Source organism: Frateuria hangzhouensis (assembly GCF_026410505.1).
In the GTDB taxonomy this organism is placed as follows: Bacteria; Pseudomonadota; Gammaproteobacteria; order Xanthomonadales; family Rhodanobacteraceae; genus Frateuria_A; species Frateuria_A hangzhouensis.
The window spans coordinates 1-57,671 of sequence record NZ_JAPMIU010000016.1 but is presented as its reverse complement, the minus strand read 5'-3'; the positions used below and the strand labels follow the sequence as shown (position 1 = coordinate 57,671).

The window sequence follows — 57,671 nt, the reverse complement described above, 5'->3', positions numbered from 1 at the left end:
GAGGCAGGCCGCTTGCCAGCCCCAGAAGGTGAACGCGGCCAGCCGCGGATAGGCCAGCCGGGCGTGCCCGGTGCGTTGCACCACGTAGTAGCAGGTGCCGATCAGCGCCGAACCGCCGAAGGCGAAGATCACGCCGAAGGTGTGGTCGGGACGGATGTGGCTGAAGGTCAGCCAGGAGGTATCGAAGTTGAACAGCGGCCACGCCAGCTGCGCGGCTGCGAGCACGCCGACCGACATACCGATGATGCCCCACACGGCCGCGGCCAGCAGGAATTGGCGCACGACCTTGTCGTTGTAGTACTCGGTATTGGGCATGGAAGGATTCCGCTGGTGTTGTGCGTATTGTCCGTTGCAGTGTGCGTTGCCCGTTGACGTGGATCAGATGGCTGCGACAAACCACCGCGAGTTCGGCTGTGGCCGGTTGTCGCAGCATTGCTCTGATCGAATTCCGGCGCGCGGACGGGCGCGGCATGCGGCCATGTTCCGCTTGGCGCGTGGGCATGCGGTGAACCTCCGGCACGCTGATCTGGATCAGGGCAGCCCCGCACCGCGGCCGGCATGCTGGCGTCACAGCAACAGACAGCCGCCATGACCCACGTCGTCACCGAGAACTGCATCAACTGCAAGCACACCGATTGCGTTGAGGTGTGTCCGGTCGACGCCTTCCACGAAGGCCCGAACTTCCTGGTCATCAACCCCGACGAGTGCATCGATTGCACGCTCTGTGTGGAGGAGTGCCCGGTGGGCGCGATCTATCCCGAACTGGACATCCCGGCCGGACAGGAAGGTTTCCTGGCCCTCAATGCCGAACTGGCGCGCGAGTGGCCCGTGATCGTCACGAAGATCCCCGCGATGGATGATGCCGCGCGTTGGGATGGCGTGCCGGACAAGCTGCCGCTGCTGAAGCGCTAGCGCGGGCTTGCGGAAGGCAACTCCGCGTCGCGACCCCACCCGGTTGGGGTTGGGCTTCAGCTCACCATCACAGCCCCGGTAGGCCGAAGCCCACCCTGTGCACAGGCGCCGCGCCTGCTCCTGGCGACCAGGCGTCAACCGTCCTGCGGCACCCGTCGCAGATTCAGCGCATAACCGGCGGCCAGCACCAATGCCACCGCCAGCTGCGCGATCACCGACTGCCAGGTCGGGTAAATGCCCAGCAATTCGATGCGCGGCAAGGGTGCGGTGAGTACGCCGATCCAGCCGGCCTCCTGCAAGGCGGCGATGCCCTTGCCGGTGAGCACGATCGCCAGCAGCGCGATCAATGCCGAACTGGCCGAGAAGAACTTGCCCAGCGGCAGGCGTCGGCTGGTGCGCAACAGCAGCCAGGCGATTACCGCCAGGGTGAGCGTGCCGGTGCCGATGCCGGCAAGCAGCCAGCCGCGCGGACCTTCGCTCCACATCGCCACGTAGAACAGGATGGTCTCGAACACCTCGCGGTAGACCGAGATGAAGGCGAGCCCGAACAGGAACCAGGCCGAACGGTCCAGCGTGGCGGCCATCTTCGCTTTCAGGTAGGCCTGCCAGCGTCCGCCGACGCTCTTGCGATGCATCCATAGCCCCACGCACAGCAGCACCGCGGCGGCAAACAGCGAGGACAGCCCTTCGGTCAGCTCGCGCCCGGCGCCGCTGATGGTCACCGCGTAGCTGGCCACCGCCCAGGTGGCCAGGCCCGCCAGCAGCGCCAGGCCCCAGCCGGCGTGCACGTAGCGCAGCATCGCCGGGCGCTCGGCCTTGCGCAGGAAGGCCAGCAAGGCGACGACCACCAGCAGCGCTTCCAGTCCTTCGCGCACCAGGATGGTCCAGGCGCCGAGGAACGCCGAGGCGGCGTCGGCGGAGCCGCTGGCCAGCGTGGCCTGGGCGCGTTGCAGCAGGGTGTCGGCGAGGCGCTGCCTGGCCAGCACGTCGTCGCGGGCCACGCCACCGCCGACGGCGGTGCGATAGGCCGCCATCGCCGTTTCCAGCTCCGCGCGCAGCGTGCCGTCGCGCGCGTCCAGTTGCGGCTCGACCGGCTCGACGCCATCGAGGTAGGCCGACAGGGCCAGGCGCTGCGCCTCGTCGGTGTCGCCCTGCTGCCAGGCAGCCAGGCTGGCGCCGAGCTTCGCGCGTGCCAGCGCCAGCCCGGAGGCGGATTTGGGCAAGGCTTCCGGATGCGCCCGCAGATAGCCCACGATCGCCGCCGCCTGTCGCTCGCCCAGCATCGGCGCCAGTTGCGCCACGCGGGCGCGGGACAGCGTATCGAGATTGTCCAGCCGCGCGCGCGCGGCTTCGGCGTGCGGCCATGCCTGTGCGCCTTCGGTGGCCGCATCGGCGTAGGCCAGCGTGCCCACGTAGTAGGCCAGCGACCAGCGGTCCGGTTTCGACAGCGTGCCGGCATAGCCGGCCATCGCGGTGCCCTTGACGCCCTGGCTGATCGCCTCGAACAGCGACAATGCGCTGCGCTGGTCGGCACGGGTGCGGTCGGTGAAGTCGATCGGCGGCGGATCGAGCGCCGCCGCCGCGGGACCATCGCCCCGGCCGTGCGCGCCGTGACAGGCCGCGCAGGTCTGCTGGTAGAGCGCGGCGCCGCGGGCAAGATCGGGTGTGTGGGCCGGTGCCGTGGGCACGGGGTAGGCGGCGAGCAATGCATCGGCCAGCGCGTGGGCCTGGGCGGCGACCTTGTTGGCAGGCGCCTTCGCATCGATGAGTTGCACCAGTTGCTCGGCCTGGCCGCGCAGTCCGGCCGTATCCGGGTGCGCGGGCAACTGTGCCAGGCGCTGGCTCACGGTGCCGGCGAACTCGCGCATCTCGGCGTACTCGGAGGCGCTGGCCACCTGGCCGTCGCGCACGGCGCCGGCATAGTCGGTGGCCAGGTAATCGAGCATCTGCCAGGTCTGGCTGACCATCGCGGGTGCTGGAGCGGCGCCGGCGGCGGCCGCCGTGGCAGGGGGCGTCGGCAGGGACTGGGCGAAGGCGGGGCACGCAGCCACCAACAGGGCGAAGACCACGGTCCGGGCTGCCCACTCGTTGAGAATGCCTATCATTGCCTCAGTATAGGTCGTAACAGCACGAGGGGTGTCGGGCGTGTCGGGATGCCGCAGTTTCGCGAGAAAGATCGCGGAAGCCTGATCTTGTAGGGAACTCGAAAAACCCCCAAAGCTTTCGACTCCTACAAACAAGTCGCACGGAGGGAGTTATTCGAGGTTCCTTCAGGAGCGCACAGGCGCGCTCCTCAGCAGCGCCATCACCATCCCCCTAGCCGAGAACCAAAAAAACCGGGGCCTTGCGGCCCCGGCTTTGCATCCCGCGCCGGCTTCGCGAAGGAAGCCGGCCTGATGTTTCCTACTTCGCCACCACCCGTACCATTTCCAGGCACTTGTTCGAGTAGCCCCACTCGTTGTCGTACCAGCTGACCAGCTTGACGAACGTGGGATCGAGCGCGATGCCGGCATCGGCGTCGAAGATCGAAGTGCGCGCGTCGCCGCGGAAGTCCGTCGCCACCACCTTCTCCTCGGTGTAGCCCAGGATGCCCTTCAGGGCGCCTTCGGACTGCGCCTTCATCTCGGCGCAGATCTCGGCGTAGGTGGCCGGGTTCTCGAGCTCGACGGTGAGGTCGACCACGGACACGTCCGAGGTCGGCACGCGGAAGGACATGCCGGTGAGCTTCTTGTTGAGCTCGGGAATCACCACGCCCACCGCTTTCGCCGCGCCGGTCGAGGAGGGGATGATGTTCTCCAGGATGCCGCGGCCGCCGCGCCAGTCCTTGTTGCTCGGGCCGTCGACCGTCTTCTGGGTGGCGGTGGCGGCGTGCACGGTGGTCATCAGGCCGCGCTTGATGCCCCACTTGTCGTTGAGCACCTTGGCCAGCGGCGCCAGGCAGTTGGTGGTGCACGAGGCATTGGAGATGATCGCCTCGCCGGCGTACTTCTGGTGGTTCACGCCGTACACGAACATCGGCGTGTCGTCCTTGGACGGCGCCGACTGGATGACCTTCTTCGCGCCCGCGTCCAGGTGCTTCTGGCAGGTTTCCTTGGTCAGGAACAGGCCGGTGGACTCGATCACCACGTCGGCACCGACCTCGTCCCACTTCAGGTTGGCCGGATCGCGCTCCTGGGTCAGGCGGATGCGCTTGTCGTTGACTACCAGGTGGCCGCCGTCGATCGACACTTCGCCCTGGAAACGGCCGTGCACCGAGTCGTAGCGCAGCATGTACGCCAGGTAATCGGGCTCCAGCAGATCGTTGATGGCGACGATCTCGATGTCCTTGGAGAAGTTCTGCACGGCGGCGCGCAGCACGTTGCGACCGATGCGGCCGAAGCCGTTGATGGCGACCTTGATGGCCATGGGCATTTGCTTCCTCTGGTTCGTTGAAGGCGGCAGGCGGTCCGGCGACCGCAAAGAACGCTCATTTTAGCCTGAACCGGCGTGTGGCTTTCGGCACGGCGATAGCTGCCGAGGCACCTATCACCGCCGTCGCGCGTTCTTGCGCCGGGGCGTGCGAGGATGCGCTCGGGTCCATCCTCGCTGGAGCCACGCCATGCAAGCGCACGTCACCCCGTTCTTCCATGCGGCAACCTCGACCTGGAGCTATCTGGTGCGCGACCCGGCCAGCGGTGAGGCTGCGGTGATCGACCCGCCGCTCGACTTCGACCTGGCCTGCGGCGAGGTCGGCCACGCCAGCGCCGCGGCGATCCTGCAAGCGGCCGGGCGCGACGGCGCCCATGTGCGCTGGGTGCTGGAAACCCACGCGCACGCCGACCATCTCTCGGCCGCGCACTGGCTGGCCGAACGCTGCGGTGCGCAGACGGCGATCGGCGCAGGCATCGTGCAAGTGCAGCGGACTTTCCGCCAGCGGCTGGGCCTGGACGAGGAAGAGCCGCACCTCGACGCCAGCGCCTTCGACCGCCTGCTGCACGATGGCGACGAACTGCCGATCGGCAACCTGAGCATCCGCGTGTTGGCCACGCCGGGGCACACCGCCGACAGCGTGAGTTACCTCATCGGCGATGCGGTGTTCGTCGGCGATACCCTGTTCTCGCCGGGCGCAGGCTCGGCCCGATGCGATTTTCCCGGCGGGGACGCGCATGCCCTGTACCGGTCGGTCTGGCGGATCTATGGCCTGCCGGCCAGCCGCATGTTCCTCGCGCACGATTACCCTTCCGATGGTGCGGCGCCACGCGCGGAGGTGCCGATGGACGAACAGCGCAGCACCAACAAGCACATCCGCGAGGGCGTCGACGAAGCCGCCTTCGTCGCCATGCGGCAGCAGCGTGATGCCGGCCTGCCGCCACCGCGCCTGCTGTGGCCGGCGCTGCAGGTGAACATACGCGGCGGGCGCCTGCCGCCGCCGGACAACCACGGCCGGCGCTATTTCAAGCTGCCGCTGCAGTGGCGGGTGGAGTGAGGCACACTGGCGGGCCCTTTCCCGCGTGTTGCCTTCGATGATGTCCTTGCGCCGTTCCGCCGCCTGCCTGCTTGCCGGCTTCCTGCTCGTTCCCGGCGCCCGCGCCTGGGGGCCGGAGGGCCACCGCATCGTGGCCGAGCTGGCGCAGCGCCACCTGAGCCCCGCCGCCGAAGCGCAGGTCGAGCGCCTGCTGGCGCCGGAGCACACGCGCCGGCTGGCCGACATCGCCACCTGGGCGGACGACATCCAGGACGACCCGGCGCAAAAGGCGCTGTGGAAGGCCACGCGCAGGCAGCATTACATCAACTTCCGCGACCGCACCTGCGGCTACCAGCCGCCGCGCGACTGCCCCGACGGACGCTGCGTGATCGGCGGCCTCGCGCACTACGCGGCAGTGCTGGCCGACCGCAGCCAGAGCGAGGCCGCCAGGCGCGAGGCGCTGAAGTTCGTGGTGCATTTCGTCGGTGACGAACACCAACCGCTGCATGCCGGCTATCGGCCCGACAAGGGCGGCAACACGTTCCAGGTACGGTTCGAAGGCAAGGGCAGCAACCTGCACCGTGTGTGGGATTCCGGGATGCTGCGCACGCGCGCCCTGGATTGGCAGGATTACGCACAGCGGCTGGACGCACGTGGGCCGGTGGCCCTGCCGCCCGCGTCGGACACGCCCTACGTGGCATGGGCGCAGGAGTCGTGCCGGCTCAGCCGCGATATCTATCCGGACGGCCATGCGATCGATGCCGGGTACGTCGAGGCGGAACTGCCGCTGGCGGAGCGGCGCCTGCGCGAAGCGGGACGGCGGCTGGCCGAACTGTTGAACCGGACCCTGGGCTGATCGCGCAACGCGTCACACTGCATACGATTGCAGCCCGTCGCGTGCACGCCGCCATCTGCTAGCCTCGCGGCATGAACGCCGACAATCCGCTTCGCCGCACCAAGATCGTCGCCACCCTGGGCCCCGCCACCGACGCGCCGGGCATGCTCGCGCGGCTGATCGCCGAGGGCGTGGACGTGGTCCGCCTGAATCTGTCCCACGGCCAGCCGCAGGATCATCGCGCCCGCGCCATGGCGGTGCGCGACGCGGCGCAGGCGGCCGGGCGCGAAGTCGGCATCCTGGCCGACCTGCAGGGTCCGAAGATCCGCATCGAGAAATTCGCCCACGGGCCGGTCGAACTGCATCCGGGCGATCCGTTCGTGCTCGATTGCTCGCCCGACGCACCGCCGGGCGACAGTACCCGCGTGGGCGTCAGCTATCACGAACTGCCGAACGACGTGGTCGCCGGCGACGTACTGCTGCTCGACGACGGCCTGGTGGCGTTGAGCGTGCTCGAGGTGGACGGTGCGCAGGTGCGCTGCGAGGTGCTGATCGGCGGCCGCCTGTCCGACCGCAAGGGGCTCAACCGCCAGGGCGGTGGGCTGTCGGTGGCCGCGCTGTCGGACAAGGATCGCGCCGACATCCAGCTGGCTGCCGAAATCGGCGCCGATTTCCTGGCCGTCTCGTTCGTACGCTCGGCGGCCGACATGGAACAGGCCCGGCGCCTGCTGCGCGAGGCCGACGGCCATGGTGCGCTGGTGGCCAAGATCGAGCGCGCCGATGCGATTCCCGTGCTGGGCGAGATCATCGACGCCTCCGATGCAGTGATGGTCGCGCGCGGCGACCTGGGTGTGGAGATCGGTGACGCCGAACTGCCCGGCCTGCAGAAGAAGATCATTCGCGAGGCGGTCGCGCGCAATCGCGCGGTAATCACCGCCACGCAGATGCTGCAGTCGATGGTGACCGCGCCGATCCCGACGCGCGCCGAGGTGCTGGACGTCGCCAACGCGGTGATCGACGGCACCGACGCGGTGATGCTCTCCCAGGAAACCGCCGCCGGCGCGCACCCGGACGTGGCCGTGGCCGCCATGCGCCGCATCTGCCTGGGCGCCGAGCGTCAGTTCGAGCCGAAGGAAGACCTGGCCACCGCAGTGCACCGGCTCGACCGCGCCGACCAGGCGATCGCGCTGGCGGCGATGGTGCTGGCCGGCCAGTTGGGCGTACGCGCGCTGATCGCGTTGACCGAATCCGGTGCCACCGCGCAGTGGCTGTCGCGCTATCGCAGCGCGGTGCCGATCTTCGCGCTGTCGCCGGCCGCCGATGCGCGCAGGCGCATGCTGCTGCTGCGTGACGTGCAGCCGGTGGCGTTCAACGAGGTCAGCCAGAGTTCGGCCGCCAACGCGCGCGAGGCGGTGCGCCAGCTTTTCGCGCTGGGCAAGCTGGCCGAAGGCGACCGCGTGGTGCTCACCCAAGGCGACCGCGTCGGCGCCGGCGGCGGCACCAACACGCTCAAGCTGCTGCTGGTCGGCGCCGAAGGCATCGTCGAGAGCCTGCGCGATCTGTGAACATGGCTCTTTGCCTTCGCCTCCTCTCACCCTCTAATGGAGGATGGAGGTAGGGCCGAGGCTCGCGGGCATTTCATCAGCCTTCCCAACAGCCTTCCCAGCAGCCTTCCCAGCAGCCTTCCAAGAGCCCCGCGCCAGCCAGCGCCTCGCAAGAGCCGCCCCTCATCCAACCCTCTCCCCGGGTGGGAGAGGGAGCCAAAGCCGCGGCCCCGACCCTCGCGGCGCTACACTGCGACCCCCACACCCAGGAGGTTGCCATGAACCCGACCGTCCGCCGTCTCGCGTTCGCGACGCTGCTGGCCGCCGGCCTGCCAGTGGCAGCGCAATCGCTGCACAAGGTCGATCCGCAGCAGTTGAACGACTACTGGATCCTGCTCAACCACAAGGTCGACGTCGACGTGCCCAACAGCGCACGCAACGTCAACCAGCCCGGCTGCGCCGCGGTCAGCTACATGATCGGATCCGACGGGCTTCCGCGTGACCTCAAGGTCGAAAAGGTCTTTCCCGAGGGCGACTTCGGCAAGATCGCGATGAGCGCGGTCTCCGACTTCCACTACGGCCCCGCGCTGACCAACCAGCACCACGAGCCGGTGGCGACCTACTACGTGGTGCCGTTCAACGCTCCCACGGATCCGTCCGGCCAGCAGAAGGTGATGGCGCCCTGCCAGTTGCCGGGCTACCAAAGCTGAGCGTTGCCCGGCCGTCACGACGGCATTGCGGCATCCCGTTATAATCGGCGGTTCTTTGACCCGCCGCCCCTCACGGGCGGCGCAAATCCATTGCGGTGACCCCGCCCCGTCTGCACGGAGTCGTTCATGAGCATCGAAGATCTTGAAAGCATCGCCCAGGCGATGGTCGCGCCCGGCAAGGGCATCATCGCGATCGACGAATCGACCAACACGATCCGCAAGCGCTTCGAGGCGGTGGGCATCGAGAACAGCGAAGAGAACCGCCGCGCTTACCGCGAGCTGCTGCTGACCACCCCGGGCCTGAGCGAGCACATCTCCGGCGCGATCCTGTTCGACGAAACGCTCCGCCAGAAGACCAGGGACGGCGTGCCGTTCACCGAGGTCATGAAGAAGAACGGCATCATCCCCGGCATCAAGGTCGACAAGGGCCCGGTACCGCTGGCCGGTTTCCCTGGCGACGTGGTCACCGAGGGCCTGGACGGCCTGCGCGATCGCCTGGCCGAGTACGTCAAGCTTGGCGCGCAGTTCTGCAAGTGGCGGGCGGTGATCAATATCTCCGAGGAAAATCCCAGCTCCACCGCGATCGAGGCCAATTGCCACGCGCTGGCGCGCTACGCCGCGCTGTGCCAGGAAGCCGGCCTGGTGCCGATGGTCGAGCCGGAAGTGATCATGGACGGCAACCACGCCATCGACGTCAGCTACGAAGTGCACGAGGCGGTGCTGCGCAGCCTGTTCAACGCGCTGTACGAGCAGAACGTCATGCTCGAGGGCACCATTCTGAAGGTCAGCATGGTCATCCCCGGCAAGGATTGCGACGAGCAGGCCGAGGTCGAGGAAGTGGCCGATGCCACCGTGCGCGTGCTCAAGAGCACCGTGCCGGCCTCGCTGCCGGGCATCGTGTTCCTCTCCGGCGGCCAGACCGACGAACAGTCGACCGCGCACCTCAACGCCATGAACCGCATCGGCCCGCACCCGTGGCCGCTGTCGTTCTCCTACGGCCGCGCGATGCAGCAGGCGGCGTTGAAGCTGTGGTCCAAGGACATGAAGGCCAACTACGCCGAGGCGCAGAAGACCGTCGCTGCTCGCGCCAAGGAGAATGGCTTGGCGGCGCTGGGGCAGTGGAACGGTTGAGTTTCCAGGCCAGGCTTGTAGAAAGGGGCGCCGCAAGGCGCCCTTTTTTTGCTCCCTCTCCCCTCCGGGGAGAGGGTTGGGGTGAGGGCCGGGGCTCGCGGGGAAGTTCGCGGGCCGGTGCTTGCCTGTCGCTCTTGCGGGTCTTCCCGCGAGTGGCCGGATGGCGAAGAGCTTCCGATCGCCTGCGGCGCTCGGGTCACTTTCTTTGCTGGCCCAAAGAAAGTAACCAAAGAAACGGCCTGGCTTAGCCCGGTGAGGGATAAGAGCTAGGTGCCACCGCGCCTTGCCGAGCGAGTCCTCGCTCACAGAGGAGCTGCCGCGGCTATACCGCGGGCGCTCGGGAGCTACGGCAGAAGTCACCCGGGTTCGTGTTTGCGGCGCGCTGCTCTCTTTCCCGAAACAGAGAGCGAGCAAAAAAGAAGGGCGCCCGCGTGCGCCCTTCTCTCATGAAGACGCATCCCTGCGCCATAGGCATCAGAACCGATATTCGGCGCTGATCGACACCATGTTGGTGCTCAGGTCCACCTGGTCCTTCTCGGCGTCGTAATGGTCGTAGTTCAGGCCCACGCTCATGTTGTTGCTGAAGTCGTAGCCCACGCCCGCACCGGCGTACCAGCTGGTGTCGTCCAGGCTCTTGCGCACCGGATCGACGTCGTTGCTCAGGCCATGGCCCTTCCAGCTGTACAGGCCCGCGCGCGCACTGACGTACCAGTTCGGCGCCAGGTTGAAGTGGCCGTTCACGCCGGCGGTCCAGCCGTGCAGCTGCGAGCGGCCCTCCTCGACCACGTCGTTGCTGTTGAAGACGTTCTTGACGTGGATGTTGCCCAGGTCGTTGTAGCCCGCCTCCACGCCGAACGCCACGGACGGGTTGACCGCCCAGCGGTAGCCGCCGCCGATCGCGTAGCCGGTGTCGTTGTCGTCGTAGGGGCCGTTGTCGATCGAGGTGCGGCCGACGTTGCCGTTGACGAACCAGCCATCGTTATGGGTCGGCGCGCTCTGCGCGAACGCGGCCGGAACGGCCATCAGGCCAGCGGAAGCAAAGGCAAGGGCAAGTAGGGTCTTTTTCATGGGAGATTCTCCTGTTGTTGTGACGATCGCTGGGGAAGGCGATCGTGCACACCGCCGGTTTGGGGAGAACGGGCGATGCGTGGAACCTTGGATGTGGTCGGGCGCCGAAAGATTCAATGCGCATGAGCGCTGCGGTAATTTGCCGTTAAGCTGGGTGAAGTCGCCGAGCGGACGCATGGACGTCCTTGCGAGCCTCTCGCATGCGCAGAAAAAAGGCTTCGTGGAGCATGCGGGATCGCGACCATTGAAGCGGCCCGAGCCTGAAGTTCCGCGGTATGCGTGCCGCGGCGATTAAGGCCGAATTAATCCCGTCCGGGCCTGCGATGACGCGACAGTAACCGCCCGATCGGCGACAATTGGCGCTTTGCCGCTTGCCCGGAGACCCGACCGATGACCACCCGCCGCGAACTCGCCAACGCCGTGCGCGCCCTCGCCATGGACGCCGTCGAGGCGGCCAAGTCAGGCCATCCCGGCATGCCCATGGGCATGGCCGACATTGCCGAAGTGCTGTGGAACGACTTCCTGCAGCACAACCCGGCCAATCCCAAGTGGCCCAACCGTGACCGCTTCTTGCTCTCCAATGGCCACGGCTCGATGCTGCAATACGCGCTGCTGCACCTGGCCGGCTACGACCTGCCGATGGCCGAGCTCAAGCGCTTCCGCCAGTTGCATTCGAAAACCGCCGGCCACCCGGAATACGGCCATACCCCCGGCGTGGAAACCACCACCGGTCCGCTGGGCCAGGGCCTCGCCAATGCGGTGGGTTTCGCGCTGGCCGAGAAGGTACTTGCGGCGCACTTCAACCGTCCGGACCACGCCGTGGTCGACCACCACACCTACGTGTTCCTCGGCGACGGCTGCCTCATGGAAGGCATCTCGCACGAGGCCGCGTCGCTGGCCGGCACCTGGGCGCTGGGCAAGCTGGTGGCGATCTATGACGACAACGGCATCTCCATCGACGGCGAGGTCGAGGGCTGGTTCACCGACGATACCGCCAAGCGTTTCGAGGCCTATGGCTGGAACGTGATTCCCAACGTCGACGGCCACGACGCCGAGGCGATCAAGCGTGCGATCACCCAGGCCACCGCGCAGAGCGACAAGCCCACCCTGATCTGCGCCAGGACCATCATCGGCTTCGGCGCGCCGCACAAGCAGGGCAAGGAAGAAAGCCACGGCGCGCCGCTGGGCAAGGACGAAATCGCCGCCGCGCGCGAACAGCTGGGCTGGAACCATCCGCCGTTCGAGATCCCGGCCGACATCTATGCCGGCTGGGACGCCAAATCCAAGGGTGCCGAGCGCGAAAAGGCCTGGAACGACGCGCTGGACGCCTACGCCAAGGCGCACCCGGAGCTGGCCGCCGAGTTCAAGCGCCGCCTCGCCGGCGAGCTGCCGGCCGACTGGGTCGACAAGGCGCAGGCGTATATCGCCAGGATGCAGGCCGAAGGTCCGGAAGTGGCCTCGCGCAAGGCCTCGCAGATGGCCCTGGACGCCTTCGGCCCGCTGCTGCCGGAACTGATCGGCGGCTCGGCGGACCTGGCCGGGTCCAACCTCACCAAGTGGAAGGGCAGCAAGGACGCCGGCAACGGCAACAGCAGCGAGGGCCAGGGCAACTACGTCTACTACGGCGTGCGCGAGTTCGGCATGACCGCGATCGCCAACGGCCTGGCGCTGCACGGCGGCTTCATTCCCTATGACGCCACCTTCCTGGTGTTCTCCGACTACGCGCGCAACGCCGTGCGCATGAGCGCGCTGATCCCCGCGCACGCGATCCACGTCTACACCCATGATTCGATCGGCCTGGGCGAGGACGGCCCGACCCACCAGCCGGTCGAGCACCTGGCGAGCCTGCGCTACATCCCGAACAACCAGGTGTGGCGCCCCTGCGACGCGGTCGAATCGGCGGTGTGCTGGAAGGCGGCCATCGAGCGCAAGGGCAACCCGGCGTGCCTGGTGTTCTCGCGGCAGGCCTTGAAGCACCAGCAGCGCAGCGAGCAGCAGGTCGCCGACATCGCGCGCGGCGCGTACGTCCTTTCCGATCCGGCCGACACGAAGTTCAAGGCGATCATCATCGCGACCGGCTCCGAAGTGGAACTGGCGATGGAAGCGGCGCGCACGCTGGGCCAGCAGGGCACGCCGGTGCGCGTGGTCTCCATGCCGTGCACCGAGGTGTTCGACGAGCAGCCGCCGGAGTACCGCGAAGGCATCCTGCCCGCCTGGTGCCGCGCGCGCGTGGCGGTGGAAGCGGCCACGGCCGACTACTGGCGCAAGTACGTCGGCCTGGACGGCGAAGTCATCGGCATGACCTCGTTCGGCGCATCGGCCCCCGCGCCGCAGCTGTTCGAGCATTTCGGCTTCACCGTCACCAGCGTGGTGGACGCGGTCAAGCGCACGATCGGCTGACCGACCACTGCCCATCGGACCATTGGATGCTCATGGCTGACCTCGATCCATTCCTTGTCTTCGGCGCGCCAGCCCTGGGCGAGGACGAAATCGCCGAAGTGGTCGCATGCATGCGCTCGGGCTGGCTCGGTACAGGGCCGCGCACGGCGCGCTTCGAACACGAGTTCGCCGGCTATCGACGGGTCATGCCAAACCAGGTGGCGGCGGTAAATTCCTGCACGGCCGCCTTGCACGTCAGCATGATCGCGGCCGGGTTGGAGCGGGGCGCGGAAGTAATCACTACGCCGTTGACCTTCTGCGCCACGATCAATGCCATCGAACACGCGGCTCTCAAGCCGGTCCTCGCCGACGTCGACCCGGTTACGCAAAATATCGATCCGGACGCGATCGAGGCCGCCATAACCCCGCGGACGCAGGCAATCCTGCCGGTGCATTTCGCGGGCCGGCCCTGCGAAATGGATCGAATCATGGCGATCGCCGAGCGCCACGGGCTCGTGGTGATCGAGGATTGCGCGCATGCCATCGAGAGCGAATTCCACGGGCAACCCCTGGGCACGTTCGGGCAATTTGGCTGCTTCAGCTTCTATGTCACGAAGAACGTAGTGACCGGTGAGGGAGGCATGATCGTCGGCCGCGATGTCGAACATATCGCCCGCGCACGCATGCTTGCTTTACATGGGATGAGCAAGGATGCGTGGCATCGGTTCGGCGACACCGGATACAAGCACTACCAGGTGCTCGAGTGCGGATTCAAATACAACATGATGGATCTGCAGGCAGCCATTGGCCTGGTTCAACTGGCCAAGGTTGAAGCACATTGGCAGCGTCGGCTTGCCATATGGCACCGTTATGACGAAGCGTTTGCCGATCTACCGCTCGGGCTGCCCGCGCCGCCCGCGCCGAACACGCGTCACGGCCTGCATTTGTATACCGTCATGATCGATCCGGGCCGCTGCGGCATGACCCGGGATGGCTTTCTTGACGCCATGAACACTGCTCGTATCGGCACCGGCGTGCACTATCTTTCCGTGCCTGAGCATCCCTATTACCAGCGCCACCACGGCTGGAGGCCTGAACAATGGCCGCATGCCATGAGCCTGGGGCGCAGGACGGCGAGCTTGCCTTTGTCGCCCGCGTTGTCCGACGAGGATGTGGAGAGGGTGATCGCCGCTGTTCGGCGAATCGTGCTGGCGAAGGTGCCCAACCGGCTGGCGGGGGCTTAGCGGCGGCGGAGTGCGACGCCGACACGCGCGCAACGCGCCCGGACGGGCCAGGCGCACGATCGTCTGCTCGCCGGTGTGGCTCCTCCCCCTGCTTGCAGGGGGAGGTTGGGAGGGGGGTAGTCCGTTCGGAGCGTGAGAGCACCCCTCCCCAACCCTCCCCTGCAAGCAGGGGAGGGAGCGGGTTTACTGTAGGAACGCACCCTGTGCGCGACCGCAGGGCATGCCGCTTCGGCCGGTCGCGCACAGGGTGCGCCTCTAGAAAGTGCAGGGAATCAGGAGCTCAGGCCGAGCAGGACGCCCAGCTCGTCCGGCGTGGCGGCGATGGCCGTCGCGCCGGCCTGCTCCAGCTCCGCGCGACTGCCGAAACCCCACAGCACACCGATGCCGCGCACGCGGTTGGCCACCGCGCCTTCGATGTCGAAGTGACGGTCGCCGATCATCACGGTCTCCTCCGCTCGCGCGCCGAAGTCCGCCATGGCGGTGGCGATCATGTCGGCCTTTTCGCTGTTGGCGCTTGACGGGGCGGGCCCGTACAACCGCAGGAACGCCCGCGCGAACGGCAGTTGCGCCAGGATCGGCTCGGCGTGCCGGTGCGGCTTGCCGGTGACGATGGCCAGTTGGTGGCCGGCGTCGAGCAGGCGACCGATCAGCGGCTCGATGCCCGGATACACCGTGTGCTCGCGCCAGCCATGCGTGTCGAAGCGTTCATGGTAATGCTCGACCGCCGCCTCGATCCGCGCCGTGTCGTGATCGAGCAACGGCGCGAAGCTGTGCCGCAGCGGCGGGCCGATCCAGCGGCGCAGTTCCTCCGCGGCCGGAATCGTCACGCGCAGACGCTCCAGCGCGTGCTTCACGCACGCGGTGATCCCGTGTTCGGAATCGATCAGCGTGCCGTCGAGGTCGAACAGGCAGAGCATCAGCCGTTCGCACGCGCCTTGAGCGCGGCGACCGCCGGCAGTTCCTTGCCTTCGAGGAATTCCAGGAATGCGCCGCCGCCGGTGGAGATGTAGGACACCTCGTCGGCGATGCCGTATTTGTCCACCGCCGCCAGCGTGTCGCCGCCGCCGGCGATGGAGAAGGCCCTGGACTCGGCGATCGCCTGCGCCAGCGTTTGCGTGCCCTTGCCGAAGGCGTCGAATTCGAACACGCCGACCGGGCCGTTCCAGACCACCGTGCCGGCCTTGGCGATCAATTCGGCATAGCGCTGCGCGGTTTCCGGACCGATATCGAGGATCATCTCGCCGCCCTTGACCGCATCGACCGGCTTGACCGTGGCCGGCGCGTTGGCGGAAAACTCCGGCGCCACCACCACGTCGACCGGCAGCGGCACTTCGGCGCCGCGGCGCTTGGCGTCGGCGATGACTTTGCGGGCCGCGTCGAGCAGGTCCGGCTCGTACAAGGAATTGCCCACGCCGTAACCGGCAGCCGCGATGAAGGTGTTGGCGATGCCGCCGCCGACGATCAACTGGTCGACCTTGGCCGTAAGGTTGTCCAGCAGGGTGAGCTTGGTGGACACCTTGGAGCCGGCCACGATCGCCAGCAACGGATGCGCCGGCTGCTGCAGGGCCTTGCCCAGCGCATCGAGTTCGGCGCACAGCAGCGGGCCGGCGGCGGCCTGCGGGGCGAAACGGATCACGCCGTGGGTGGACGCCTGCGCGCGGTGCGCGGTGCCGAAGGCGTCCATGACGAAGATGTCGCACAGCGCGGCGTACTGTTTCGACAGCTGCTCGTCGTCCTTGGCTTCGCCCACGTTCATGCGGCAGTTCTCCAGCACCACTACTTCGCCCTCGGCGACGTCCACACCGTCGAGGTAGTCGGCGACCAGGCGCACCGGCGTGCCGAGCTTGTCGCCCAGCCAGGTGGCGACCGGCGCGAGCGAGGATTCGCCGTCGAATTGGCCTTCCTTCGGGCGGCCCAGATGCGAGAGCACCATCACCTTCGCTCCGGCGTCGCGTGCCGCCCGGATTGTCGGCAGCGCCGCGTCCAGGCGCTGCGTCGAGGTGATGCGGCCGTCGTCGATCGGCACGTTCAGGTCTTCGCGGATCAGCACGCGCTTGCCGCGCAACTCCAGATCGCTCATGCGGGTGATGGACACGGTGCCACTCCTCGGACAGATACGGTAATCGCACGCCCCGCGTGGGCGCGAACCGCCTATTGTCCGGCCCGGGTCCCCATGATGCAACGCCGCAACGGGCGCCCGGCCACTCGCGTGCAGGACGCGCGCGCTGGCGCCTGCCCGGTTTATGCTGCGGCCACCACAGCAGGGAGAAACCCATGGCAGCGGAACTGTTGGCGTTGTACGGCTACTGGCGCTCCAGCGCGGTGTACCGCGTGCGCATCGCGCTCAACCTCAAGGGCCTGCGTTACGAGACCCGGCCGGTGCACTTGCTGCGCGATGGCGGCGAGCAGCACGGCGAGGCCTACCGCGCACTCAACCCGCAGCAGTTGATTCCCTGCCTGCGCGACGGCGAGCGCGTGCTCACTCAGTCGATGGCGATCATGGAATACCTGGAGGAAACCCATCCCGAACCGCCCCTGCTGCCGGCCGATGCGCGCAGCCGGGCCCGCGTGCGGGCGCTGGCCATGGCGGTGGGCAGCGACATCCATCCGCTGGGCAACCTGCGGGTGCTGCAGTATCTGCAGGGCGAGCTGGGCGTCGACGAGGCGCAGAAGCTGGCCTGGTCGCGGCACTGGATCGAGGTCGGCTTCGACGCGCTCGAGACGATGCTTGCCGGCAATTCGGCGACCGGCCGCTACTGCCACGGAGACACCCCCGGCCTGGCCGACGCCTGCCTGGTGCCGCAGGCCTACAACGCGCTGCGTTGGGAGTTGCCGATGGATCGCTGGCCGACCATTGCGCGCATCCATGCCGCGTGCAATGAGCTGGAGGCGTTCCGGCAGGCGGCGCCCGAACATCAGCCCGACGCGCCGTAACGCCCGTATCGGGTAGGGTGGGCTTCAGCCCACCATCGCCTCGCCGGAAACTTCGGCGGTCGGCTTCGTAGAGGCGCGGACCGCCGGGCAGGCTTTCCCGCGAGCGGGGTGGTGGGCTGATGCCCACCCTACGCCCGCCATGCTCTAGGCCGGCGCGCGCACCAGCAGCACGTCGGTGGGGATCGCCGGCACGATCCGCCGCGAGGTACCGCCGACCAGCAGGTGGAACGCCATGCCGCGGCGGAAGGCGCTGATCACCACCAGGTCGGCCTCTTTTTCGACCACGTACCCGCGCAGCATGGCTTCGGGATGGCCATGTTCGACCAGCGGCTGCACCTGCGCGCGGACCTCGGCCGGCAGCGGCGTGTCGGCGAGGAACGACTGCATGGTCGCCATCTCCATCCGCGCCAGCTGCTCGCCGCGTCCGGCGTCCAGCCACAGCGACTTGTAGGGGATGTCCAGCACGTGCATCAGCGCCAGCCGGGCGGCAGGGAACCAGCCGGCCGCCGCGGTCAGGCCGTGGCGTGATTCGTCGGTGAAGTCGGTGCCGACCAGCACGTGCGCGTAGCCGCCATGCGGGCGCTCGCGCACCACCAGCAGCGAGGCCGGGGATCTGCGCAGCAGGTATTCGGTGACATGGCCCAGCGAGCCGTGCGCGGCCGCTTCGCTGGTGCCGAGCACGATCAGGTCGCACTGCTCGCGCGTGGCCGTTGCCAGGATCGTGTCGGCCGGGTCGCCTTCGGTGACGTGCAGTACGAGGCCGGGCACCTCCTCGCGCAAGTCGCGGCGGATCTGCCGTTCGGCCACCGCCGCATTGGTCGGCGCCTGGCGCCCGGATGGCGCGGGTGCGGTGGGCCAGCTCTCGTCGCTGCCGAGGGTCAGCACGTGGACGACGTGCAGGGTGGCCTGCCATTGCCGCGCCAATTGTACGGCGCGGTCCAGCGCGCGATCCGAATGGCTGCGCAGGTCGGTGGCCAGCAGGATCCTGCATGGTGGTTCGAAGGACGTCGTGCGGTCGGTCATGCGCTCCCCCTCCGGCTGATGAGTGGCGCGGTGGCTCGGGCCTGGCCCGACTATAGAGCTTTGCCGGTGGAGCGGGACGGCCTGTAGACTCGGGTGTGACGGTCCCCACCGGCGCCGCCGCGACAGCCCTCGACAGGATCCGTGCGCCCCGTCCCCGCGGTGGCCGCGTGGATGTTCGCGCACCACGTGGCCGGTGGATGCCCGCCCTTCCACGAACGGTGGCCTGATGCCCTACGACACAGCCGCGCTCGCCATTCTCTGCCTGCCGTTCGCGGCCAGCATGGTGGCGCCGTGGTTGCGCGGGCGGCGGGCGGCTACCGGACTGATGCTGGTCACTGCGGCGATCGGGCTGGTGTTGTCGGCGGCGCTGCATCCGGCACTGGCCGATGGCGCGGCGCTGCGCAGCATTGTCCACTGGGTGCCGTCGCTGGGGCTGGAATTGGTGCTGCGGGTGGACGGCTTTTCCTGGCTGTTCCTGATGCTGATCTGCGGCATCGGCCTGCTGGTGGGCGTGTATGCGCGCTACTACATGCCGCCGGAGGATCCGCTCTCGCGCTTCTATGCGCTGTTGCTGGCGTTCATGGGCTCGATGCTGGGCGTGGTGATGTCCGGCAACGTGATCCAGCTGGTGTTCTTCTGGGAGCTGACCAGCCTGTTCTCGTTCCTGCTGATCGGCTACTGGAACCAGGGCGCCTCGGCGCGCGAGGGCGCGCGCATGGCGCTGATCGTCACCGGCGGCGGAGGATTGTGCCTGTTCGCCGGCATGATGCTGCTGGGCCACATCGCCGGCAGCTACGACCTGGACGTGATCCTCGCCGCCGGCGAGCGCGTGCGCGCCGCGCCGCTGTACACGCCGATGCTCGTGCTGGTGCTGCTGGGCGCACTGACCAAGAGCGCGCAGTTCCCGTTCCACTTCTGGCTGCCGCAGGCGATGTCTGCACCCACGCCGGTGTCCTCGTTCCTGCACTCGGCGACGATGGTCAAGGCCGGCGTGTTCCTGCTGTTGCGCTTCTGGCCGGTGCTCTCCGGTACCGACGCCTGGTTCTGGATCGTCGGCGGCGCCGGCTTGCTCAGCCTGCTGCTGGGCGCGGCCGCGGCGGTGTTCCAGCAGGACATCAAGGCCGTGCTGGCGTATTCGACCATCAGCCACCTGGGCCTGATCACCATGCTGCTGGGCCTGGGCAGCACGCTGGGCGCGGTGGCGGCGATCTTCCACATCGTCAACCACGCCACCTTCAAGGCCTCGCTGTTCATGGCCGCCGGCGCGGTCGACCACGAGACCGGCACGCGCGATCTGCGCAAGCTCGGGGGCTTGAGCCGGGTGATGCCGATCACCGCCACGCTGGCGGTGATCTCCGGCGCGGCGATGGCCGGCGTGCCGCTGCTCAACGGTTTCCTGTCCAAGGAGATGTTCTTCGCCGTGGCGCTGACCACCCATCGCGGCGCGGTGGTCGATGCGCTGGCCGGTTCGATCGCGGTGCTGGCCAGTGCGTTTTCGGTGGTCTATTCGCTGCGCTTCGTGATCGGCGTGTTCTTCGGCCGCCCGCGCGCGATGTTGCCGCGGCAGCCGCACGAGCCGCCGCGCTGGATGCGCCTGCCGATCGGCCTGCTGGCGCTGGCCTGCGTGCTGGTGGGCGTACTGCCGGCGCTGGTGATCGGGCCGTCGCTGCACGCGGCGGCGCGCGCGGTGCTGGGCGCCGCCACGCCGGCATTCAACCTGGCGGTCTGGCACGGGCTGACGTCGCCGCTGCTGATGAGCGCGGTGGCGTTCGCCTCCGGCTGCATCATCTACGCGCTGCTGCGGGGCTGGTTCGCCGGACGCGAGACGCTGCCGCTGCTGGGGCGCCTGAGTGGCCGGCTGATGTTCGAGCGCCTGTTGGCGCTGCTCACCTCGACGTTGCCGGGGACGCTGGAGCGCGCCTTTCCCGGTCGCCGTCTGCAAACGCAACTGCTTCTGATCGTGCTGGCGGCGATGGTCGCCGCCTCGCTGGCGATGTGGGGCACGCCGCTGCGCTTCGGCCTGCGCGCCTCGGGCGTGGACCCGGCCTTCGCGCTGCTGTGGCTGCTCGGTGCCGCGTGCGCGGTGGGCGCGGCGTGGCAGGCGAAGTTCCACCGGCTGGCCGCGCTGCTGCTCACCGGCGGGGCGGGGCTGGTGTCGTGCGTGAGCTTCGTGTGGTTGTCGGCGCCGGACCTGGCGGCAACCCAGTTGCTGGTGGAGGTGGTCACCACCATCGTGATCCTGCTCGGCCTGCGCTGGCTGCCCAAGCGGATCGCTGGATTGTCGCCGGACGGCCGCCGTGCGCGCCTGCGCCGCTACCGCGACGCGCTGGTCGCCGCGGGCGCGGGGCTGGGCCTGGCGGCGCTGGCCTATGCGGCGATGTTGCATCCGGTGGCCGATTCGATCTCGCACTTCTTCCTGGAGCGCGCCTACCGAGAGGGCGGCGGGCACAACGTGGTCAACGTGATCCTGGTCGATTTCCGCGGTTTCGACACGCTGGGCGAAATCAGCGTGCTGGCGATCGTGGCGTTGACCGTGTTCGCCTTGCTGCGCCGGTTCCGGCCGGCGGTGGAGAGCGTCGATGCGCCCGCGCAGCAACGGCTGCAGGCCGCCTGGGATGCGGCCAACGGCGAGGGCGCGCAGCCGGCGCTGGCCGACTATCTGCGCATTCCCGGGCTGATCATCCAGTTGATGACGCCGGTGATCGCGCTCTTCGGCGTGCATCTGTTCCTGCGCGGACACGATCTGCCCGGCGGCGGGTTTGCCGCCGGCATCACCGTGTCGGTAGCGCTGGTCCTGCTGTACATGGCACGCGGCGCGCGCTGGGTGGAGACGCGGCTGCGCGTGGCGCCGGTGCGCTGGATCGGCGCCGGGCTGCTGCTGGCGGTGGCCACGGGGGTGGGCTCGATGCTGTTGGGCTATCCGTTCCTTACCTCGCACACCAGCCATCCGGTATTGCCGCTGCTGGGCGACGTGCCGCTGGCCACCGCGATGCTGTTCGACCTGGGCGTGTTCTGCGTGGTGGTCGGCGCGACGTCGCTGATGCTGGTGGCGCTGGCGCACCAGTCGCTGCGCCGACCGCGCGTGCTGGCCGACGACGGGGAGGGCGGCTGATGGAACTGGTGCTGGCGCTGGCGATCGGCGTGCTCGCGGGCTGCGGCGTGTGGCTGCTGCTGCGCCCGCGCACCTTCCAGGTGATCATCGGGCTGACCCTGTTTTCCTATGCGGTGAACCTGTTCATCTTCTGCATCGGCGGCCTGCGCACCGGCGCCGACCCCGTGCTGCGCGACGGCGCCGACCTGTCGCAGTACACCGACCCGCTGCCGCAGGCGCTGGTGCTGACCGCGATCGTGATCGGCTTCGCCACCACCGCACTGTTCCTGGTGGTGCTGCTGGCTTCGCGCGGGCTGACCGGCAACGACCACGTCGATGGCAAGGACGGCACGCCGTGAGCGCGCACCTGCTGGTCTGCCCGATCGTGCTGCCGCTGGCGGTGGGCGCGCTGCAGTTGCTGCTGGGCGAGCGCCGCCGCGGCGCGGTGGCGGCGCTGGGCGCGGCGTCCTGCGTGGCGCTGGTGGGGCTGGCCGCAGCGCTGGTGCTGCGGGTGGGTTCGGGCGACGAGCTGGCCGCGGTCTACCGCATCGGCAACTGGCCGGCGCGCTTCGGTATCGTGCTCGTGGCCGACCGCTTGTCGGCGCTGATGCTGCTGTTGACCGCGGTGCTGGCGCTGGCGCTGCTGCCGTGCGCGCTGGCGCGCCGGCGCCAGCCGGGCGGGCCGGTGCAACCGCTGGCGCAGTTCCTGCTGATGGGCTTGAACGGCGCGTTCCTCACCGGCGACCTGTTCAACCTGTTCGTGTTCTTCGAGGTGCTGCTGGCTGCCTCCTACGGCCTGGCGCTGCACCGGCCAGGCGCGCGGCGGGTCAGCGCCGGCATGCATTACATCGTGGTGAACCTGGTCGCTTCGATGCTGTTCCTGATCGGCGTGAGCCTGATTTTCGGCGTCACCGGCACGCTCAACATGGCGGCGCTGGCGAAGCTGGTGCCGCAGGTGCCGGAGAACACCCGCGCGCTGTTGCACGCGGGGGCGGCGATCCTGGGCATCGCCTTCCTGGTCAAGGCGGCGATGTGGCCGCTGGGTTTCTGGCTGCCGCGCACTTACGCCGCCGCGCCGGCGCCGGTGGCGGCGATGTTCGCGGTGATGACCAAGGTCGGCGTGTACGTGCTGCTGCGGCTGAGCCTGCTGTTGTTCGGCGATGGCGCCGGCGCGGCGTCGGCCCATTTCGGCGCCGCTTGGCTGCTGTGGGGCGGGGTGGCGACGGTGGCGGTGGGCGTGGTCGGCATGCTGGGTGCGCGCGAGCTGGGCAAGCTGGCCGGCTACAACGTGCTGGTGTCCTCCGGCAGCCTGCTCGGCGCGATCGGCCTGCAGCAGCCGGCGGTGACCGCCGGCGCGCTGGCCTACCTGGTCGTCTCCACGCTGGCGATCGCCGCGTTCTTCCTGCTGGCCGGGCTGGTCGCACCGCGCGAGGAGGTCGATGGCGCGTCGCTGCTGGAACCCTACGACCCGACCGGCATGGCGCTGTATGCCGACGAGGACGAGAGCCGCGCCACCGTGCCGGCACCGGTGGCGCTGCTGGGCCTGAGCTTCCTGACCTGCGCGCTGGCGCTGGCCGGATTGCCGCCGTTGTCCGGGTTCCTGGCCAAGTTCGCGCTGCTGGCACCGATGCTCGAAGGCGGCGCGGGCATGGGGGCGGGTGCCACGACGCTGTTCACGCTGGTGGTCGTGGCCGGCTTCTGCACGGTGATCGCCATGTGCCGCACCGGCATCCAGATTTTCTGGGCGGACGAGGACTGGGTGTTTCCCCCTATCCGCGCGGGCGAGGCCGCCTCGGTGGTAGTGCTGCTGGCGTTGTGCCTGGCCCTGACCGTGCTGGCCGAGACGCCGCTGCGCTACCTGGCGGAAACGGCGGCGCAACTGCACGCGCCAGCGCGCTACATCCAGGCGGTGCTGCCGTGACGCCTGACGGCTCCAGGCCTTCCATGATCAGGCGATGCCTGCCGCATCCGCTGATGTCCGGCTTTCTGTTGCTGGCCTGGTTGCTGCTGCAGCGCAGCCTGGCACCGGCCACGTTGCTGGCCGGGGTGCTGGTCGCGATGGGCCTGGGCCGGGCGTTCGGCAAGCTGCGCCCGCCGGCGGCACGGATACGCAACGTGCCGCTGCTGGTGCGGCTGCTGTTGCGGGTGATGGGCGACATCGTGCGCTCCAACCTGGCGGTGGCGTGGCTGGTGCTGCGCCCGGGCGGCCAGGTGCGTTCCGGCTTCGTGTCGGTTTCGCTGGAGCTGACCGACCCCTACGGGCTGGCCGCGCTGGCCTGCATCATCACCTCCACGCCCGGCACGATCTGGGTGGACCACGATTCGACCCGCCGCGTGCTGTTGATCCACGTGCTCGACCTGGTCGACGAAGCGGCGTGGATCGGCAACATCAAGCGGCGCTACGAGCGGCCATTGCTGGAGATCTTCCAATGAGCCACGCCTTCCTTGGAATCGCGATCGTCGCGGCGCAGCTGCTGCTGCTGCTGGCGATGGCCTGTTCGATCATCCGCATGGTGCGCGGTCCGCGCGCGCAGGACCGCGTGCTGGGGCTGGATGCGCTGTACGTCAACGCGATGCTGCTGCTGCTCTCGATCGGTATCCGCACCGGCAGCGTGCTGTACGTGGAGGCGGGGTTGATCATCGCCCTGCTGGGTTTCGCCGGCACGGTGGCGTTCGCCAAGTTCCTGCTGCGCGGGGAGGTGATCGAATGAACCATCTCGATGCCTTGCCGCCGTGGGCCGCGGTGCTGGTCGGCGTGCTGGTGTTGCTGGGTGCCGGCTTTGCCTTCGTCGGTTCGCTGGGACTGCTGCGGCTGCGCGACTTCTACAAGCGCGTGCATGCGCCCACGCTGGGCACGACGTTGGGCACGTTCTTCATGGTGGTCGCCTCCATCGTCTGTTTTTCGGTGGCGCAGGGGCGGCCGGTGCTTCACGAGATGCTGATCGGCGTGTTCCTCACCCTGACCACGCCAATCACGTTGATGCTGCTGGTGCGCGCGGCGCTGTACCGCAACCGGGTCGAAGGCCAGCAGCGGGTGCCGCCGCCGCGCTGAGTGCCCGGCTCCATTTCCTCTTCGGGGAGAGGGAGGCAAAAAAGAAAAGGGCGCATTGCTGCGCCCTTCGTCTGGTCCGGGTCGAGCAGGCTCAGAAGCCCAACCCGTAAGGGTCGTTGCCGGCCAGCTCGGTGTTCTCCTCGCCGGCGCCTTCGGAAAGGCGGATTTTCAGGGCCAGCCCGTCGCGGGAATCGGCCTTGGACAACGCCTCCTCCAGCTCGATGCGTCCGCTCTTGTAGAGCTTGTACAGCGATTGGTCGAAGGTCTGCATGCCTTCCTGCAGGCTGCGGTCCATCGCTTCCTTGACTTCGTGGATCTGGCCGCGGCGGATCATGTCGCGGATCAGCGGGGTGTTCAGCAGCACTTCCACCGCGGGGATGCGGCGGCCGTCCTTGCCGATCACCAGGCGCTGGCTGATCACCGCGCGCAGGTTGAGGGCCAGGTTCATCAGCACGTTCTTGTGCGCCGATTCGGGGAAGAAGTTGAGGATGCGCTCCAGCGTCTGGTCGGCGTTGTTCGAATGCAGCGTCGCCAGGCACAGGTGGCCGGTTTCGGAGAAGGCGATCGCCGCCTCCATCGTGTCGGTGTCGCGGATCTCGCCGATCATGATCACGTCCGGCGCCTCGCGCATCGCGTTTTTCAGCGCCTCGTGATAGCTGTGCGTGTCCAGCCCGACCTCGCGCTGGTTGATGATCGACTTCTTGTGCCGGTGCAGGTACTCGATCGGATCCTCGATGGTCAGGATATGGCCGGGCGAGTTGGAGTTGCGGTGGTCGAGCATCGCCGCCAGCGTGGTCGACTTGCCCGAGCCGGTGGCACCGACCACCAGGATCAGCCCGCGCTGCTCCATGATCAGGTCGCGGAAGATCGGCGGCAGCTGCAACTGGTCGACCGAGGGGATCTCGCTCTTGATCGCGCGGATCACCATGCCCACTTCGCCGCGCTGCTTGAACACGTTGATGCGGAAACGGCCGGCTTCCTTCACCGCCAGCGCCATGTTGAGCTCGAGGTCGCGCTCGAACTGCGGCACCTGGCCCTCGTCCATCAGCGAGTAGGCGATCTTCTTGACCATGCCGCCGGGCAGGCCGGTATTGCCGAGCGGGTAGAGCTTGCCCTCGACCTTGATGTTCACCGGGGCGCCGGTGGTCAGGAACATGTCCGACGCGCCCTTGTCTACCATCAGCTTGAGGAAGTAACCGATATCCACGAAGGGGCCCCTGGGCTGCTTGCGTTGCAAACGTTGATTATGCCTGCCCACAATACGCGGCGACACTGCGCGAGGACTGAGTGATGGTGCACATCTTTTCCCGATCGCCGGGCCGCTTCAAGCGTATCGGCAAGGCGGCGGGCGGTTTGACCCTGGGCTTGGCGCTGCTGGCGCTGGCCGGCTGCGCCACCGTCCCGCCCCCGGACGCGGCGATGAACCAGGCGCAGGCCTTGCTGCAGTCCGCCCGGGATGCCGGTGCGGCGGACTACGATCCGGTCGACCTCGGCTTCGCCCAGGGCAAGTTCCAGCAGGCGCAGGCGGCCATGGCCGCGCGCAAGTACGCCGACGCGGCCAACCTGGCCGAAGAGGCGCGTGCCGACGCCGAACTGGCGCGTACCCGCGCCCGGCTGGGCAGCGCCCGGGCGCAGATCCAGGCCAAGGTCGAGGAAAACACCCGCCTGCGCCAGCAGACCGAAGCGCACGCCCGGCCGCCCTTGGCTCCGATGCCGGCCCCGGCGCCGGCTGCCAGCGCCCCGGCCCTGCTGCAGGACATGCCGGCCCCGTCCGCTTCGGTGCTGTCCGCGCCGCTGCCGCAGGAGGGCGGTTTCCAGCCGGTGCCTGCGCCGGCAGATCATCAGGACCAGGGAGGCCAGCGATGAAGCGCCTTGTCATCACCGCATTGATCGCCCTGTTCGCGCTGGCCGGCCCGGTCCAGGCGCGCCAGGACGACATGGACGTCAATCGCCTCAATTCCAGCCTCGATCAACTGGGCAACGATGCGACGCTGGGCACCTATGCCCAGGCCGAGCAGGCGTTGGCGCGCGCCGCCATCGCACGGCTGGAGGAGGCCAGTCGCGGCGAGCGGCCGCACGCGCTGTACCTGGCCGAACGCCGGGTCGACCTGGCCAAGGCCGCGGCGCAGCTGCAGGACGCCCGGGAGAAGCTCGACCAGCTCGACCGGGAACACGCCCAGATCCTGCTGGAAGCCAGCCGCCGCGAAGCCGAGGCCGCCCGCATGGAGTTGGAGCGCCAGCGCATGCAATACCAGATGGCGCAGGAAGAGGCCGCCCGCCTGCAGCAGCAGGGCATGGCCGCTTCGCAGGCCGCCGAGCAGGCGCGTGGCGAGGCCGAGCGGGCCAGGAAACTGGCTGCGGCGCAGAGCCGCGTGGCCCGCGCCGCCCGCCGCGAGGCGGAGGCGGCCGCGCAGGCCGCGCGCGCCATGCGCTCGCAGATGCAAAGCGACCAGTCGTCCTCGCCTGAGGCGGAAAAGCCCGCCGCGCCTGCGAAGAAGGCGACGACGGACAAAGGCACCAAGGGCCACTGACCGGCCGCCGGGCCCGCTTGATTCCGGTAGCAGTACCCTTGGGCACGACCGTTATTGAGGTGGCGCCCAAGGGCGCCGTCGCGAGGATCCGGGCGCGGCTCAGGCGGGCTCGACCATTCGAAAAGCCGGCCAGTCGCGGGTTTCCGCGGTGGCTTGCGTGCCTCCCGGGGCGGGAGTAGGGTCAAGGCTGCCACGGGGCATCCGCTCCACGGCTCACTGACCTGAAACATGCGCCCATTTCCCCCGCACTGTTGGTCCCTGTTTCGCGACTCGCGTACGGGGCGTGGGCGCGCGCGCTTCATCCGCCTGCGGGCGCGCCGATCACGCGCCTGCCCATCTCGCGAGGAGGTCGGATCATGTTCGAAAACCAGCAGCGTGACGATGTCGAAGCATTCATGAAGGCCGACGCCGAATTCCGTCGGCTCTTCCATCAGCACCGCGAACTCAAGAGCAAGGTGCACGACGCCGAGATCGGCGTGCTTCCCATCGATGATTTCACCTTGGCCGGCATGAAGAAGGAAAAACTGCACGCCAAGGAACGCCTGCAACGCATGTGGGATGCGCGAGCCCCACGGATCCACTGAAATCCACTGTTTCCAACGCGGCCCCGGCCCTTCCCAAGGAAGCGCCGGGGCCGCGTGTTTTCTGTCCCACCCGCCAGGCGTTTTCCTACAGGACATGGGCGAGCCCTGCGGGGCCTCGGTTATCATCGTGCGTCTTGTCCCGCGCCTTCGGGCGCCGTAACGACGGAGTCGCCATGACGGTTCACCAAAGCGTGCTGGAGCTGATCGGGAATACCCCGATGGTGAAGGCCCAGCATCTCGACACGGGGTCGTGCGAGCTGTTCCTCAAGCTCGAGAGCGCCAATCCGGGCGGTTCGATCAAGGATCGCATCGGCCTGTCGATGATCGAAGGGGCCGAGCGCGCCGGCAGGATCCAGCCCGGCGCCACGCTGGTCGAGGGCACCGCTGGCAACACCGGCCTGGGCCTGGCGCTGGTGGCGCAGGCCAAGGGCTACCGGCTGATCCTGGTGGTCCCGGACAAGATGAGCCGCGAGAAGATCTTCAACCTCAAGGCGATGGGCGCCGAGGTGATGCTGACCCGCTCGGACGTGGCAAAGGGCCATCCTGAGTATTATCAGGACATGGCCGAACGGATCGCCCGCGAAACGCCGGGCGCCTACTTCATCAACCAGTTCGGCAACCCGGACAACCCGCGCGCGCACATCGAGACGACCGGACCGGAGATCCTCGAGCAGATGGACGGGCGCGTCGACGCGGTGGTGGTCGGCTGCGGCTCCTCCGGCACCATGACGGGCCTGTCGCAGTTCTTCGCCGAGCACTCGCCGGGCACCGAGATCGTGCTGGCCGATCCGGTCGGTTCGATCCTGTCGCAGTACATCAACGAAGGCACGCTGTCGGACAAATCGGCCAGCTGGATGGTCGAGGGCATCGGCGAGGATTTCCTGCCGACCATCAGCGATTTCTCGCGGGTGAAGAAGGCCTATCCCATTTCCGACCGCGAAAGCTTCCTGACCGGCCGCGAGCTGCTGGCCCGGGAAGGTGTGCTGGGCGGCTCGTCCACCGGCACGCTGGTGGCCGCCGCGCTGAAGTACTGCCGCGAGCAGGACGCGCCCAAGCGCGTGGTCACGCTGGTCTGCGACACCGGCAACAAGTATCTGTCGAAGATGTACAACGACTACTGGATGCTGGACAACGGCTTCATCCAGCGCGACCAGCACGGCGACCTGCGCGATCTGCTGCTGCGGCCGTTCGCCCAGCGCGACACCGTGGTGGTGGGCCCCAACGAACTGTTGATGACCGCCTACACGCGCATGAAGCTGTACGACGTCTCGCAGCTGCCGGTGATGGATGGCGACCAGTTGGTCGGCATCCTCGACGAGTCGGACGTGTTGATGCACGTGCACGCCAATGAGGCGCGCTTCCGCGATACGGTGGCCACCGCGATGATCGCCTCGCTGCACAAGCTGGACGTGCATTCGCCGATCGAAGCCCTGCTGCCGGTGTTCGAGCGCGGGCACGTGGCGATCGTGGTCGACGGCGACCGCTTCCTGGGCCTGATCACCCGCATCGACCTGTTGAATTACCTGCGACGCAAGGTGCACTAAGCCGGGATTTGGGATTCGGTATTAGGGATTCGGAAAGGCAAAGGTCTCGCATTCTCATCTCCTGCGGTCGTGCCCCGGGCGCTACCGCAGGAGGGCAGACGGCGGGCTGGACATTTCCATGGCAGGCGAGCGTGCATAATCGCGGCCCATAACCGACCGAAGGAATCCGCTCCATGTGTGGAATCGTTGCCGCCACCGCCCAGCGCGACGTCGCCCCGCTGCTGATCGCCGGCCTGAAGGCGCTCGAATACCGCGGTTATGACTCGGCCGGTCTGGCCGTGCTGGATGGGGAAGCCATCCGCCGCGTGCGCGCCAAGGGCAAGGTGCGCGAGATGGAGGCCCTGTACGTGGCCGACCCGCTGCAGGGCGGCACCGGCATCGCGCATACCCGCTGGGCCACCCATGGGGTTCCCAACGAGGCCAACGCCCACCCGCACATGGTCGGTCGCGTGGCGCTGGTGCACAACGGCATCATCGAGAACTACGCCAGCCTGCGCGAGCAGCTGCAGGCCCGCGGCCACGTGTTCACCTCCGAGACCGACACCGAGGTGATGGCCGCGCTGATCGAGGAGCGCATCGCCGGCGGCATCGGTCTGCGCGACGCGGTGCTGGCCACCGTGCGCGCACTGGAAGGCGCCTACGCCATCGCCGTGATCAGCCGCGACGAGCCCGGCCACGTGGTCGGCGCCCGCCGCGGCGCGCCGTTGCTGGTGGGCGTGGGCATCGGCGAGAACTTCCTCGGTTCCGACGCGCAGGCGCTGATCCAGGTGACCAACCGCATGGTCTACCTGGACGAGGACGACGTGGTGGAGATCACTCGCGACAGCGTGCAGGTCTATGGCCTGGACGGCACGCCGGTGGAACGCACGGTGCACCAGAGCGAGCTCTCCACCGATGCGGTCGAGCGCGGCGAATACCGCCACTACATGCAGAAGGAAATCCACGAGCAGCCGCGGGCGGTCAACGACACGCTGGAAGCGCGCATCGGCCCGCACGGCGTGCTGCCGAACATCTTCGGCGTCGGCGGCGACGAGTTGCTGGGCAAGGTCGAGGGCATCCACATCATCGCCTGCGGCACCAGCTACCACGCCGGCCTGGTCGCCAAGTACTGGATCGAGGAATACGCGCGACTGCCGGTCCACGTCGAGGTAGCCAGCGAGTACCGCTACCGCGACACGGTGGTGCCCGGCGGCACGCTGTTCGTGGCCATTTCCCAGTCCGGCGAAACCGCCGACACGCTGGCGGCGATGCGCGAATCGCGCCACCGCGGCTATCTGGGCACGCTGGCGATCTGCAACGTGCCCGAATCCTCGGTGGTGCGCGAGGCGGACCTCAAGCTGATGACCCGGGCCGGTCCCGAGATCGGCGTGGCCTCGACCAAAGCCTTCACCACCCAGCTGGCGGCGCTGGCGCTGCTGTGCCTGAAGCTGGCCGAGCAGCGCGGGCTGGACAACGCGCGCTACGCCGAGCTGTGCACGCAACTGGCGCACCTGCCCCGCGCGATCGAGAACGCGCTGAAGCTCGAGCCGCAGATCCTCGAGCTGGCGACCCAGTTCGTACCGCTGGAGCACGCCCTGTTCCTGGGCCGCGGGGCGCAGTACCCAGTGGCGCTGGAAGGCTCGCTCAAGCTCAAGGAAATCTCCTACATCCACGCCGAGGCCTACCCGGCCGGCGAGCTCAAGCACGGTCCACTGGCGCTGGTCGACGAAGCCATGCCGGTGGTCGCGGTGGCCCCCAACGGCCCGCTGCTGGACAAGCTCAAGTCCAACCTGCAGGAGGTGCGCGCCCGCGGCGGCCGCCTGATCGTCTTCGCCGACGACAGCGCCCCGATGGACGCCGGTAACGCCAACGGCACCACGCTGCGCATCGAAAGTGGCGGCAATTTCATCGCGCCGGCCGTGTTCACCGTGCCGCTGCAACTGCTCGCCTACCACGTCGCCGTGCTGCGCGGCACGGACGTCGACCAGCCACGCAACCTGGCCAAGTCGGTCACGGTGGAATGAACGGAACGGGCACGGGCTACATGGTGTGACCTAATAGAAAGTCCAAGGCGGTAATAAAGCGTCCAAATCCTTGCCCCCCTCGGGCTAATAGAAAATCCAAGCGCTCCGAGACCCCGCGGAGTGGGTCATGTCCGTCGGCGGTCGCGGTACGGGTGAGGGGCTTACCGCGGGTCTGGCTGACCGCACGCGAGCCCGCGATTCCGGGTTGCGAAACCCGGACTCTGGTCGTTGGCGTGGGTTTTCGGTGTCGTCCCCTGCGACATCTGCGTGATAGAAAAGTAAAGTTGCACGCAGGACTCAGGGGCACGCATGACCAACGAAGAATTCAAGAAGACGCTGTGGGACACCGCCAATAAGCTGCGCGGTTCGGTCTCCGCGGCGGAGTACAAGTACCCGGTGCTGGGACTGGTGTTCCTCAAGTACGTGTCGGACATGTTCGCCGCCCAGGCGCAGGTGATCCGCCACCGCATTGCCGATCCGGCCTCCGAGTACTACATCGACGACCCGGCCATCCGCGAGGAAAGCGCCGAGACCTTCACCGGCGACAAGACGTTCTATGACCAGGACAACGTGTTCTGGGTGCCCAAGTCCGCCCGCTTCGACACGCTGCTGGATCAGGCTACGGCCCCCGATCTGGCGCAAAGGCTGGACCGGGCCATGGGTGAGATCGAGGCGGAAAACCCCACGCTCAAGGGGGTGCTCTACCGCGAGTTTTCCCGTTTGGCGCTGGAACCGGGCAAGCTCGGCGAGCTGATGGGGCTGGTCGCACGGCTCAACTTCGACCCCGCGAAACACGGCAGCCGTGACGTGTTCGGCGAGGTGTACGAGTACTTCCTCGGCCAGTTCGCCATGAACGAGGGCGCCAAGGCCGGCGAGTTCTACACGCCTAAGAGCGTGGTCAACCTGCTCGTGGAGATCCTGGCGCCGTTCAAGGGGCGCATCTACGACCCGGCCTGCGGCTCCGGCGGCATGTTCGTGCAGTCGGCCCGCTTTAAGGACGCGCACCAGAAAACCTTGGGCAAGAAGGGCGACCTGGCTATCTACGGCCAGGAACTGATGGCCGCTACCCGGCGCCTGTGCCTGATGAACCTGGCCGTGCACGGGCTGGACGGCAACATCGGCCAGAGCTACGGCTCCAGCTTCACCAACGACCAGCACAAGACGCTGCGCGCTGATTACATCCTGGCCAACCCGCCGTTCAACATCTCCGACTGGGACGGCGACAAGCTCACCGATGACCCGCGGTGGGTCTATGGCATCCCCCCGAAGGGCAACGCCAACTTCGCCTGGCTGCAACACATGCTGGCGCGCCTCTCCAAGCGCGGTCGCGCGGGCACCGTTCTGGCCAACGGCTCGATGAGCTCGCAGCAATCGGGCGAGGGCGAGATCCGCCGCGCCATGGTCCAGGCCGACGTGGTCGAGTGCATGGTCGCCATGCCTGGCCAGCTTTTCTCCAACACCCAGATCCCCGCCTGCCTGTGGTTCCTGTCCAAGGAAAAACAGATCGGCGGCAATGGTCGCATCGACCGCAGCGGGCAAGTGCTCTTCATCGATGCGCGCAAGGCCGCTAGCGGCCGCATCTCGCGCACGCAGGTGGAGTTCACCGACGAGGACCTCGCGCGCATCGCGCAGGCCTACCACCGCTGGCGCGGCACCGACTTCAGCGATGGAGCGAACTACGCCGACGAGCCGGGCTTCTGCTACTCCGCCACCCTGGATGAAGTGGAGAAACATGGCTTCGTGCTGACGCCCGGCCGCTATGTCGGCACCGTGGCGGAAGACGATGACGATGAGGCTTTTGCCGAGAAGATGGAGCGGCTGACTGGACTGCTAGCCGAGCAGATGGCGAAGGGGGCGGAGTTGGATGTAACGATCAGGGAGAAGCTGGGAGCGTTGGGCTATGGGGTCTGACTTTCGGCGCGTTGCGATTCGAGAGTTGGTCGCGACCGGAGCGGCAAGGCTGCAAACCGGACCCTTTGGATCACAGCTGCACAAGCATGATTACGTGACTTCGGGGATCCCGGTGATACCAACCGAAGGCATTGGTCGAGGGCGGATCCGAGCTGACGTGGATTTTCCCAACGTTTGCCTCGAAAAAGCCGCCGAGCTTGAGCGACACAAGCTGAAGAAGGGGGACATCCTTTTCGCAAGGCGTGGCATCCAAGCAACAGGCTTGTCTGCTTATGTAGATAGCGATCACGTCGGCTCGTTATGTGGCACCGGCGCGATTCTGTTGCGGGTTGATGGAAAGCAGGTCCATCCAAGGTTCTTAGCGGCCTACTTGGCAACTGAAGAGGCATTCCATTGGCTACGCACTCACGCAGTCGGTGCGGTGATGCCGAACCTCAACACGGAAATCATCTCTGAACTCTCGGTACCTCTCCCATCTTTCCGAATTCAAATCGAGATCGGCAAATTTGTTGCTTCCCTTGACGATCGCATCGATCTCCTCCGACAAACCAACGCCACACTCGAAGCCATCGCCCAAGCCCTGTTCAAGTCCTGGTTCGTGGACTTCGATCCCGTGCGCGCCAAGGCCGAAGGCCGCGAGCCGGAAGTCGCTGCACAGGGAAGTGCGAGTGACGCGGGAGGCAGGATGCCTGGAGCGCCCATGGACGCCGCCACCGCCGCCCTGTTCCCTAGCGAGTTCGAGGAGTCCGAGCTGGGGTTGATTCCGAAGGGCTGGTGTATCGCGAGGCTCTCAGATCTGGTTGAACTCGCCTATGGAAGGGCATTGAAAGCTAGCGACCGCGTAGCCGGTGAAGTGCCGGTATATGGCAGCGGAGGAATAACCGGTTGGCACGACGTCGCCCTCGTAAAGTGCCCCACCATCATCGTTGGACGGAAAGGGTCGGTTGGCACGATTTATTGGGAGGATCGGCCATGTCATCCGATTGATACGGTGTTTTTCGTTCGGCCGAAAGAGGCTCCGCTGACCTTGTGCCTGCAAGTGTTGCGGTCTCTCGGTCTCGACAAAATGAATACGGACGCAGCTGTTCCCGGGCTCAACAGGGAGAATGCATATCGACTTGAGGTTGTCGTTGCACCCGCCGCAGTGCGTGATGCCTGGGACAAGGTCGTAGCGCCCATTTACGCCGCGATAAGCAATAACAACCGCTGCTACGAAGTTTTGGCCAAACTCCGCGACACCCTTCTCCCCCGCCTGATCTCCGGCAAGCTTCGCCTTCCCGAAGCCGAGGGCGAAGTCGAGGCCGTCGCATGAGTCACGCTTGCCCGATCTGCGGCGTTCCGCTCAAATCCGCCCCACGCTATCCGCGCCATGTCTGCGAGGATTGCGTCCGCAAGGCGGTTGCGGCTGACGGGCGGCCGCTACGCTTTTCCAATGTCGATCTCTCCGGTGGCTTCCAGGCGCACTACGCGGATACGGGCGAGGTCTACGCTTGTCACGCGTGCTGGATCGACGACATCCGCTGCCACGCCGACGAGGCGCGCTTTGGCGGCATCCCCATCGAGGTGGTCGCCTGATGGGAATCATCGAGCCACAGTGGAAACGAGCCGTTGACGCGGCCGTTGAAGCAGGCCGACCAATCACCGCAGCTGAGGTATGCGCGAAGCTTGGCAACGTCAACCCGAAGTCCATCCTCAGGGCACTCAAGAGTGCCTGCGTCAACGACAAGGGGAGAACGCACTACCAGGGCGGCGCAGAGCCGCGGAGGACGGATGCCGGTCATCCGCACGACCGTCTCTTCAGGCAGCCTGACCGTCGCTACGTCCCCTACGACCCCAAGGTGCATGGCGTATGGGAGGTCTACTCCGACCCGGCATCCACCAGCAGCCACAAGACGTCGGTGAGAGAGCTGGGGAAGCTGCACCCCACGATGACTGTGACCCTGACCAATGGTGCCGTGAAGCCTGGCAACACGTTCTTTCCGATCAAGGCGTTCGACGAGGACTTCTTTCCACCGTCAATGATTCGCGCCAAGGACCCGGACGCCCCAGCGGTTCCGGCGCGCTTTACCACCGACGCGGGTACCGAGTTCCACTCCGACGTCTACCGCAGCAGCCCCAACTCCGGCTATCTCCACAACCGCGCGGCGGCCAGCGGGTACTACCTCGCGACAGGAGCCAGGGGCGGCGATCGGCTGCGCATCGAGCGCATGGCCGATGACCACTACCACATCACCTTGCTGCCGGCGGCTGTCGCCACTGCAGCCAGCCCGGAGCAGCACGTGTCCGAACCTAAAATGCCCATGCCCATCAACAAGATCCTTTTCGGCCCGCCTGGCACCGGGAAGACCTATCACACGGTCAACGAGGCGCTGTACATCTTGGACCCCGCGTTTCTCGCTGCGCACGAAACCGATCGCGCGGCCTTGAAGCAACGCTTCGATGCCTTGGTGCAGGCAGGCTTCATCCGCTTTGTCACCTTCCACCAGAGCTTCAGCTACGAGGATTTCGTCGAGGGCATCCGTGCCAACCGCGATGAGCCTTCAGGGGCCCTTAGCTACGACGTGGAGGACGGCGTTTTCAAGCAGATCTGCGAGGCGGCACGCAGTCGCAACATCGCCACATCCGGTCCAGGGATCGGCATCAACGGGCGCAGTATCTGGAAGGTGTCGCTTGGCGACTCCGGTACCGAGGGCCACATCTTTGACGAATGCATGGCCAAGGGCATGGCGTTACTTGGATTCGGTTCAAGCGTAGACCTGACCGGCGTGAGTTCCCGTGCCGAGATCGTCGAGCGGTTACAAGCGGTGGACCCGCAGATCAAATCCAGCGATTACACAGTGACTGCGCTCGACCTGTTTATTCGGCGCGTCAAGGTCGGCGACCTGATCGTGGTCAGCCAGGGCAATCTTAAGTTTCGGGCCATCGGCGAGGTCACGGGTGGTTATGTGCATGTCGATCGCGGTGACGCCGACAGCTATGCGCAGGGCCGACCGGTGCGCTGGCTGAGGCAATACGAGCCCGCTCGCCCCTACACAGACCTGATGGAAAACCGCTTCAGCCAGATGACGATCTATGAGCCGCGCCCGGGGACGATCAACCTCGATCGACTGGCCTCGCTGTTGGCACCCGAACAGGCGCATGAGCCCGAGCCGCGAGTGCTGATCATCGACGAGATCAATCGCGGCAACATCTCGCGGATTTTCGGCGAGCTCATCACCTTGATCGAGCCGTCCAAGCGCGCAGGTTGCCCTGAGGCGCTGGAAGTGACCTTGCCCTACTCGAAGGATCGCTTCAGCGTGCCGCGCAACGTTCACCTGATCGGCACGATGAACACCGCGGATCGCTCGCTCGCGGGGCTGGATGTGGCGTTGCGGCGGCGCTTCGAATTCGTCGAAATGCGGCCTGATCCAAGCGCGCTTGCGGGCGTGGTGGTGAATGGCATCCCGGTGGATGCTCTGCTGGCGACCATGAACCGGCGCATCGAGATGCTGCTGGGCCGCGACTATATGCTGGGGCACGCGTACTTCATGAACCTGAAGGACGACCCCTCATTGGAGCGGCTGGCCGAGATCTTCCGTCGGCAGGTGCTGCCCTTGCTACAGGAGTACTTCTTCGAGGATTGGCAGAAAATCGCCTGGGTGCTCAACGACCATCGCAAGTCAGAACGGGCCTTGTGTTTCCTGCAACAGGCCGCCGTGGGCATAGCCGAGCTGCTGGGCGACAAGGTCGAATTGCCCGGCGAAGGGCACCTGTGGGCGCTCAATAACGACGCGTTCGCCAACCCGAAGGCTTACCTCGAGATCATCAAGGCAGACCAGGTTCCCGCGTGACGCTCGTCACCGTCCGCGAGCATGCGAGGCTGACTACCGGTCCGGTACCGGCTGGCAGCCTGGATTGGGCGAGTATCTCGCCCACCGCGTTCGATTGGCTGTGCCGGGAGGCACAGCGGCATCGCGCAGGCGGTGCGGCCCTCGTGCTGGTGGAGGACCGGCACTGGTTGCGGCTGGACAACTACGTCGGGGTGCTCGAATCACCGTGCGGTACGCGCATCGAGATCCTGCCCAAGCATGTGCGCGGCGCGGGTGACGTGGCGAGTGCACGCCAGGTCCTGGTGCGAATGCTTCGCGAAGGGTTGCGGCTACCAGTGCGTGACACCGGTCCGACCGCGCTGCAGACGTTCGATGCCCCGGTCAGCGAGTGGATCATCCAGCAATTCCTCGCTGAGCTGGACCTGCTCGTTCGTCGTGGTCTGCGATTCGACTATCACCTGGTCGAGGAAGAAGTGCGCTTCCTGCGGGGCCGGCTACAGGTGGCACGTCAGCTGCGCCAGCCCGCAGGGCGTCAGCATCTTTTCCAGGTGGAACACCAGATCTTTGATGCCAACCGCACCGAGAACCGGCTGATCGCCTCCGCGCTGGACCGGGTCGCCGGCCTGACCTGCGAACCGGCCAACTGGCGTTTGGCTCACGAGCTGGCGCACACCTTGGCCGAGGTCCCGCGCAGCCACGAAGTCGCGGGGGACTTCCGTCGCTGGAGCCAGGACCGGTTGATGAGCCACTACGGAGCCATCCGCCCGTGGTGCGAGCTGATCCTCGGCAACCGGAACCCGCTAACGGCGCTCGGCCACTGGACCGGGCGCAGCCTGCTGTTTCCGATGGAGAAGGTGTTCGAGTGCTTCGTCGAGGCGAGCCTGCGCCGCCTCTTGCCGGCGGGCGCGACGCTCAGGTCGCAGGTCGCCAGCCGGCATCTGGCCAGCCAGGGGGCACGGCGGATGTTTCAGTTGCGACCGGACTTCCTGATCGAGCACGAGGGCGCGACGTGGGTGGTGGACGCCAAGTGGAAGCTGTTGGACGAGGCTGACAAATCGAACCATTACGGCCTAAACCAACGGGACTTCTATCAACTGTTCGCCTACGGCAAGCGCTATCTGTTCGGAGGAGGCCAACTGGTGCTGGTCTATCCGCAGTGCGAAACGTTCAATGGCCCGCTGGATAGTTTCGACCTGGAGGATGGGTTGCGGCTGGACGCAGTTCCAGTGGAGCTGCTCACCGGCAACCTGCCGGCCGGCGTGCTCCCGAGTGGAGCGGCCACATGAGGTTGAGCAGGTAACGTAGCCATGCGCGCTGGTCGTGACATGGTGCACCAAGCGCTGGAAACTGCCACGTAGTACGGGCAGGTCACAGGGGGAGCCCATGAAGGAAGATCATCTCGAATCCGCCTGTCTGGACTGGCTTACGCAACTGGGCTGGAGCTGCGTGCACGGTGACGAGGTAGCGCCGGGCGGTACGGAGGATGCGCGCGCCAGGTACTCGGACGTGGTGCTGGCGGCGCGCTTGCGCGAGGCGGTCGTGCGGCTGAACCCTGCGCTGACGGTGGCGGAAACGGACGAAGTTGTGAGCCAGCTCACCGGCTACGGCGCGCAATCGCTGGTGGACGGCAATAAGGAGGTCTACGACTGGTTGCGCAACGGCGTACCCGTGCAGCGCATCGAGCCAGACGGGCGGCGCAGCGTCTTGCGCGCGCAAGTCTTCGACTTTGCTGGAACCAACGATCTGTTAGCGGTGCAGCAGTTCACCGTTCAGGGGCTCAAGGTTCGCAGGCCTGACATAGTGCTGTTCGTCAACGGTTTGCCGCTAGTGTTGATCGAGTTGAAGAACCCGGCCGATCTGCACGCCGACATCGAGGCGGCGTGGAACCAGGTGCAAACCTATAAGGCGGATATCCCGCAGCTGTTCTATTACAACTTGCTGAACGTCATTTCCGACGGCACCGTGGCGCGCTACGGCGCGCTCACCGCGGACTTCGGGCGCTATTCGCGCTGGCGGCTGCTTGGCGGCGAAAAGGTCGCGAAGGGCAGGTTGGAACTCGACGTGCTGATCCTGGGTCTTCTCGATCCCAGCACATTGCTGACGTTTTTCCGCAGCTTCGTCGCGTTCGGCGGAGCCTATGGTGGCGCCGGGTTCAAGATCATCGCGCAATGGCACCAGTACCACGGCGTGCAGAGCGCCGTAGCCCGCGCCGCTGACGCGCTGCTTCATCGGAAGGATGGCAAGGGCGGCGTGATCTGGTTCACCCAAGGGTCGGGCAAATCGCTACTAGCGTTGTTCTATGTGATGGCGCTCCGCGATCACCCGGAGTTCCGTAACCCGACCGTGGTGCTGGTCACCGATCGCAATGATCTAGACGGCCAGCTGTACGAGACGTTCGCCGATTGCGCGTGGTCGCTACGCGGCACGCCGGAGCAGGCACAAAGCCGCGACGACCTGCGCGACAAGCTTTCGAGTGTGCAGGCGGGCGGCATCTTCTTCACTACCATCAACAAGTTCGCGCCAGAAGCGGGAAGCACCACCGTACCGGTGCTGTGCGACCGTTCCAACGTCGTGGTGATCGCAGACGAGGCGCACCGCACGCAGTACGGCTTTCGCGCTGATCTGGACACCCAGACGGGAAAGACCAGGTACGGCCTGGCCAAGTACATGCGCGACGCGCTGCCCAATGCCATCTACCTGGGTATGACCGGCACACCGGTGAGCCTGGACGATCGCGACACGGAGGCGGTGTTCGGCACCTACGTCGACGTCTACGACATGATCGCCGCACAGGACGACCAGGCGGTGGTCCCGGTGAGCTACGAGTCGCGCATTATCGAGCTGCGCTTCAACGAGGCAGAGAAGCAGGCGTTGATGGATGAGTTTCTCGAAGCCACGGACGACGAGGACGAATCGCAGCAGAACCGCACGGTCAGCCGCCTGACCCGTCTGGAGGCGCTGGCGATGGCGGAGGGACGGCTTGACGTTCTGGGCGCTGACCTCGTGGCGCACTGGGAAGCACGCACCGAGGCCGTGGCAGGCAAGGCGATGATCGTGGCGATATCGCGCGAGGCGGCCACTCGACTGTACGGGGCGATCGTTAAGCTGCGTCCGGACTGGCATAGCGACGATATTCGGGAGGGTCGAATCAAAGTCGTCATGACCGGCAGTTCGGCCGACCCTGCGCACTTTCAACCGCACCGCACTGATAAGCCACAGCGCAAGCTGCTAGAAAAGCGCTTCAAGGATGCAGGCGACTCGCTCCAACTGGTGATCGTGCGTGACATGTGGTTGACCGGCTTTGACGCCCCGCCCGTGCACACGCTGTATGTGGACAAGCCGATGCAGGGTCACGGCCTGATGCAGGCGATCGCGCGCACGAACCGCATCTGGAAGGATAAGCCGGGCGGCTTAGTGGTCGACTACATCGGCATCGGAGAGGAGCTCAAAAAGGCGATCAAGCAGTACACCAAGGACGCTGGCGCCGAGCGTGAGCCGGTGGATACCTCCGGAGCTGCACTGCGAGTCCTGCTGGATACGTTGGACGTGGTTCGCAAGGAGTTCTTCCACGGTTTCGACTACGCCGGGTTCGAGGACCCCAAGAAGGTGCTGGTTCTTCTTGGCCCGGCACTGGAACACGTCCTTCAGATCAATCCACAGGTCGATGATAAGGGCCGCAATGTCGGCGTGCGCAGCTATCTGGACCAGGTCGCCCGTCTGACCACAGCGCAAGCCCTGGCTGGCACCCAACCCGAAGCAATGGCGGTACGCGAGGAGATTGCCTTCTTCCAGGCAGTGCGCGTATGCCTGATCAAGCTCACCCGCGCCGGTGCCAGTCGTTCGCGGCTGGAGAAGGAGGCGGCGCTGCGCCAGTTGGTGGCCAAGGGCGTGCTGGTTGAGGGCGTGAACGACATCTTCGCCACGCTCGGCCTGGGCAAGCCGGATATCTCGCTACTGGACGAAGAGTTTTTGAAGCAGATCCGCGAGATGCCCACCCGGAACCTCGCGGCCGAATTGCTGCAGAGACTGCTGACCGATCAGGTGAAGGCTCGCGGTCAGAAGAACGCGATGCAGGGCAAGGAGTTCACCAAAAAGCTGGAAGAAGCCATTGCCCGCTACCAAAGTCGCGGCCTGACAACGGCGCAAGTGATCGAGGAGCTGATCAAGCTCGCCCGGGAGATCAACGCAGCGCGCCCGCCTGATGGCATGAGTGAAGAGGAGTTCGCGTTCTACCAGGCGCTGAGCGAAAACGAATCGGCGGTGCGCGAGCTGGGTCATCCTGTCCTTCGTGCACTGGCGCAGGAGCTGACCGACAAGCTGAGACGTTCGGCCACAATCAACTGGCAAAACCGAAAGGACTCACGCGCCCGCATGATGGCGATGATCAAGGTGCTGTTGGTAAAGCACAAATATCCGCCTGACAAGCAGGTGGAGGCCACAGAAAAAGTCATCGCACAGGCCGAGCTGCTCGCGGATTTGTGGGCTGAGCCTCCGCACCGAATGGAGGCGATTGCTCGGACTCAAGATTGTGTGATCTGAGGGCGCGTCCTTCACTCTGCGTCTGTTGCGCGTACTAGTAAGAAAAACACGTAAAAACATGCACTTGCGTAGCATCTCACGTTCCGATATGGTCGCCTCAGGTAGGCCTTAAGCGGACAGAGCGTGATTGACCGCAACGTGAGATCACCCACCACTAACTGGCTCATGCAAGAGCACGGCCCGCTCTTGTGCGCCTCGGTCGCGGCCAAGCTTCTGGGATTCAAGAGCACGGACGCGCTGCGGCAGGCACGTATTCGCCACCGTCTCCCCGTCCCGATGTTCACCATCGAGGGGCGCCGTGGCTGGTTTGCGTCCACGGAAACCGTCGCAGCCTGGCTGGAGCAGACCGTCGATCATGGCACGTCGGGAGCACCTCGCTCCTATGGATAGGGGAGCTCCTCCTCTATCCAGCGAACCCGGCCGTGCATCGGGCGTCAAGCCCTTGTGCCGACTGGGCAGGCGAAGGAATGTCTTCGCTCCGGTCTATCTGATGATGGCCGCTGGCCAAGGAGGTGGGCGAGCGTAGGCCTTCTAAACAACCCACCCGGAAAAAAGAAAAGCCACCCTGTGGCGGGGTGGCTTTCTGGCGTGACCTGAGGGCTCAAGTCTAAGTCGCTTGAGCGGCAGTGTGTTCCCTGCCAGCCCTTCAAGTCAAGCCTCCGACACCCAAAACAAATGCCGCCGTTCGCGGCATAGGAGGCGTGCGTGCGCGAGAAGCATGCAGACCGACTCATTGACGGCAGAAGCATCAGGGGGCCTCACACAGCTCACTCGAGCGAGTCGAGGTGCCTATCATGAGGATGACCATCGAGAAACTCGCCGGGCTTATAGGAGAAGGACGTGGCCTTGGGGCGGGAGACCACTACAAGCCATGGGAACAGATAACCCGTAAGCGAGCATCACCGTTCTCGAACCTGAACATCGTTCCGGTGCCGCATCTCACGCGCCTTGCTCACTTTCTGTCGCGTGGGGAGCGGGAATTTGGCCTGCTCCTGTGGTGGCTGGGCGCGGAGGATGTTCGCGAGCAGTATCCCCTATGGCCCTGGCCGCATCGGCAGCCGCTTGAGCAGATCGCGCCCCACGCTTCCGGGATGCCTCAGCACCCGGGGATGGCCGCACTCGCCGAGGAGGCTGGGATCAGATTAGGTCGATATCCGGGACTGAACGTACCCGTCATTCTCTCTTTGGATCTCCTGGCGACGATCCCTACGACCGCCGGGCCTCACCGCCTAGTGGGCTTCAGCTGCAAACCGCGTGCGCTGTTCCACGCCGCAGCCTCACGATCGCGCCTCAGAGAGCGTCTCGAACTCGATCGTCGATATTGTGCCGCTGCAGGCATTCGCCACCGGCTCGTTCATCCCGAGCAGATATCGCAAACGCTGGTTGTTCAGCTCCATTGGCTGGCCCCGATCATGCCGAAAGGCGAACTAGAACTGTTGATCCAAGGCCAAACCTATCAGGCATACCTCGCTCACATCGCGCCGATGATCTACGAGCTTCCTGCTCATCAGGCGTCCTGTTCAGCCGCTGGGATGGTTGGGTGGAGCGAAGAACAAGGCCAGCAAGCCCTCAGGCTCGCCCTCTGGTACCAGCACATCGATGTAGACCTATCGCAACCGGTCAACCTGACGCGCGTTCTGAAGTCTGGTGGCATATCCCTCCGACAAGAATTCCGAGAGCAGTGGTTCGGAGGGCAAAAATGATTCCAATCAATGGCCACATTCTTCGGCCAGGTCTTGGGGAGGCCTGCATCACGGGTGACCATCGTGTGGTGTCTGTCCAACAGTTTGCGGATGCGGTCTGGCTTATTCCAATGCCTCGAGGAACAGGCACCAAGGGTGGGCGACAGCGCTACTTGACCGGCCCAAAGCGGTTCTGCCTGTCAACGGTCTCAGAAGCACTCCAGCAGGGTCGCTTGATCATGGAGGACGTCCCTTTGCCGGGTGTCTGGCAAATGACAGATGCAGACTATCTCGGCAGTGCGCCAAGTGAGCGGCAAAGGAACTTGAGGGCGAAACGTCTCCAGAAGCGAGATGAATGCTGGGAGGCCGTCCAAGCGGTCGTCGGCGCAGAGTCTGCCCAGGACTTGGCGCCTCAGGCCAAGCGGCTCGCGGACAAGATCAAGGCAGTAGCAAAACAGCACAAGCGAAGCCAACCAACCATCTACAGCTGGCTCCACCGATACTGGGCCGGACGGGAATGCGTTAACAGCCTTCTTCCCAACACCAGTTCTTGTGGAGGCCCGGGAAAGCGAAAGACGCCAACGACACGTCGCGTGGGTCGCAAATCCCGGAAGTTCAAGGCAGGACTGGTCGAGAGCGAAGGCTATGTGCTGACCGCTGTGGATCAGGAGCGCCTGGCGATGGGATATGCCTTGGTGAAGCCGGGATTCACAGTAGCGGACGCCTACCATCTGACGATGGGGGCGTATTGGTCGGAAACGCACCAGGACCCGCGGGGTCATATTAAGCATGACCTGTTTCCCGCGCACCGTCGCCCAACAAAGGTGCAGTTCGAATATTGGGGTCGGTTGCTTCACGGCACTCCTCTGCGGCGCAAGCTCCTCGGCGTAGATCACTGCTCGACATCGACGCTTGCGGTTGCAGGGCGCGCTCAGGACCAAGTTCAGGCCGTCGGCCAGATGGCGATGATTGATTCGACGTCATCGGACGTGTACCTCACCTCGATGAGGTCCCGGCAGATCGTGCTGCCACCAATGCACAGAACGATTGTCGTCGACGTAGCTTCCACCTTGGTTATGGGCTTTTGCATGAGCTGGGAAGCGCCGAGCTCAGCCACGTCATTGCAAGCAATACTTTGTGCCGCGAGCGATAAGGCGGATATCGCAGCAAGATTTGGCATCGACCTGAAGCCGGACGACTGGCCCGGTCTTTTGCATCGTCTGTACTTGGCCGACAACGGTGAAATGAAGTCCGCAGCGCTCGTGGAGGCTGAAAAGCAATTTCGATTTGGCGTTGAATACGCCAAGGCGTACAGCGGCCAGAGCAAGAGTCTTGTCGAGACCCAGCATCACACGGACCACAAGGCGCTGGACCACAAGCTCCCTGGCACGACACGCGGACGACAACGTCAGCGCGGCGAAACTCGTCCTGCTGACGAGGCGCTGTGGAACTACAACGAATACATGCGCGAGTTCATCTTTGCGACGATTGAGCACAACAACGAAGAGGTACCTGATCTTGCCCCCTTTGATATGAAGCGCGCTGGCATACGCCCAAGCCGGCGCAATGTCTTCTGTTGGATGCGCGATCACGGCATGCGAGCAGACATATCTTGCGACCTCGGGCAGTTAAGAGCATTCACCCTTCCCAATCGTAAGGCTGTGATGCGCCGGGACGGCATACATTTGCTCATGAAAAACGGCATCCGGCTCCTTCCTGGCCATCGCTTCTTTGCGGGCGACCTGACTGATCATCCGTTGTGGCAGCGTGCAGTGAGCACCGGACGTACCGTCAAGTTGACCGTAAAGCTTGATGCCAATGACCTGAGTCACCTTTGGCTGCCGAGCGACAGGGGGCTCCTGCGCATACCAAACGTTCAGGCCGAGCAGGCCCTCCTGGAGGGCCTGACGTTCGTTGACACGAACAACGAGGTCGAGAGGGAGGACCTCAGGTTAGACATGGCTCGTGAAGCCGAAGATCAGACGAACCTCGACACGTTGGTGAGGCGGAGTGAAGTAACTCGGAACGCTGCGCGAGAGAAAAAGACCGAGGCGGAGAGGCTCCAGTTGACGAAAAAAGAAAAGGTGGTGCGCAAACAGTCGCTCAAGAAAAATCGGCAAGATGAGATGGCCGCCCTCGCGCTTTCTTCGACGGTGAGCGCGCCACAACTTCCTAAAGAAGAAGTTGTACCCGTTGCCAACCGGGCGACGGAAGCAGCTGAACGAGCTATGGCTGCGTTTCTGAAGACCGTCGCGCGATGAAAAACAACAATCTTGACCATCCAGAGCTGATTAATGGGCCCAATCCATTGCTGGAGGCGATGGCGCCATACATTAGCTTTGAAGACATGCCGGCTGCATTAGCCCGCCAGCCGCTCGAATCGTTAAACTGGCGAGCCATACCGCCCGCGCAGCGCATAACCTTCCTCGAACAGTACAAATGGCACTACTGGCCAAGCAGTCTTGTTCTGGACCTCGCGGAGAGTATCCAGACGATGTTGCGGAGCGGGCTAGCAGCGCGCAATCCCTTTTCCGTCCCAGAACAACGCCGGATCAATACGCTAGCCCTCACTGGAGAGGCGCACAACATGCCCCTTCAATCACTCCGCACGCCTGCAGGCGGAGGGATTATTTCAGCCATCACGGGCATGGGAAAATCGGCAGTGCTAGCAAGGACCTTGGAAGTGATAGCTCCGCAGCAGGTCGTAGTCCACAGCCGAAGCGAAGCGTGTGGGTGGTCAACTCTAACGCAGGTCCTCTATTTGGTGATTGATGCCCCATTCAATGGAACGCCGGGAGGATTGCTTGCGCGAATTGTCGAGGGGCTAGACGTTCTCCTGGGTACAGATTATGCCAACGATCGACGCAAGTTGCGCAACCTTGATCAGCAGCTCCTATTTGTCACAAAGCTTCTATCCAACCATCGGGTTGGTCTGCTTGCGATTGATGAGAACCAGCAAGCTAACTTTGACGAGAGCTTTTGGCAAAAAAGCTTCGTACTGTTCTTTCTTGGATTAATGAACTTGGGGATACCAATTCTTCTGCTGGGAAACCCGCTGGCATTTGTAGGACTGGAAAGCGCATCTCAAGACATCCGGCGCTTCTCCACGGCGGGCTATCACAAGCTGACACCCGCTCCCTCGTTTTCAGAGACTTGGTGGTCCAGGGAGTTTGTTCCTGGCATGTGCCTCTTTTCTCTATGTGACGAAGTCCCTGCGAAGGAGGGGATCGTAGAACAGACCTTTGACATGTCGGCCGGCGTCCCCGGGCTCTTTGGGCCGCTTTGGATCGAGGCACAACGAATCGCGCTACGACGTGGGGGTGAGGTCGCTCAGCTCGAACACGCGGACTTCATCGCGGCTTTGGACACCCCGCGTGTTAGAGAGCTTCATGCGATGGCCCTTCAGGTTCGCGGCAAAGCGCCGGCTCATCGCTTCACCGACATGCCATTCAAATCCAGAGGTGCGCCAGGGTCCGCTCAGTCTATACCCGCTGACGAATGCGACGGCGCATCCACGCCACAAGCGAGAGTGTCATCTGACCACGTAGGCGCTGTTCGCAAGGCCATGGAACGAAAGGTCAAGGCTAAGGAGCGAGCAGCTGAGAAGCGAAGGGAGAAAGCCGAACATCTCACGCCCGAGGACATGAGGAGACACGAACTTCAAATGGAGATGTTCGCTAGCCTGAGAGGAACGCAAGAGCCGCTCCTGGCAGGCAGTGATCGTGCTCCGCCCAAGCGGCGATAGGCCTCCATCTATGAGTTGCCTCGCGACCAGGCGACTTCACGGCGACGCATCTCCTTCATCAGCCATGAGGAGTTGCTCCAGGTTTGTTCTTTGGACATTGTTTCTAACAGTTCGCCTGGAAGAGTCGTCGCGAACCGCCTTACAAGCAGTCGGTCAATGCGCAGACTGGCGTCAATGCTATAGACGTCCACGTCCCCTGCCAGCGCGCGGTAAAGAGCCGGGGGGAAGTTCGCATCCATGACGTATCTTCGGAGCTCCGCCTGCGTTCGTGGCGAAAGCCATGATCCAAATGGTTTGGCTTGACTTAGCTCCAAGGGGACCAGGTGAGGGGGACTTTGTCGCCTCGGCGGGCTCATCTGAAGGTGGTCAAGTGCCCCCACGATGACAAGCCGCGAAGCTACGTAGCTTGCCTGCACACGCTGATCTAGCTCCGCGTTGACGAAGAGCTCCCCGTCTGCGATATCGAGAGCAGCAGCCACTTGACCGACGGAAACATCCCAAAGCTGTCGAATGGTGGCCTCGATGACTTCGCATGCGCGCGCCAGCGTGCCAAAGCGACGTACGACAGCGTCCATCACCAGCATCCACAGATCCGGCGCAATGCCAATCAAATCTCCACCGAAGGTCTCCTTCCAGAGATGGAGGTAAGCGCAATACCCATCTGAAATGGGTAGGGTCGAGGCCTTGGCGTTTGTCTTTCGTGATTTATGTTCGCCGGGTAGCGTCAATGGCCATCTCCGGCGAGCATTATTGCTGATGCCGCCTTCATCGCGCAGTTCTGTTCCGTGGTAAGGGCAATGTCCAATAGACGGCAGCAAGTGAAGTACGCGCCACGATGCAAAGCCCTGGTGGTCCATGTCTTCTTGGATACACCCATCGCATGAGCGCAGGCAAGTTGTAGCGAGCCTTGGAATTCGCCTTCGTCTATGCCCTCTGAATGCGGCGTGGACGGCATCACCTTTGCCTGACTCAAGTCGGCTTGCAAGGGCGTTAGCAACTGATGCTGGCATCGTTCGCGAGTACACGCCAAACAAGGTGTGCTGTTCGAGAACTTGGCGCACAGGCACCGATAGGCCAAACAGCCGTCGCGTTGCCTCACTTGCGCCGGCTCCCAGCACGCCCCTCTGGTTTTCGCGCCCGAGAATTGCTTTCAAGGATTGCCCTGCGCTAGACGATTGAAACATCCGGTTGTGTATTACGACAGCACTCAGTAGCGTCGAGCCGGGCTTTAGGTAGGGCATGTAGCCGATATATGACATGCTTAGTCCGGGTTGGTTGGGCCAATCTGGAGCCAAAGTGAGGGTAGGTTATCTGCCAGCCAGGCTCGGTCGTGGCGATACAGCCACATGTAGCCGTTACCCGGAATTTGTCTTAGCGCCTTGACTGTTAGGTGCGGGTTCTCCCGAATGAGTGCCCGAAAATGCTTTCGCGTTCGCTCTCGACTCCGATAGAACCGAGCGATGCACCATGACTCCTTAAGATCTGGCTCTGAGGAAAGCATTCGATTGATAGTGATTTGAGAGACCCCAACTTGCTCCGCAACAGCGCCTGCGTCCGCGCCGGCCATAAGCGCGATCCTTGCCAAGTTCTTCTTATCGTCGGAAAACACTTTGGCGCGAGACGTATAGCGCAGCCCAAGCTGTTTGGCCCATTTGAGGCCTGTCGTCGTGCAAACGCCCGCCTTGTTGGATGCCGACCGAATGGACGACCCGGCGATTACATGGCATCTAAAGGTCTCTATGGAACTCACCTGCGGGCCCAAGGCGCTCGTGGGCGTGCCCTCATCAATGGGCGAGAGCATGTCTTCGTAGGCTTCAAGGAATTCCTCCCAGGCCTCAAAGAGCATGCATATAAGCAGAAGATGCTTCAGTGGATGGCCCGGTCTCGGTCGTCGTCGCGCCAATGCACCTGCCAAGCCCGGCCAGTCTCCTGTGACTGCCTGAAGTGATTCGAACCCGGGCACGCTCTCAATTCCACGAAAATGTGAGCGGGTGGCTTTGATGAGCGCCGTGAGTCGCAAGCTACCTTTGGCTGTCGCGAGCCCCTTGCTATGCAATGCTTTCTGGTAAACCCTTGCAAGCACACGTGGGTTGAGTGATCCAGGCGCCAGCATGGCAAAGCGCGCGGAATATTCAGCTACAGTTGTCAGCCGATCCATCTGCTCTTCACCGAGAACAGGCACCTCTATCCATTTTCGCTTCAGGCCGCTCCTCGGCAGCAACCACCCGCGTCGATGTACTGGCGTGACTGGGTCCCACGCAATGACGAGCGGGCGCCTGTGCTTCCGGCAGACCATCGCGGAGGGCAACTGATCGTCTATGTGCCAGTAGGCGAACCCATGGGTTTCCTCGTCGTCGTCGAAGCATTCCGGGCAACCCTTGAGGTGATGATGGCCTCCGATGCGGCTGGCTGCGATGCCAAGCTTCATCTTCAGCTCGGGCATTGTTCCAGCGAAGACGCGCTGCAAGATGCCCTCTGCCTGATCGACGTGAACGAGGGGGAGGAAATACCCGAGAAGGGTGTGCTGAAGTGCTATATCCCTGGGCTCTCCCAGCTGTCCTCTTGTTCGCTCAGCGAGGTGGTGAAGGAGGCCGGGAAAGTCGTGCATCAACGCTGTGTAGGGCGAACCAAACAAGCTTCGGCTCGTCGAAGTCGCGCTTGATCCATTCCATGCGTGCACCAGTCCACACCAACTGTAGAGGGTCTGATCAGCGACTAGCTTCGGTAGGTTCAGGGACATTCGCCGTGAGGGTTGCTCTATCGGGCCTGAGCAGTACAACATGGCTCGAAGTGCTCGTGTGGATTGGATTTTTTATTACGCGGCCGGCCATCAGCGGACGAGAACTTGGTCGCGAGGGAGAACCATGGGAACGACGACGAAAAGCAAGCGGGCCGCCAAGTGGGCATTGGCTACAGTGGTCGCGATCGGTTTGGTGTTGCCACTGATCATCGCGTTGCTAGTTAGCTTCACCGCCGACACAACCATGCGCGTGGGTGACGTGGGGAGCTTTGTATCGTCAACCACTAGTGCCGGCGGACTTTTCGCCCGGCCTGCAACCACTGTTCAGACCTCGGTCGGAAGCCTCGTGGTGTCCGGTAGGTTGTCCGCCGTCAAAGGGCAACGGCTTGCAGTGGAGGATCGGCTGAAATCCGGCCTGCACTTGTGCGTACAGACGACGCCACCCACCTGTGTGGATGTCGAGGGTCCTTGGACCGGCGATATGAAGCCTGTCCGAAATCAGTGGCAGGTGTTCGGGTGGCTTGCAGCACGCGTTAGTGTCGCTGCAGCCGGGCTCTGGTTTGTTCTTGGGCTCATTTCAACGATGGTCGCGGCGAGCCTGCTAGCAAGCGCAGGCGGTTGGGCCGGAGTGGAAGACGCTCGGTAACGACCAGTGCTGGACCTTAGCGAAATCACCGTCCAGCACCAGATGCGCGAGGTTCATGCACCCGTATCTTTGCGGGAGGCTGCTAGATGGGCTAGGAGACCCTCCTTGAAGTAGGATCAGGTCTCGGCAAGGACTGTGCTGCTGCGGCACATTGGGACGAGTTCTAAGTCGGGCCACCTGCCTCGGTTCCGCGGGGCACTCGCCTATCTACACTTTCATCAGATCTAACAGGGATGGCATTCAGGGTCGTCAATTCGTACGCGGCGGCAAGCGCTGGGAATGAGGTTTTCCTCGTCCGGGACAACTGGAACGCCAGGATATCGAGCGACTGAAGGTCGGTTACGGGGTGAAACGATAGCTTTGCGACGCAAGCGCGAGGCAGGCATGTTCCGCACGCTCGATGCCACGGCAGTGAGCAGCGACAGGCCTGCCAACATGCGGACCTGTCAGGCGATGGCTTCCGCCGCCCACACGACAGGCGCCTGCGACACACTCCCTGTTGGCGGGGCTCATCGCAGCATGACGACACAATGCGAAGGAGCCCGGTCTCCAGACGGGGCGGGCGCAAACGATGTCAGGCCCTAAGCGGTCGCCGTCGTCGTCGCGATGTTCGCGACGCCCACTTCTTTCATGCGGCACGTCGGAAGTACGTCTCAGCCTCTGCGATATCATCACGCGAGCGGGCCGGTCAATAGGCGAACCGCGATCCCGATAGGGCATCGTGGGCGTGCCTCTTTTGTGACGCGTACCAATTACTGAATTAAAGGATACGGAGCGATACTTGGACATCGAGATTTGGGACGGCGGACTGCAAGAGCAAGAGATTGAGGCAATCCACAAGATCAAGGCAGCGTTCGCAGATGTCCGTCCGACGGACAACTCACGAGGTGGTGTCAACTCACTGAAGGAGCAACTTCGCCAGCAGTTCGGGCGTTCCCGGAATCACGCGTGGAAAGGGTACGCAGGATTCAGGTTCGTTGACTCACGGGGCAGGGAGGGTGAGTTCGACCTTGTCATCGTCACTCATTGCAACATCATCATCGTCGAGCTGAAGGATTGGAACCATGAGCCGGTAACGGCCGACGGGGACATCTGGTTCAAGGGCAGTAAAAATATGGGGCGCTCGCCCGTCAGTGTCACAAGAAACAAGAAATTCCTTTTAGAAAACAAGATCAAAAAGATCTCGTCTCGGTTTACCAACAAGAAGTATCCGCCGCGCGTTTATTTCTATGTCGTCATGACTGGAAATGCCGACTTCAGCCAGCTTCCAGAGGTCGACCGGCAACATACGATCTCACTGAAGGATTTCCTGCGTCTCTCCGATCGTGGGAGGTTCAACGATGTCTTCCGTCCTCATCCAGACTCCCAGGTCCTAGATCAAGACATCCCAGTCTTCGACGAGATGTTCCTCGGGCGCAGCACAGCCCCGAAGGCTCTGAAAATAGGTGGGTACACGGCGATTGAGGAAATATTCGAGCATCCCAAGCTAGTGTACAAAGAATACCTAGCGAGCTCAGAGACGTCGAAGGGGGCCGAGGCCCTGCTACGGGTCTGGAACTTCAAGAAGCTCCAGGGAAACAAGGCCTTCACTCCCGAAGGAAGGGCCGAGATCGTGTCCCGCGAGCGGGAGGTGCTGCGGTTCATAGGTCTGCAGAACCGGGACCTCTACAATCACTGCTTGCGCTCGTTGACCGGCTTTGAGAAGGAGCAGGTCACATCCCAGCATAGCGAGGTCTATGAACTCCCCCCGGGGCACGTGAGGTTCAATGAGTTCATAGGTAGGTACGGCAATTCCTTCAGCATTGGGGATCGGCTGAATCTTACCAAGCTGCTCCTTTCAAAGTTTGGCGATCTCCATGACGTCAAGGTCGCGCATCGGGACATCGCCGACCATAGCCTATGGCTTTCGCCCTCGAAGGAAATCGCCCTCTCTAATTTTATCTCTGCGTACCACAAGCCGATCGGCACGGTTGGGGACTTCAGGGAAAGTCTTTCGGTCGGAGCCTTGGAGGTGAAGGAGATGTTGGATGCCTCGCCATCCACTCCGTTTCGCCAGGACGTCCATGCGCTCGGGCTGGTGTCGTGGCACCTGCTTACGGGCCAGCGGATGTCGCCCAAGAGCCTTGCGAATATTCAGGACGAGATGCTTGCAAGTAACCACTGGTATGCAGGCGTCCTTCTCGATGCAGTGTCAGGATCATTCGAGGATGCAGCGGCATTCTTCGATGCCTTTAAACGCGCTGAGCCGGCTGGCGAGGCGATACCGACATTCGACGATTCCGAACTCGAGCCTTACCGCCACTCCATTAATCACACGCGGCAGTTCCCTGAGCAAGGCGATTTCGTAGTGTCGACTGACGACAAGGAAGTCTATTTTTCGCAAGGCAGGCTGGTAAAGGCGTGGTTGAATGCTGGCGGCAGGACGGATGACCCGGCACGCAATTTCCGTGTTCTCGCGTTCCTGCGGCGCTTGGATAAGCTGGCGTCCGTGAACCCGGCCTACCTCCCTCGGATCTTGGAGTACGGGCTTGCAGCCCGGTCTGGCAGCATGTATCTCGTGACCGAAAGAGTCGACGGGGCGACGTGGATTGATGCGCAAGTCGATGGAGCTGGGCGACTGGACGTCATCAGGAGGCTTGTCGATGCCATAGAGCACCTCCACAGCCTCGGCATCTCGCACGGCGACCTACATCCAGGCAATGTAATGCTGGATAGGTCGAGCGGTAACTTGTACCTGGTCGATACCCCGGACTTCTCGCACAACACCGGCGATATCAGAAACCACCTCTACAGCCCGGAGAACATCGACGACTGCTCGTCCGAGCAGCGCGACATCTTTGCTGTGCTCAGGATGTCGTCTGAACTACTCGAACTGGAGTGGGGCCGCGAGTCAAGCGCCTTTCCGGGAATCGCTCACGCGATCCAATCGGAACTGGCCGACGTCGAATTCGGCTTCCGGAGCCTCGGGCGGTTCAAGAAGGCCCTGACGGCCGCGACGGGGGAGCAGGAGGAAAGGTCCATTGAGATAACGTTGACCCATGTCGGTGAGCCTGTGGCGATCTTGCCCGACAACGGGCACGTCTACGTCAAAATCGAGATGCCTAGGAAGGGAAGGAACCACTACCCCGTGACGTTCTCTGGTGTGGGCGGATCCTTCGTCGCCTTCTACGATAAGGATAAACGCGATTTCGTCGCAGGCACGACTCCTCGAGTCCGGTCCGGGGTGGGTCCTAGGGAGATTGAGGAGAGCCAGCTCGAGGTGAATGCGGCGATCCGAATCAAGCCCGGCCGCCCTGAGCAACTTTCGGGCTTGTCTGAGTATCTGCGAAGCGATGATGCGTTCCTTCGTGCATTCGAGATGCTGCACTCAGCTCCGGCGGAAATCGATGGATCGGGCGTGAGCAAGCAGCTCAAGGATCTGTTCGACAATAGATCTGCTTCCGTGCCGGAAGGGCGCCCGGGTGCTTCCTTTGACATACCGACGCAGGCGCTCTGGCGCGCTATCCTCGCCACGGAGACGGAGTCGAGCCCAAATATAGAATTGAATGGCGCTTCCATCACGCCATCGGACGTGACTTCAGAACTGATCCTCCCGTACGAGGCGGACAACGATCCGCTTGGCGCCTTCGCCAGCACGGACGAGGTCGAGGCGCTCCTCATCGATAAGAACGGGGCGGAAAAGGTCATCGGCGAGGTGCTTCTCAAGAAGTCTGCATTGAACGAAGTTCGACTACACAAGCTTCGGTTTTCTGCGCGTGGTCTCAGGGATGGGGAGTTGGTCTACTTTAGGTCCAAGGCGGACCGGGCTTCGTACCGCAAACGGAAAGCCGCACTCGAACGTTTGTTGGACCGCGAAGGAGTGCTGTCCGACTTGGTGGACCTGTTCGATCCAGGCTGCACTAAGGTCGCGACTTCATACGATATAGCCGTCACGGACGAGGACTTCGCCAAGTACGATCGCGAAGACCAGCAGGGGAACAAGATCAGCCTGAACGAGCAGCAGCGTCAGGCATTCGTGAAGCTCCTGAACCATGGGCCCTTGTCGCTTCTGCAAGGGCCTCCAGGGACAGGAAAGACGGAGTTCATTGCCGCTTTCGTCCACTATCTGGTTGAGAAGATGGGCGCGCGAAGAATCCTGCTGGTGAGCCAGTCACACGAAGCAGTCAACACCGCTGCCGAGCGCATAAGGAAGCATTGCGGTAGGTTGGGGACTCCATTAGAGGCGGTCAGGTTCAGCAATCGCGAGGGAGCTGTTTCGCATGGGCTAAAGGACGTCTATTCTCATGCGATCACTGCCGAGAGGCGCGAGTTGTTTAACGCGGAATACCGCTACCGCGCCGCCGCGCTGGCGGATGCGCTCGGCCTTGAGGCTGAATTCATATCGAAGGTCCTCGATGTGGAGTTGAAGCTGTTCAAGCGGATAGACCATCTCGAGTCCCTCCTCAAGAACTTCGAAGAAGTGGGCGACGAGGAGGACGCCGCGGCGCTCAAGCCAATCCTCGTGGGATTAGACGAGGCCATCCGTGCCAAGCTCCGTGACGAGTATGGGGTTTCGCTCTCCCAGGAAAGCAGGGTCTCCGAGGCCAAATCCATCCTGATCTCGAAGCTCTGCTCCGAGTATGGCGTTCGCCCGAACGAAACAAGGAGGGTCCGAGCGCTAGCACGGTTATCCCGCGACATACAGGATGCGCTATCGGCGGACAGGGTCAATTGCGACGAGTTCTACGCTAGGTCGAGGCAGCTGGTCACCGGGACCTGCGTCGGCATCGGCCAAGCGCACATCGGCATCCAAGAGAATATCTATGACTTCGTGATCATCGATGAAGCAGCACGTTCGATATCCAGCGAACTGGCGATTGCCATGCAGTCAGCGAAGCGCGTCCTCCTGGTTGGCGACCACTTGCAGTTGCCCCCTTTGTATTCCGATGCGCACAAGGCTGCTCTTGCCCGCCGGCTCGGTATCAACGACAAGCATGTCGATCTCGATGAAGTCTTGCGGAGCGACTTCGCACGCGCCTTCAATTCAGAATATGGCAAGCAGGCGAGCGCCACGTTGCTAACCCAATACCGGATGGCGCCACCCATAGGCAACCTTGTTTCGCGGACCTTCTACGACGGCAGGCTGGACAACGGGGTCAGGGTCATCCCCGGGATCTACCACGAGGCCCCGCCCGCACTCCGCTCCCCAGTGACGTGGTTGGACACCTCGGCACTTGGTGAGCACGCGAACCACCAAGACGACCGGGGCGTCAGCATCTACAACCGCTGTGAGGCAGAGCAGGTCATAGAGGTATTGCGCCAGATCTCGGACAGTGGCCAATTCTTGGCCGATCTCTCCGAACTCAAAGACAAGGATGATGCCCTGATCGGCGTTATTTGCATGTACGCCGAGCAGAAGCGCCTTATCCGGCAGAAATTCACCCAAGGCGTATGGAACGACGGGTTCAAGGCATTGGTGAAGATCGACACCGTCGATAGCTATCAAGGTAAGGAGAACCGGATCATCATTCTGAGCTTGACGCGTTCAGACAAGCGCCGCAGCGCTGGGTTCTTGCGCATGCCAAATCGAATTAACGTCGCAATGTCCCGTGCAATGGATCGGCTGCTGATCGTAGGCAACGCCGATATATGGAGGACAAATAACAGAGATAGACCCCTTGGCCAAGTCGTCGCGTACATGGATGAGATGGGCGAGGGCGCCGGCTACAAATTCATTCCTGCGAAGAGGAAGCGATAAGGTGGCAGCAGTGGAAAGAACTATGGTCTACCACGAGATTGACTTCTTGTTGCCAGCGCAGCGCTTCAACATCAATTTCTCGTACGTCACTCAGAAGGGTCTCCCTTTCGTTCGTGAGTTCGTACTTCGCCTCGTCCACCTTGCGCCGATCTCCACGGCACAGGTTGCGACGTTCCTAGGTTTTTCACACATCGAAGCCCAAGAGGCGATCAGGGACCTCGTCGAGCGCGATGAACTCGGATTATCCGATAGCGGGCAACTCACGCTCACCGAGAAGTCTGGCGGCTATTTCACAGACCTTGGTGAGGTTCCGCGGTTATCTCTGCTACAGGACAGCGCGACCTGCCTCACCTTTGATCTGGCCACTTTTTCATGCATTGGGAACGAAAACTCTCAGGAGAAGTGGAAGGCTGGCATTTCGCTCAAGGTTAGAGACGATCACACCTCGCGAAGCGAGGTGCACGTGGAGAAGCATTTTCAACGTCAGTTTGATGAAATCATACGAAAGGGGTTTCTCTCCCGTGCGTTGACGCAAGACGAAAAGGATTCGCCGACGGTCTATACAGTGAATTCGGTGAACAAGATTAAGCAGATGCCGTTGAGACTTTCAGTGCAGTTCAAGGTGGCTTGGGATGGGAGGAGCGTAGAGCGTGAGGACTTCGAAAAGCTGAAAAACTCTGACTACGTGCACGAGCAAATCTCTCTAGAGCTAGATCGCCTTGCTAGGCCAGGAAATTTTATCGAGATTGCGAAAGCAATGCGCGATATCGGCGACGCGGAGACCATCAAGGTTTTCGATTCGAGCGGTAGATCCATCAATTTACAATTCCTTGAAGACTTGGCAAAGCTCGAGTCCAATAGCGACCGCAAGAGAATACCTTTTATTGGGCCGATCTATTCTCCTCAAAACTGGGAGTTGGTCCAAAGACATTTGGCACCCGTCATTAAAGAAAGGCGAGAAAGCAAAGCGGACCTTGGTGGGACACGGGTGTTTTGGATTGCGCCCAGCGACCCGTATTGGGGCAAGAGCAATAACGTCCTGGCGAGAGTGAGCGAGCTCGTAGGCACATCGAACGCGAAAGGCAAGAGGCTGTATTCGCCGACAATTTTCCTCCCCGTATCCGGCCAAGATGACAAGAAGGTCGCGCGCAGGTGGAAGAGTGAGTTCGACCCCCACATCGAGAGGCTACGTGCACTCCGTGAGGGATTTCTCGGAGGCAACGTAGAGGTGCTGCATTTCGAGGGCAAGTTCGTAGTAGTCGTATACCACCTCGTGTTGCCCGACTCCTACCCTGTCAGCTTACCGGTTGGGTTCATTAGTGCCGACGAGGATGTCGTCTCGCGTATTGGGCGATTGGTAGACTCCTATGTTGCTGGGAGTTCCAGTTTCAATCAGCCCAATGATTGCGGCCCGCTGGGCCAGTTCTAAACTGAAAGGGTCGCGGCACAATTGGCGTCAATGGCTCGCGCATGCGAAAGCGGACCGATGGGTCCATTGATCCAACAGGCTCGTAGGAACTCGTCCCGGCACTTAACGAAAACTTGACGATTAACCTCAATCTTGATATGGTTCCTAGTCTTCGGAGGTGTGGACGGTTCGAATCCGTCGCTGCTTAAAAGGTCTGCCTTGTTGTTCTGTACCAGCGTCGGGCTAAGTGTGTTGGCAACTGACCCAACCATGATAGTCGGCGCGCTTACAAACCTAAGGATGGTCTGATCAATCGCCGCGCAACCACTCACGCGTGACATTGGTCCCGTCAAAGCGAAAAACGCTCATTTTGACGGCGGAATGCCGCCTTATTCGCTCCGCAGTTGACCTCTTTGGTCCACTGC

General features: G+C 64.1%; 42 protein-coding genes (1 of these 42 running past the window's edge). 32 read left to right on the top strand and 10 right to left on the bottom strand.

Annotation, left to right across the window (positions count from 1 at the left end):
• Nucleotides 1–315, bottom strand: the start of a protein-coding gene (gene ccoN, locus OSC30_RS14735; protein WP_267172623.1) for a cytochrome-c oxidase, cbb3-type subunit I. Its footprint begins 1,152 nt before the window's first position; 315 of the gene's 1,467 nt are visible here — the first part of the coding sequence; its start codon is at nucleotides 313–315; its stop codon lies off the left edge, out of view.
• Nucleotides 316–588: 273 nt separating this feature from the next.
• Between ccoN and fdxA the strand changes: the two genes are divergently transcribed.
• Nucleotides 589–912 carry a ferredoxin FdxA gene (gene fdxA, locus OSC30_RS14730; RefSeq protein ID WP_267172622.1) on the top strand — a complete coding sequence of 108 codons (324 nt, stop codon included), beginning with the start codon at nucleotides 589–591 and terminating at the stop codon, nucleotides 910–912.
• Nucleotides 913–1,046: 134 nt separating this feature from the next.
• Here the strand turns inward: fdxA and OSC30_RS14725 are convergent, their stop codons facing one another.
• A complete protein-coding gene (locus OSC30_RS14725) occupies nucleotides 1,047–2,879 on the bottom strand; it encodes an FTR1 family protein (protein WP_267172621.1) in 1,833 nt (610 codons plus the stop codon).
• A 436-nt stretch (nucleotides 2,880–3,315) separates the two neighbouring features.
• The gene (gene gap, locus OSC30_RS14720; RefSeq protein ID WP_267172620.1) at nucleotides 3,316–4,317 is read right to left on the bottom strand and encodes a type I glyceraldehyde-3-phosphate dehydrogenase; all 1,002 of its coding nucleotides are present in this window, start codon (nucleotides 4,315–4,317) and stop codon (nucleotides 3,316–3,318) included.
• A 193-nt stretch (nucleotides 4,318–4,510) separates the two neighbouring features.
• On the opposite strand from gap, the gene OSC30_RS14715 reads away from it, so the two are divergent.
• The 5 genes from OSC30_RS14715 (at nucleotide 4,511) to OSC30_RS14695 (ending at nucleotide 9,576) form a co-directional block, all read left to right on the top strand.
• Nucleotides 4,511–5,377: an MBL fold metallo-hydrolase gene (locus tag OSC30_RS14715; RefSeq protein WP_267172619.1), complete on the top strand. Its 867-nt coding sequence runs from the start codon at nucleotides 4,511–4,513 to the stop codon at nucleotides 5,375–5,377.
• Nucleotides 5,378–5,417: 40 nt separating this feature from the next.
• On the top strand, nucleotides 5,418–6,212 hold the full coding sequence (locus tag OSC30_RS14710; RefSeq protein WP_267172640.1) for a S1/P1 nuclease: 795 nt from the start codon (nucleotides 5,418–5,420) through the stop codon (nucleotides 6,210–6,212).
• Nucleotides 6,213–6,283: 71 nt separating this feature from the next.
• On the top strand, nucleotides 6,284–7,756 hold the full coding sequence (gene pyk / locus OSC30_RS14705; protein WP_267172618.1) for a pyruvate kinase: 1,473 nt from the start codon (nucleotides 6,284–6,286) through the stop codon (nucleotides 7,754–7,756).
• Nucleotides 7,757–8,013: 257 nt separating this feature from the next.
• Nucleotides 8,014–8,445 (top strand): energy transducer TonB, encoded by a 432-nt coding sequence (locus OSC30_RS14700; RefSeq protein ID WP_267172617.1) that lies wholly within the window; start codon nucleotides 8,014–8,016, stop codon nucleotides 8,443–8,445.
• 126 nt (nucleotides 8,446–8,571) lie between these two features.
• Complete coding sequence (locus OSC30_RS14695) at nucleotides 8,572–9,576, top strand: class I fructose-bisphosphate aldolase (protein WP_267172616.1); 1,005 nt, start codon at nucleotides 8,572–8,574, stop codon at nucleotides 9,574–9,576.
• 474 nt (nucleotides 9,577–10,050) lie between these two features.
• On the opposite strand, the gene OSC30_RS14690 is transcribed toward OSC30_RS14695, so the two are convergent.
• Entirely contained in the window at nucleotides 10,051–10,644 is a 594-nt protein-coding gene (locus tag OSC30_RS14690; RefSeq protein WP_267172615.1) for a porin family protein, read from the bottom strand.
• 390 nt (nucleotides 10,645–11,034) lie between these two features.
• On the opposite strand from OSC30_RS14690, the gene tkt reads away from it, so the two are divergent.
• Nucleotides 11,035–13,044: a transketolase gene (tkt, locus tag OSC30_RS14685; RefSeq protein ID WP_267172614.1), complete on the top strand. Its 2,010-nt coding sequence runs from the start codon at nucleotides 11,035–11,037 to the stop codon at nucleotides 13,042–13,044.
• A gap of 32 nt (nucleotides 13,045–13,076) precedes the next feature.
• Nucleotides 13,077–14,267 carry a DegT/DnrJ/EryC1/StrS family aminotransferase gene (locus OSC30_RS14680; RefSeq protein WP_267172613.1) on the top strand — a complete coding sequence of 397 codons (1,191 nt, stop codon included), beginning with the start codon at nucleotides 13,077–13,079 and terminating at the stop codon, nucleotides 14,265–14,267.
• A 272-nt stretch (nucleotides 14,268–14,539) separates the two neighbouring features.
• Here OSC30_RS14680 and OSC30_RS14675 read toward each other — a convergent pair whose 3' ends face one another.
• Entirely contained in the window at nucleotides 14,540–15,184 is a 645-nt protein-coding gene (locus tag OSC30_RS14675) for an HAD hydrolase-like protein (RefSeq protein ID WP_267172612.1), read from the bottom strand.
• Nucleotides 15,184–16,362 (bottom strand): phosphoglycerate kinase, encoded by a 1,179-nt coding sequence (locus OSC30_RS14670; protein ID WP_267172611.1) that lies wholly within the window; start codon nucleotides 16,360–16,362, stop codon nucleotides 15,184–15,186. Before OSC30_RS14670 ends, OSC30_RS14675 begins: the two co-directional genes overlap by 1 nt.
• Before the next feature lie 179 nt (nucleotides 16,363–16,541).
• On the opposite strand from OSC30_RS14670, the gene maiA reads away from it, so the two are divergent.
• Nucleotides 16,542–17,201: a maleylacetoacetate isomerase gene (maiA, locus tag OSC30_RS14665; protein ID WP_267172610.1), complete on the top strand. Its 660-nt coding sequence runs from the start codon at nucleotides 16,542–16,544 to the stop codon at nucleotides 17,199–17,201.
• A gap of 144 nt (nucleotides 17,202–17,345) precedes the next feature.
• Here the strand turns inward: maiA and OSC30_RS14660 are convergent, their stop codons facing one another.
• Nucleotides 17,346–18,224 carry a universal stress protein gene (locus OSC30_RS14660; RefSeq protein WP_267172609.1) on the bottom strand — a complete coding sequence of 293 codons (879 nt, stop codon included), beginning with the start codon at nucleotides 18,222–18,224 and terminating at the stop codon, nucleotides 17,346–17,348.
• Nucleotides 18,225–18,450: 226 nt separating this feature from the next.
• Here OSC30_RS14660 and OSC30_RS14655 point away from each other — a divergent pair, with 226 nt between their 5' ends.
• The 6 genes from OSC30_RS14655 to mnhG are packed head-to-tail and all read left to right on the top strand — an operon-like array spanning nucleotide 18,451 to nucleotide 24,367.
• On the top strand, nucleotides 18,451–21,336 hold the full coding sequence (locus tag OSC30_RS14655) for a monovalent cation/H+ antiporter subunit A (RefSeq protein ID WP_267172608.1): 2,886 nt from the start codon (nucleotides 18,451–18,453) through the stop codon (nucleotides 21,334–21,336).
• Nucleotides 21,336–21,674, top strand: a complete 339-nt coding sequence (locus OSC30_RS14650; RefSeq protein WP_267172607.1) for a Na+/H+ antiporter subunit C — start codon at nucleotides 21,336–21,338, stop codon at nucleotides 21,672–21,674. Before OSC30_RS14655 ends, OSC30_RS14650 begins: the two co-directional genes overlap by 1 nt.
• Nucleotides 21,671–23,236 carry a monovalent cation/H+ antiporter subunit D gene (locus OSC30_RS14645; protein ID WP_267172606.1) on the top strand — a complete coding sequence of 522 codons (1,566 nt, stop codon included), beginning with the start codon at nucleotides 21,671–21,673 and terminating at the stop codon, nucleotides 23,234–23,236. The genes OSC30_RS14650 and OSC30_RS14645 overlap by 4 nt, the downstream gene beginning before the upstream one ends.
• A gap of 23 nt (nucleotides 23,237–23,259) precedes the next feature.
• Nucleotides 23,260–23,748, top strand: a complete 489-nt coding sequence (locus OSC30_RS14640) for a Na+/H+ antiporter subunit E (RefSeq protein WP_267172605.1) — start codon at nucleotides 23,260–23,262, stop codon at nucleotides 23,746–23,748.
• Nucleotides 23,745–24,026, top strand: a complete 282-nt coding sequence (locus OSC30_RS14635) for a K+/H+ antiporter subunit F (protein ID WP_267172604.1) — start codon at nucleotides 23,745–23,747, stop codon at nucleotides 24,024–24,026. The genes OSC30_RS14640 and OSC30_RS14635 overlap by 4 nt, the downstream gene beginning before the upstream one ends.
• Nucleotides 24,023–24,367: a monovalent cation/H(+) antiporter subunit G gene (gene mnhG / locus OSC30_RS14630; RefSeq protein ID WP_267172603.1), complete on the top strand. Its 345-nt coding sequence runs from the start codon at nucleotides 24,023–24,025 to the stop codon at nucleotides 24,365–24,367. Before OSC30_RS14635 ends, mnhG begins: the two co-directional genes overlap by 4 nt.
• A 91-nt stretch (nucleotides 24,368–24,458) precedes the next feature.
• On the opposite strand, the gene OSC30_RS14625 is transcribed toward mnhG, so the two are convergent.
• Nucleotides 24,459–25,574: a PilT/PilU family type 4a pilus ATPase gene (locus tag OSC30_RS14625; RefSeq protein ID WP_267172602.1), complete on the bottom strand. Its 1,116-nt coding sequence runs from the start codon at nucleotides 25,572–25,574 to the stop codon at nucleotides 24,459–24,461.
• A gap of 83 nt (nucleotides 25,575–25,657) precedes the next feature.
• Here OSC30_RS14625 and OSC30_RS14620 point away from each other — a divergent pair, with 83 nt between their 5' ends.
• From OSC30_RS14620 to OSC30_RS14555, 14 genes are all read left to right on the top strand, one after another.
• Entirely contained in the window at nucleotides 25,658–26,233 is a 576-nt protein-coding gene (locus tag OSC30_RS14620) for a DUF4398 domain-containing protein (protein WP_267172601.1), read from the top strand.
• Complete coding sequence (locus OSC30_RS14615; RefSeq protein WP_267172600.1) at nucleotides 26,230–26,898, top strand: hypothetical protein; 669 nt, start codon at nucleotides 26,230–26,232, stop codon at nucleotides 26,896–26,898. The genes OSC30_RS14620 and OSC30_RS14615 overlap by 4 nt, the downstream gene beginning before the upstream one ends.
• 356 nt (nucleotides 26,899–27,254) lie before the next feature.
• Nucleotides 27,255–27,482, top strand: a complete 228-nt coding sequence (locus OSC30_RS14610) for an HP1242/YdcH family protein (RefSeq protein ID WP_267172599.1) — start codon at nucleotides 27,255–27,257, stop codon at nucleotides 27,480–27,482.
• Nucleotides 27,483–27,655: 173 nt separating this feature from the next.
• Nucleotides 27,656–29,026, top strand: a complete 1,371-nt coding sequence (locus OSC30_RS14605; RefSeq protein ID WP_267172598.1) for a pyridoxal-phosphate dependent enzyme — start codon at nucleotides 27,656–27,658, stop codon at nucleotides 29,024–29,026.
• A 173-nt stretch (nucleotides 29,027–29,199) separates the two neighbouring features.
• Nucleotides 29,200–31,029 (top strand): glutamine--fructose-6-phosphate transaminase (isomerizing), encoded by a 1,830-nt coding sequence (glmS, locus tag OSC30_RS14600; RefSeq protein ID WP_267172597.1) that lies wholly within the window; start codon nucleotides 29,200–29,202, stop codon nucleotides 31,027–31,029.
• Nucleotides 31,030–31,338: 309 nt separating this feature from the next.
• A complete protein-coding gene (locus OSC30_RS14595) occupies nucleotides 31,339–32,940 on the top strand; it encodes a type I restriction-modification system subunit M (RefSeq protein WP_267172596.1) in 1,602 nt (533 codons plus the stop codon).
• A 157-nt stretch (nucleotides 32,941–33,097) separates the two neighbouring features.
• On the top strand, nucleotides 33,098–34,252 hold the full coding sequence (locus OSC30_RS14590; RefSeq protein WP_267172595.1) for a restriction endonuclease subunit S: 1,155 nt from the start codon (nucleotides 33,098–33,100) through the stop codon (nucleotides 34,250–34,252).
• Entirely contained in the window at nucleotides 34,249–34,515 is a 267-nt protein-coding gene (locus tag OSC30_RS14585; RefSeq protein WP_267172594.1) for a hypothetical protein, read from the top strand. Before OSC30_RS14590 ends, OSC30_RS14585 begins: the two co-directional genes overlap by 4 nt.
• A complete protein-coding gene (locus OSC30_RS14580; RefSeq protein ID WP_267172593.1) occupies nucleotides 34,515–36,770 on the top strand; it encodes an AAA family ATPase in 2,256 nt (751 codons plus the stop codon). Before OSC30_RS14585 ends, OSC30_RS14580 begins: the two co-directional genes overlap by 1 nt.
• A complete protein-coding gene (locus OSC30_RS14575) occupies nucleotides 36,767–38,035 on the top strand; it encodes an McrC family protein (protein WP_267172592.1) in 1,269 nt (422 codons plus the stop codon). The genes OSC30_RS14580 and OSC30_RS14575 overlap by 4 nt, the downstream gene beginning before the upstream one ends.
• 97 nt (nucleotides 38,036–38,132) lie before the next feature.
• On the top strand, nucleotides 38,133–41,288 hold the full coding sequence (locus tag OSC30_RS14570; RefSeq protein ID WP_267172591.1) for a type I restriction endonuclease subunit R: 3,156 nt from the start codon (nucleotides 38,133–38,135) through the stop codon (nucleotides 41,286–41,288).
• A 794-nt stretch (nucleotides 41,289–42,082) separates the two neighbouring features.
• Complete coding sequence (locus OSC30_RS14565) at nucleotides 42,083–42,991, top strand: PDDEXK family nuclease (RefSeq protein ID WP_267172590.1); 909 nt, start codon at nucleotides 42,083–42,085, stop codon at nucleotides 42,989–42,991.
• A gap of 572 nt (nucleotides 42,992–43,563) precedes the next feature.
• Nucleotides 43,564–45,231, top strand: a complete 1,668-nt coding sequence (locus OSC30_RS14560; RefSeq protein ID WP_267172589.1) for a hypothetical protein — start codon at nucleotides 43,564–43,566, stop codon at nucleotides 45,229–45,231.
• Entirely contained in the window at nucleotides 45,228–46,715 is a 1,488-nt protein-coding gene (locus OSC30_RS14555; RefSeq protein WP_267172588.1) for a hypothetical protein, read from the top strand. Before OSC30_RS14560 ends, OSC30_RS14555 begins: the two co-directional genes overlap by 4 nt.
• A gap of 8 nt (nucleotides 46,716–46,723) precedes the next feature.
• On the opposite strand, the gene OSC30_RS14550 is transcribed toward OSC30_RS14555, so the two are convergent.
• A complete protein-coding gene (locus OSC30_RS14550) occupies nucleotides 46,724–47,899 on the bottom strand; it encodes a TniQ family protein (protein ID WP_267172639.1) in 1,176 nt (391 codons plus the stop codon).
• Between the two features lie 77 nt (nucleotides 47,900–47,976).
• Complete coding sequence (locus OSC30_RS14545) at nucleotides 47,977–49,455, bottom strand: TnsD family Tn7-like transposition protein (protein ID WP_267172587.1); 1,479 nt, start codon at nucleotides 49,453–49,455, stop codon at nucleotides 47,977–47,979.
• A 124-nt stretch (nucleotides 49,456–49,579) separates the two neighbouring features.
• On the opposite strand from OSC30_RS14545, the gene OSC30_RS14540 reads away from it, so the two are divergent.
• The 3 genes from OSC30_RS14540 (at nucleotide 49,580) to OSC30_RS14530 (ending at nucleotide 57,267) form a co-directional block, all read left to right on the top strand.
• Nucleotides 49,580–50,101 (top strand): hypothetical protein, encoded by a 522-nt coding sequence (locus OSC30_RS14540; RefSeq protein WP_267172586.1) that lies wholly within the window; start codon nucleotides 49,580–49,582, stop codon nucleotides 50,099–50,101.
• Nucleotides 50,102–50,882: 781 nt separating this feature from the next.
• Nucleotides 50,883–55,838, top strand: coding sequence for an AAA domain-containing protein (locus tag OSC30_RS14535; protein ID WP_267172585.1), 4,956 nt, complete (start codon nucleotides 50,883–50,885; stop codon nucleotides 55,836–55,838).
• Between the two features lie 22 nt (nucleotides 55,839–55,860).
• Nucleotides 55,861–57,267 carry a hypothetical protein gene (locus OSC30_RS14530; protein WP_267172584.1) on the top strand — a complete coding sequence of 469 codons (1,407 nt, stop codon included), beginning with the start codon at nucleotides 55,861–55,863 and terminating at the stop codon, nucleotides 57,265–57,267.
• Nucleotides 57,268–57,671 lie beyond the last annotated feature (404 nt).

Excerpts from the sequence above, each read along its gene's own strand:
- fdxA (WP_267172622.1), top strand. The coding sequence starts at position 589 with ATGACCCACGTCGTCACCGAGAACTGCATCAACTGCAAGCACACCGAT.
- OSC30_RS14725 (WP_267172621.1), bottom strand. The coding sequence starts at position 2,879 with ATGGTCAGCCAGACCTGGCAGATGCTCGATTACCTGGCCACCGACTAT.
- gap (WP_267172620.1), bottom strand. The coding sequence starts at position 4,317 with ATGGCCATCAAGGTCGCCATCAACGGCTTCGGCCGCATCGGTCGCAAC.
- OSC30_RS14715 (WP_267172619.1), top strand. The coding sequence starts at position 4,511 with ATGCAAGCGCACGTCACCCCGTTCTTCCATGCGGCAACCTCGACCTGG.
- OSC30_RS14710 (WP_267172640.1), top strand. The coding sequence starts at position 5,418 with ATGTCCTTGCGCCGTTCCGCCGCCTGCCTGCTTGCCGGCTTCCTGCTC.
- pyk (WP_267172618.1), top strand. The coding sequence starts at position 6,284 with ATGAACGCCGACAATCCGCTTCGCCGCACCAAGATCGTCGCCACCCTG.
- OSC30_RS14700 (WP_267172617.1), top strand. The coding sequence starts at position 8,014 with ATGAACCCGACCGTCCGCCGTCTCGCGTTCGCGACGCTGCTGGCCGCC.
- OSC30_RS14695 (WP_267172616.1), top strand. The coding sequence starts at position 8,572 with ATGAGCATCGAAGATCTTGAAAGCATCGCCCAGGCGATGGTCGCGCCC.
- OSC30_RS14690 (WP_267172615.1), bottom strand. The coding sequence starts at position 10,644 with ATGAAAAAGACCCTACTTGCCCTTGCCTTTGCTTCCGCTGGCCTGATG.
- tkt (WP_267172614.1), top strand. The coding sequence starts at position 11,035 with ATGACCACCCGCCGCGAACTCGCCAACGCCGTGCGCGCCCTCGCCATG.
- OSC30_RS14680 (WP_267172613.1), top strand. The coding sequence starts at position 13,077 with ATGGCTGACCTCGATCCATTCCTTGTCTTCGGCGCGCCAGCCCTGGGC.
- OSC30_RS14675 (WP_267172612.1), bottom strand. The coding sequence starts at position 15,184 with ATGCTCTGCCTGTTCGACCTCGACGGCACGCTGATCGATTCCGAACAC.
- maiA (WP_267172610.1), top strand. The coding sequence starts at position 16,542 with ATGGCAGCGGAACTGTTGGCGTTGTACGGCTACTGGCGCTCCAGCGCG.
- OSC30_RS14660 (WP_267172609.1), bottom strand. The coding sequence starts at position 18,224 with ATGACCGACCGCACGACGTCCTTCGAACCACCATGCAGGATCCTGCTG.
- OSC30_RS14655 (WP_267172608.1), top strand. The coding sequence starts at position 18,451 with ATGCCCTACGACACAGCCGCGCTCGCCATTCTCTGCCTGCCGTTCGCG.
- OSC30_RS14650 (WP_267172607.1), top strand. The coding sequence starts at position 21,336 with ATGGAACTGGTGCTGGCGCTGGCGATCGGCGTGCTCGCGGGCTGCGGC.
- OSC30_RS14640 (WP_267172605.1), top strand. The coding sequence starts at position 23,260 with ATGATCAGGCGATGCCTGCCGCATCCGCTGATGTCCGGCTTTCTGTTG.
- OSC30_RS14635 (WP_267172604.1), top strand. The coding sequence starts at position 23,745 with ATGAGCCACGCCTTCCTTGGAATCGCGATCGTCGCGGCGCAGCTGCTG.
- mnhG (WP_267172603.1), top strand. The coding sequence starts at position 24,023 with ATGAACCATCTCGATGCCTTGCCGCCGTGGGCCGCGGTGCTGGTCGGC.
- OSC30_RS14620 (WP_267172601.1), top strand. The coding sequence starts at position 25,658 with ATGGTGCACATCTTTTCCCGATCGCCGGGCCGCTTCAAGCGTATCGGC.
- OSC30_RS14615 (WP_267172600.1), top strand. The coding sequence starts at position 26,230 with ATGAAGCGCCTTGTCATCACCGCATTGATCGCCCTGTTCGCGCTGGCC.
- OSC30_RS14610 (WP_267172599.1), top strand. The coding sequence starts at position 27,255 with ATGTTCGAAAACCAGCAGCGTGACGATGTCGAAGCATTCATGAAGGCC.
- OSC30_RS14605 (WP_267172598.1), top strand. The coding sequence starts at position 27,656 with ATGACGGTTCACCAAAGCGTGCTGGAGCTGATCGGGAATACCCCGATG.
- glmS (WP_267172597.1), top strand. The coding sequence starts at position 29,200 with ATGTGTGGAATCGTTGCCGCCACCGCCCAGCGCGACGTCGCCCCGCTG.
- OSC30_RS14595 (WP_267172596.1), top strand. The coding sequence starts at position 31,339 with ATGACCAACGAAGAATTCAAGAAGACGCTGTGGGACACCGCCAATAAG.
- OSC30_RS14585 (WP_267172594.1), top strand. The coding sequence starts at position 34,249 with ATGAGTCACGCTTGCCCGATCTGCGGCGTTCCGCTCAAATCCGCCCCA.
- OSC30_RS14580 (WP_267172593.1), top strand. The coding sequence starts at position 34,515 with ATGGGAATCATCGAGCCACAGTGGAAACGAGCCGTTGACGCGGCCGTT.
- OSC30_RS14570 (WP_267172591.1), top strand. The coding sequence starts at position 38,133 with ATGAAGGAAGATCATCTCGAATCCGCCTGTCTGGACTGGCTTACGCAA.
- OSC30_RS14565 (WP_267172590.1), top strand. The coding sequence starts at position 42,083 with ATGAGGATGACCATCGAGAAACTCGCCGGGCTTATAGGAGAAGGACGT.
- OSC30_RS14555 (WP_267172588.1), top strand. The coding sequence starts at position 45,228 with ATGAAAAACAACAATCTTGACCATCCAGAGCTGATTAATGGGCCCAAT.
- OSC30_RS14550 (WP_267172639.1), bottom strand. The coding sequence starts at position 47,899 with ATGTTTCAATCGTCTAGCGCAGGGCAATCCTTGAAAGCAATTCTCGGG.
- OSC30_RS14545 (WP_267172587.1), bottom strand. The coding sequence starts at position 49,455 with ATGTCCCTGAACCTACCGAAGCTAGTCGCTGATCAGACCCTCTACAGT.
- OSC30_RS14540 (WP_267172586.1), top strand. The coding sequence starts at position 49,580 with ATGGGAACGACGACGAAAAGCAAGCGGGCCGCCAAGTGGGCATTGGCT.
- OSC30_RS14530 (WP_267172584.1), top strand. The coding sequence starts at position 55,861 with ATGGTCTACCACGAGATTGACTTCTTGTTGCCAGCGCAGCGCTTCAAC.